Origin of the sequence: Leptolyngbya sp. FACHB-8 (genome assembly GCF_014695575.1) — a bacterium.
Taxonomy (GTDB): Bacteria; Cyanobacteriota; Cyanobacteriia; order Elainellales; family Elainellaceae; genus Vacuolonema.
The window spans coordinates 1-48,918 of record NZ_JACJOO010000090.1 but is presented as its reverse complement, the minus strand read 5'-3'; the positions used below and the strand labels follow the sequence as shown (position 1 = coordinate 48,918).

Here is a 48,918-nt window from a genome sequence, read left to right as displayed (position 1 = left end):
AACACCGTTTGAGTGGGGTGGCAAGCGAGCGGCACGACGACAACGAGCGCGATCTAAACGACCTAAGCATCGATTAGGAGGGTCTGGGGCTGTAACCCAGTCCTTGGTGGCCTAAAATGCTCCACCTGAAATGGCAATACTCACGCCAGATGACCCACTAGTAGGCTGCGGCCTATGTTCGCAACCTATGTTTTTGTGTGGGGTGCGAAGTACCCCACACAAAAACATAGGTGATGGATTTCCGCCTCAGCGTACTAGTTAGGGCATCAGGAGCGAGTGGAAGCAGTGCGCCCATTCACTCCTGATGCCCTAGCTAACCGGGCCAAAACTCTACAAGACACATAAAGTTTCAGCAAATACGTGTTTTCTTCCTGGAAATCGCGATCGCACCATTGTATATAAATGTAAACTAATGGGTATTATTAAGAAAACCGGATTGACAATTTGCCACTCCGCACCTTTAACTACCCATTCAAGTCCCTTCCCTTGCCGAATACAGGCCATTCTTATGCCGTTGACTCGCATCCTCCAGGGCGTAAACCAGTTCCACGACAACTACTTCCGGAACCATCAGGCACTCTTTGAGGAGCTTTCTCAGGGGCAGTCGCCTGACGTGCTGTTCATCACGTGCTCGGACTCGCGGATTGATCCCTTCCTGATTACACAATCCCCTCCTGGGCGGCTGTTCGTCATGCGGAACGTAGGCAACATTGTTCCGTCCTACGGAGCGGCTAGCATTACTGAGTCTGCGGCGATCGAATACGCCGTGCAAGCTCTGGGCGTGAAGGACATCATTATTTGTGGTCACTCCCACTGCGGAGCCATGCGAGGGCTATTACAGGTAGGCAACCTCGCCGAGACAATGCCGATGGTGTATAGCTGGTTGCGTACCCACGGTGAAGCCACCCGTCGCCTTGTGATGGATAACTACTCCCACGAAACCCCGGAGCGGTTGCTCAAGATTGCGATCGAGCAAAACATCTTGACTCAAATTGAGAACCTGGAAACTTATCCGGTGGTACGCTCCAACCTCCACTCTGGCAAGTTAAACTTACACGCCTGGATGTATGAGATTGAAACAGGTTCTGTATATGCCTTCGACGCAGCCCATCGGAAGTTTACCCCCCTGGAACAGCGATCGTTCCCCGTCCCCGATCCGCTGATTATGGCAAGTTGATAAAAAAGAGCGACCAATGGTCGCTCTTTTTTTATTACCGTCCACTGCGAGGATCGAGGGCATCTCGGAGACCATCACCCAGAAGATTAAAGGCAAGCACTGTCAACGTAATAAAAAGACCAGGAAAAATAATGGTCCAGGGTGATGACAAAGAATAGCCTCCTTTGAAGGCATCAGAGAGCATCGTGCCCAGTTCTGGGGTAGGGGGCTGTGCGCCCAGTCCCAGGAAGCCCAGACCTGCCGCTTCCAGGGTAGCGGTACCGATCGCCAGGGTCGCCTGCACCACAATCGGCGCAAGACTCGCAGGCAAAATGTGCCGCAGAATAATCCGTGGCGGCGTGGCTCCAAAGGCGCGGACAGTTTGCACAAATTCCTGCTCGCGCAGGGAAAGTACCATGCTGCGGGTGAGGCGGATAAACTTGGGCAACTGCACCAGACCGACGGCAAACATGACGCTGACAACACTGGGACCCGTGACGGTGACGATAGCGATCGCCAACAAAATCGAGGGAAACGCCAGCATCACGTCGGTCATCCAACCCACCACCGTTTCCAACCGCCCCCGAAAGTATCCCGCCAGTAGCCCTAAGGCCACACCGATGAGCATACCGATCGCCACGGCTACCAACCCAATTAGCAGCGACGTCTGCAATCCATACCAAACCTGACTGAGAATGTCGCGGCCTAAACCGTCCGTGCCAAACCAGAACTCAGGGCTAGGGGGTCTAAGGCGAGCAGCGTAGTTGCGATCGCCAGCAGGATCATAAGGTCGAAGGATGGGCGCCAGCACAGCCATCAGTATAATCAGTGCAGTTAGCACCAGGCCAATCATGCCAGACGTAGATTGCAGAAAGCGCTGAACAGCACGTTGTTTGCGGAAACGGGCAAAGCGAGTAGCTGGGGTAGCGGTGGTCATAGGAGGAAAGAATATTTCAATGTAAGAGTTTGAACTAAATTCTTCTGTGGGGGCGGGTTTTAACGCCATGTTGACGTCAAAACCAAAGATGTTCAATCAAACCCGCGCTGATCCGAGTAATACATTTTCAAGAGTCATATGTTTTATAACGCGCCTCTACACACGGGGATGATCAACTGTCGTTGATTGTCGAATCTCACTCAAACCTATTTGTACTGAATTCGTGGATCTAATAGGGCATAAGAAATATCAACTAAAAGATTGATCAATACAAAGGCAGTGGCAACAAAAATGACACCTCCCTGAACAACTGGATAGTCGCGAGTAAGAATGCCCTCGTAGATCCATTTACCAATTCCTGGCCATGCAAAAATGGTTTCTGTAAGAATGGCTCCACCTAAAAGTGTGCCAAACTCTAAACCAATAATAGTGACGACAGGAAGCATGGCATTTTTCAAAGCATGTTTAAAAATCACCCAGTACTCCAATAAACCCTTTGCGCGAGCGGTACGGATATAGTCCTGAGAGAGGACTTCTAGCATGGCGCTGCGAGTGATGCGAGCAAGAATGGCAAGGGGAATGGTGCTGAGGGTGAGGGCAGGAAGGGTCAGGTGCGCCAGAATATCACCCAGAGCAGCAAAATTGCCCTGCACCAGGGCATCAAAAACATAAAAGCCCGTAATCGGTTTGAAAGCCAATCCCGCATCCACACTAATGCGGCCACTGGGGGGAAGCCATCGCAAGTTGACCGCAAACAGGTATACCAGCAGTAGGCCAAGCCAGTACACAGGCATTGATACCCCAATCAGCGAACCGCTCATAGTGGCGTTGTCCCACAGGCTGTTTTTACGGACAGCGGCGATTACCCCGGCGGGAATGCCGATCGCCAGAGCAATGACCATCGCCGCTACAGACAGCTCAAACGTAGCAGGCCAGCGATTCAAGATCTCCCGGATGATGGGAACTCCGGTAAAGATGCTACGCCCCAGATCAAAGCGAAGCAGGTTGCCCATAAAGGCCAGGTATTGCAACGGCAGCGGTTCGTTTAGACCCATGCGTTCACGAAGCGCTTCGACCTGGGTAGGGGTAGCGCGATCGCCCAACATCACTACTGCTGGATCCCCTGGAATCAGGTGCAGGAAGAGAAACACCAGCAGCGTAATGCCGAAAAGAACGGGTAACAGATTCAAGAGACGGCGGAGAATGTAGCGGCCCATGAGGGGTGGAGGGGTAGATGAGTGGAAAAAGGGCGGGCAAGCAGGGGTGGAAGGTGTTGAATCCCACGCCCTGCTGATTGCGTGATTAGGACTTTTCGATTTCCTCGAAAGACTCCGACCCTAACGGGCTTGGGTTCCAGTTGCCAAGACTGCTACGTTGGGCCAGCAACGGTTGGGAGTGGACGATAGGAATCCGCAGAGCTTCGTCGAAGAGAATTTTGTCAACCTGGGCATACATCTGGCCCCGCTTGGCGGTGTCAGCTTCAGCACGGGCCTGGTCTAGCAGATCAAAGACCTGCTGATTTTTCCATTTGCCGAGGTCATCGGTGGAACCAGGGCCGAAGTGGGCATATAGGAAGTTGTCGGGGTCGCCGTAGTCACCCGTCCAGCCCAGCATGAAGGACTGGAAACCGGGAGGCGTGTTGCGATCCTCCAGATACGCACCCCAGTCTTTAGTTTGCAAACTAACTCGAATGCCAATGGTGTTCAGTTCAGCAGCGAACGCTTCCGCGATTGGCTTAGGGTTCGGGAAGTAGGGACGGCTGACGGGCATATACCAGAGCTGCAAGTCAAAGCCGTTGGGGTAGCCAGCTGCCGCGAGAGCTTGCTTCGCCGCATCGGGGTTGTACTGATAATCCGTCACATCCTTCGAGCGGAAATTCTCCATGGAAGGCGGCACGAAGTGGGCATCAGTTTGGCCCAGCTCGCCCCAAAAGGCTTTCACGATTTCGGGCTTGTTGATAGCCTCAGCGATCGCTCGCCGCACCTCTGGCTTCGACAAAGGCTCATAGCCGGGGTTTAGCGCCAGATATCCCACGTTAAAGGAAGGGCGATAGACTGCTTTAAGGCTAGAATCTCCTTCAATTTCGGCCAACTGGTCAGGGGTAAGGTCGACAGTGAAATCAACAGTGCCAGCCCGCAGTTGTGCAAGGCGAGCCGCCGGGTCTTCCACGAAGGTAATGATCAATTGTTGTTCTTTAGGAACCCCTTCCCGCCAGTAGTCAGGGTTCGCCTTCAGGCTGACTCGTTCACCTGACCGCCATTCCTCAAACACATAGGGGCCAGTACCCACAGCCGCACCAGAGGGTGTGCCATAATCTGCAGCGGATTTTTGAATGGCTGTGGGGCTGGCAATACCGAAGTATCCCGCAGCTACGGCAGCCGGGAATGCTGCGAAGGGCTGTTTTAGCTTGATATCAATGGCGGTTGGGCTCTTAACTGTAACTGATTGAACCAGAGACTCTTTCGAGCCCTTAGTACCGCCAAAGAGATTTGTCCAAATTTCGTAGAGCTTTCCAGCATCCCGATAACCATACTCAAACTCGGGATCCCACCAGCGGTTAAAGTTGAAGGCTACGGCTTCAGCATTAAAGTCGGTGCCGTCGTGGAACTTTACCCCCTCCTTCAGGGTAAATGTCCAGGTGAGGTTGTCGTCGGATACCTCCCACTTATCAGCCAGAGCTGGAACAAGGTCTGTACTACCTGGCTTAAAGTCGATCAGGCGGTCATAAATTTGCTGCTGGACATACAGAGAGTTGCCATCCGTGATGTTGCCAGGCTCCAGGTTGACGGGAGGGCCACTGGAAGCAAACACCAGAGCTGATGTACCACTGGCACTGCCCGTCGCTGCGGGGCTTGTCCCAGTACTAGTTTCAGATTGGCCCGTGCAGTTCACGAGGGCGATCGCCAATCCAAAGGTCACAATCGCTAAACTTACAAATTTTATAAAGCGTCGCCAGAGTCGCATTTTAATCTCCTTGTTTTATGGACTCATCTGGACGTGCATTGAGTGTCAAACAGGCCCAGTTCCATCATGTTGGAATGGGCAAAAAGGATGACTTGCTAGAGAAGCAGATCTCCGCACATTAAAGGCAGTTTACGCATTAGAAACGAGGGCAACTGTAGATCTAAAGAAAGTTTTAGGAATGTGTTGAGAATTCTATGACATCGTTGTTAAGTTTGCTTACTGGGCACAGTTTAGAGGGGCGATCGCTGTTACCGTTCAGAATTGAGATAGTCTATCCCTTAAGCTCTCTTCATCAATAATGATGTTGACATAAAATTTGGGTTACTTGAGATAATGATGATGTCTTCTTAACATAACTAGAGAAGCACTAAAGCTTTACCATCAAAAGACCTGGGCTAACAGATGGAGCACTTAAGAGTCTTTTTTAGCAAGCATTCGCTGGCACGAATGTATTAGCGAATTCTAGATCTTGTTGATACTTTTTCACTAGAATGTGAAGATTGAAACACTCGATAAAAATAGAAGGTTTTATCAACAATAGATTCTAAATCTCATCCTTTTGGGGGATGCTTTACAAGCTAGTTTTCGTCTTTTCAAAGATTCCCTTAAAGGCAAGTATCGGGAAAAATTAGAAGTAGCTTATTCGATCGAATTGTTTTCACATCCACTCATATTTCTGTTGCTAAATCTGTGAATCCAACCTCCTCACTTCCCATTCTGGATGTTCGTCAGTTTTCTGTTGAGTTCCGTAGTAAAGCGGAAACGGTTCGAGCGGTTAACCAAATTTCGTTTACGCTCAACCCCGGTGAAACACTCGGTATTGTGGGTGAATCTGGTTCTGGGAAATCCGTTACATCCCTTGGCATTATTGGCCTGCTGCCACCCAAAACCATTCAGACTGGGGAAATCCTCTTCCGCAATCCCCGTTTGCCCGACGCCAACCCCGTCAATCTACTCGCCCTTAGTTCCGAGCAGCGTCGGTTGTATCGAGGTGGGCTGATCTCGATGATTTTTCAGGAGCCACTGTCATCTCTGAACCCGGTATATACCTGTGGAGATCAGGTAACAGAGGCAATTCGACTGCATCAAGTGGTGAGCAGGGAAGAAGCAAGAGAGCGGGCGATCGCCCTTTTCCGTGAGGTCAAACTCCCCAACCCAGAGCGCATCATTAACCGCTATCCCCACCAGCTTTCAGGGGGACAGCAACAGCGGGTGATGATTGCCATGGCGTTGGCGGGCAACCCAGCCATTTTGATTGCAGATGAACCGACCACCGCCCTGGATGTCACCATCCAGGCTACGATCCTGCAATTGCTACGGGAGATTCAGCTCAAGCGGGGGATGTCTGTTATCTTCATCACCCATGATATGGGCGTGGTAGCCGAGATTGCCGATCGCGTTGTGGTCATGTATCGCGGTGATGCCGTGGAAACGGCTCCGACCTACGAGCTGTTTTCCAACCCCCAGCATCCCTATACCCAGGGTTTGCTCAACTGCCGCCCTCGCCCTGATCAACGGCTTAAGCGCCTGCCAACGGTGGCCGATTTCATGACCGTGACCACCAATGCCAATGGCGAGTTAGAAATTCAGGCAAAGGAACATACCCCTGAACAAGAGCTGGCTCTTTTCTCACAAATTAGTGCCGAGGAAACCCAGGAGCATTACGAAACCCTGCACCAGCAGGAGCCTTTGTTGGTCGTTCGCGATTTGACCAAGGCATTCCCGGTGAGCCGAGGCTTTTTTGCCCAAAAGACCCTGCTGAACGCAGTCGACCATGTCAGCTTTGAGGTATACCCCGGCGAAACCTTGGGGTTAGTGGGAGAATCGGGTTGCGGAAAGTCTACGTTGAGCCGTTGTTTGTTACGGCTGATCGAGCCCAGCTCAGGCGAAATTCTGTTCGATCAGCAAGACATCATGGCGCTGGATGAACACTCTATGCGGCAGTTGCGCCGCCGGATGCAAATTGTCTTCCAGAATCCCTACGGTTCCTTGAATGCGCGGCAAACGATTGGAGCCGCGTTGATGGAGCCAATGATCATTCATAACCTATACCCCTCCGAAGTAGAACGGCGCGATCGCGCCATCGACCTTCTACAACGGGTGGGCCTCGATCCCGGAGCCATGAACCGGATGCCCCACGAGTTCTCAGGTGGTCAACGGCAACGGATCTGCATCGCCCGAGTTTTGGCCTGTGACCCTCAATTCATCATTTGTGATGAATCGGTATCCGCCCTCGACGTATCCGTACAGGCTCAGGTATTGAACCTGCTGAAGGATTTGCAGAAGGATTTTGGGTTGACGTACATCTTCATTTCCCATGATTTGAGCGTGGTGAAATTTGTGAGCGATCGCATCATGGTGATGAACGCTGGCCGTATCGAAGAAATTGGCCCCGCTGACACGGTCTACACCAATCCTCAACGCGACTATACGCGTCAACTAATTCGCTCTATTCCCAACACAGGGTTGGAACATATCAAAGCACGCCAAGAACAACGGGATTTGGTGTTAGCCAAATCTGAGCACGAATAGAAATTGCATTTGCACAGCAAGAAATAACACGGCACAAAATGCCGTGTTATTTCTTGCTGTGCAGACTTGTCTAATCAATCGGCTCTACCTGGCTGTTGTGAATATAGCCCCGTGCTCCACACACGTCCGTGATATACCAATCCCCTTCTGAACCTAAAACATTAATATTGCGCTGTTCACGAATGACACACTGAACCGTTCCATTAGGACTCACTCGCACATTACTGGGGGGTGCAAATACAAACCAACGCAATGTCGGCTGTGCAACTGTTGTCCGTGTATCTCCTTCGCAAACGATGCGTATCATATCCGACGTCGCACCTGACTGAGGAGCATGCACCACGCCATCCTCAAACGTCGTCCAACTGCCATTCTCGCAGTTAGCCTGACTGTAGCGAGAATCGTCTCCAAGATAATAGGTGAAATCGACACTACGACCACTCGCCCGTCGTATTGAGTCCACATCGAGCCGCACCCGTTGCCCTCCAACAGCCTGCCCCAAATCAAGCAAATTGCTCTGCGCCGTGGCCGGAAGTGCCACCCCTCCCGCCAAAGACGCACCCAATCCCAACAGTGCAACAGCTGACCCAAAAGCTCGATTGAGCCCAGATTTTCTAGTCTTCATAACGTATCCCTCCAACCCTTACCTGTCCAGTAGAGCTAACAGGTACGACTCATACCCCAATTCTTAATAAAAGCCCCTACCAATTTAACTGTCTTCAGGTTAGAAATAAAATGTCTAAAGTATTGATTCTACTTGCACTTCCCATACACAAAAGCAGTATTCCTCAGATACCAGAAAAACATTCCCAAACATTTCTACAACCTTTTCCTATAAGTAAGCTACTCCCGTAGCTTACTTATAGGACTTACGCAGATCCACTACGTTTAGTGCATTCTTGTTGTGTGTGGTGTGCTTCGCACACCACACACAACAAGAATGCACAATAATAAGTCCTGAATATTCAGGATGGTGCGATCGCCAACCCCGTTTCCCGATCAAACAAATGCAACTTATCCGGAGCCAACGCCAACCACAAATCCTCTCGCAACGAAACCCGCCGATCGGGCTCAACACGAATCTGAAGCAGCGGCTCATCTGCCACATCCGTTCGTCGCACCGTCAAATAGGTTTCCGAACCCAATGCCTCGACCCGCTCCACGCGCACAGGCAGATTCTTAGGAGCTGGAGCACTAATGCTAAAGTGCTCCGGCCGAATTCCAAGGCGAAGCGATCGCCCCTGATACGGCCTCAACGCTGGCTCCCAAAACTCCGGCAACGTCAGACGAAACTGACCATCGGCGATCAGCAACGGAGCCTGCACCTGCACCTCCAAAAAATTCATCGGTGGCGAACCAATAAATGCCGCTACAAATTCATTAGCTGGATGATTGTAAAGTTCTAGCGGCGTTGCGATCTGCTGAATTTGCCCCGCATTCAGGACAGCAATGCGATCGCCCATCGTCATCGCTTCCGTCTGATCGTGCGTCACATAGATGGTCGTTGTCCCCAACTTCCGCTGCAAATTCACGATCTGTGCTCGGGTTTCCGTCCGTAACTTTGCATCCAAATTCGATAGCGGCTCATCCATCAAAAAAACTTGCGGATTTCGTGCCATCGCTCGCCCCAGGGCCACCCGTTGCTTTTGCCCACCCGAAAGCTGCTTCGGCAACCGATCCAACAGGGTATCGATCTGAAGCATCTGTGCCACCGTTCGCACCCGCTGCTCCACCTGCCGCTCCGGTTCTGACCAATAGCGCAGCCCCTTGGGAAGAGGCCGAGTTGCCGCTACCAACGCCCGTTCCCAGGCTGAGTCATTGCCAACATTACCGGGAGCCTGCGATCGCCGCAGCCCAAAGGCCAGATTCTCGTACACCGACATGTGGGGATACAGAGCATAGCTCTGGAACACCATCGCAATATCCCGCTGCTTGGGAGGGAGGTCATTGACACGGCGATCGCCCACCCAAATATTGCCCCCCGTCACCGTCTCCAGCCCAGCAATCAGGCGCAGTAGCGTACTCTTACCGCAGCCCGATGGCCCCACCAGCACCATAAATTCCCCGTCATACACCGTCAGGTTAATCCGGCGCAGCACGCTTACCGCCTGACTATCGGCACCCTCCTCCGTAGAGGACGACGAGCGACCTTTCCGGGGGGGAAAGCTTTTGTAGATATTTTCGAGAACAACCTGCGCCACAGTAATTAGTTCAGAATTCGCTGAGGAAAGGGAGGAAACGACGACGCCCCGATTTAGTTGGGGCAATCGTAGAAACCAATCTGCTTATTCTCCCCTATTCTTCCGAATTTTCCTGTTGGTCGAGATCAGATTCTCCCTCTTCCTCATCGGGAGGTAACGGATCAGGGAGTACCTGGGCAATCTTCTCCCCCTTGGGCAGCTTCAATAGAGCCTCAGCAGCGACTGACCGGCTGGCAACAGGAATGTCATCGACGGGAATCAGAGCCATGCGATCGCCCTCCGTTCGCACTGTCAACGAGGTATTACTCCAGGCCGGAGCAAGCGATCGCAAGGTATCGGTCTTATTGGGGAACTGCAAGCCCTGCACACCTAAATCACCTCGATTGGCTAACCGCAAAGACGATGCCTGCCGCTGCACCCCAAAACCCTGGGTAGTCACCAGCACAAAGCTATCCTCAGGGGCCAGAGCAACACAACCGACCAAACTTTCGTTCTTACCCAGTCGCAAGGCCACCAGACCTTGAGCAGAACGCGCCTGAATGGGCAATTGCTCGTCGTTTACTTCAAACCGGAGCAACCGCCCACCTGTGGTGGCCAGCACCAAGTTATCTCCCGGAAAGGCCAAAATAGCCTGTTGCAGCTCATCATCCTCTTTCAGCTTGAGAGCCGTTAACCCTCGGGCGGTCAGGTTCGTAAATTCGCTCAACGGCAACCGCTTGATCCGGCCCTTGGTCGTCAACAAAATCAACTCCACTTCATCGACGGCATCCCCAAGCACAAACTGGGCCACGATCTCCTCGGGGCTACCGCCTTGGGGCAGCAGGGTCACCAGGGGGGTTCCCTTCGATTGCCGCGTGGTTTGAGGAATGTCGCGAACGGCGATCGCAAACGCCTTACCACTGCGCGTTAACACCAACACCTGCTGCCCAGTGGTTGCTGCTTCCACCTGGGTTGCCAGGTCGTCATACTCCACCAGTTTTTTGGGAGCCGGGGGTTCCAGGCGAGCTTGTTGACGCTGGAAGGCTTTCGGGGTGGAACGGCGCACATAGCCGCGTTGGGTGAACTCTAACACCACCTCATCTTCGAGCACTTCGGATTCCAACCCCGCCAAACCTTCCACTTCTTCTGCCCGTTCTGAAGCGCTCAGCACTTTCGTACGACGAGCATCGTTAAACTGTTTTCTGAGGCTCCGCAGTTCCTTCTTGAGGGCTTTCAGCAACTCTTTGCGCTCCGTCAAAAGTCGCTGTAGCTCCTGAATGCGGGTACGAATTTGATCAAAGTCGTCCTGAAGCTTTTGCCGCTCCATCCCGGTGAGTCGGCGCAGGGGCATGGAGAGGATGGCGTCGGATTGGCGATCGCTAAACCCAAACTGTGCCTGGAACTGCGTCTTCGCCGTCGTCCCATCGGGGGCATTCCGCAGAATATCGATAATGGCATCCAGGTTATCCAAGGCCCGCAGCAGTCCTTCCAGAACGTGGATCTGGTTTTCCGCCTTTTGCAATTCGTGGCGATACTGCCGGGTCAGGGTTTCCTCCCGGAAGGAGAGGAAATGCTGAAGTACCTCTTTCAAAGGCATCTGCCGGGGTTGGCCATCCACCAGAGCCAGGAAAATTGCGCCAAAGTTGACTTGCAGCGTCGTCATCTTGTAAAGCTTGTTCAGGAGCCGCTGGGGATTCTCCTCCCGCTTTAGTTCAATCACGACTCTCATCCCGTCGCGATCGCTCTCATCCCGAATGTCCTGAATTCCCTCCAGTCGGCCCTGGTTGGTTAGATCCGCTACCTTCTCAATCCAGGCTGCTTTGTTGACCTGGTAGGGCAGTTCCGTAATGATGATCGCTGGACGTCGATGCCGTCCTCGTCCTGGCTGAATCTCCTCAAACTGCGCCACTCCTCGCACAGGAATACTGCCCCGCCCTGTGCGATAGGCTTCTCGCACGCCATCCGTACCGACGATTTCGCCTCCCGTGGGAAAATCCGGGCCGGGGATGAAATTAAATAGCGCTTCATCCGACAGGTTGGGATTATCGATCATGGCAATCAACCCATCCACCACTTCCCCCAGGTTGTGGGGCGGAATGTTGGTCGCCATACCCACCGCAATTCCTGAGGAGCCATTCAGCACCAGGAATGGGAGCTGGGCTGGAAGAACAACGGGTTCCTGCTGAGAGTTGTCAAAGTTGGGGATGAAGTTGACGGTGGCTTCTCCAATCTCCGTCAGCATGGCCTCGTTGCTGACGGGAGAGAGGCGCGTCTCCGTATATCGCATCGCTGCTGGAGGATCGTCATCTACCGAGCCAAAGTTCCCATGGCCACCCAAGAGCGGATAACGGCTAGAAAAATCTTGCACCATCCGCACTAGAGCATCATAAACCGCCTGATCGCCGTGGGGGTGGTATTTACCCAGCACGTCTCCCACCACACGGGCGCATTTTCGGAAGGGGCGATCGGGCGTTAATCCCAACTCATGCATAGCGTAGAGAATGCGCCGATGCACGGGTTTCAGGCCATCGCGCACATCCGGCAGTGCCCGCCCTACGATTACACTCATGGCGTATTCCAGGTAGGATCGTTGCACCTCGGTATGGAGGGCCGTAGAAACGACATTTCCAGTGGGGAGGTTCAATTGCTCAGCCATGGTGTATCTTTAATCCTTCCAATGCAGATTAGGGGAAATGGTCAGGGGGCCGAAGATCGGTCAACGTGTCAGGTAAACCGTTCATCAGGTGTGCTTAAGTGACTATAGCGGTAACCACACCTCGCAACGATGGATTTTAGGGTAATTGGCCCTCCTTCTTTAAAAATTATGTGAAGGTGAGCAGGAAATGTTCCTCCTGAGGAACCTAAAAATGATGGGATAAGCTATTACTCCTAACAGACTGAGCCAGTGAAAGAATCATATTTTTTGAAAATGGCTGTGTTCTGTTTGTCAAAATGGCTCATTCTAAACACTATGCAGTAGGTTCACAATATGAAAACAGTGCTGATTGTGGAAGATGACCCTATTAATGCGCGGGTTTTCTCCAAAATTCTGACTAAGCGGGGTGGGCTAGACGTCAAGCACACCGAGAACGTTGACGAAGTGATGCAGATTGCGCGATCGCGCGAAGTCGACATCATCCTCATGGATGTTTCCCTCTCCCATAGTGTCTATCAAGGAAAACCTGTGGACGGCATTCGGATTACCCAGATGCTCAAAGAAGATCCCTCCACATCAGACTTGCCCGTGGTCTTGGTAACAGCCCATGCTATGGAGGGCGATCGCGAGACCTTCCTCAAGCAGAGCGGTGCCGATGGTTACATTTCGAAACCTGTCGTCGATCACCAGCAGTTTGTTGATCAGGTGATGGGGCTGTTGAAGTAGTCAAACTCAGCAGAGTCATTTCCTGGTCAGCCTTCTACGTGTTACACGTACATTTGTACCACATTGTCCTCCTTCCTGTGCAGCAACTTTAGTGAGTTCTCTACCGTCAGGTAGAGAAGAGTCCTCAATTTTTCCTGGGAGCTTGGTTTCCAGAGCGAAGAGGAGATATTGAGGCCATTTCCTTCTTTCTTAGCCATGCGTACTTCTTCTCAACTGGGTGGGTTCCATCAGGAATCCGGTTTTCGCTTGGTTCTACGACCTCTGCGACAATCTTTTCGACGCCTTTCCCTGTTTTTTCTGAGCCTTCTGATCTGTGCGCTTGTCGTAGCCCAACCCTGGGAAGCTATGCGAGCCGTTGCCCAACGCGTTCCTGCTTCGGCCCCCACAGAACTCCGAGGGGTTTGGCTGACCAACATTGATAGCAGCGTCATGTTCTCCCGTCGCAACCTGCGCAATGGGATGCAGCGCCTCGCCCGACTCCACTTCAATACGGTCTACCCCACCGTCTGGAACTGGGGCTACACCCTTTACCCCAGCCCTCTCGCTGAGCAGGTGATTGGTCGCGCCCAGCTCCCCGATCGCAGCCTGCGACGACGAGATGTGTTAGAGGAGGCTGTAGAAAACGGTCATGATATGGGCCTGGCAGTGGTGCCGTGGTTTGAATTTGGATTAATGGCCCCAGCGGATTCTGAGCTAGTCATTCGGCATCCCGACTGGGTCACCCAACGACGCGATGGCTCTAAGGTCATTATGGAAGGGATTTATCCCCGCGTGTGGCTCAATCCCTTTCACCCAGAAGTGCAGCAATTTCTTCTGGGTTTGATCGGGGAAATTGTCACCCGCTACGATGTGGATGGTCTGCAACTGGATGACCACTTCGGCCTGCCTGCCGAACTGGGCTATGACCCCTACACCGTCAACCTTTACCGTCAGCAACACAACGGGCGCACCCCTCCTGCCAACTCCCAAGACCCCGAGTGGATGCGCTGGCGGGCGAACCAGATTACGAGCTTGATGCAGCGGACGTTTACCACGATTAAACGGGTAAAACCCAATGCGATCGTTGCCCTCTCTCCAAACTCCCAAGACTTTTCCTACAACCACTACCTTCAAGACTGGAGCTCCTGGGAACGAGCCGGTTATATCGAAGAATTAATCCTCCAGGTTTATCGCGACAACCTGACAGGTTTCACCCAGGAGTTAAATCATCCTGCTGTCCAGCAAGCCCGCAGCCACATTCCCGTAGCTGTTGGTGTACTTGCAGGATTACGCAATCGTTTGACAGACCAAAACCTCTTGCAACAACAAATACAAGCTATACGCGATCGCCAATACGCGGGAGTTTCCTTCTTCTTCTACGAAACCCTAAACGGACGAGACAATATGCTCCAACAACTGTTTAGCAGCCCTGCGCAGCGGCCCCTGGTCGCTTCTGCTCAACGCCGGTAACGGTATACTCACGTCTTCTCAATAGGGAGATGCGCCTACTGTTATACGCCTTGCTCGGGTGGAGCATAAATAATCCTAGGCATTTTCATTAAGACAAAAGGAGTGAGTGCAAAGCACTCACTCCTTTTGTCCTAATGAAAATGCCTATAGCGATAACCATAGCCTTATGGTTCAGAACCACAAAGAGAGAGGATGGGTGCTTTGCACTCATCCTCTCTCTTTGATAACGAAACAAACCAGTGCTAAGGCTGCTGTAGCCGCGCCACCACTTCGCGAACGCGAGGAAGCGCTAAAAACGACTGCGTTTGCGACAGCAACCGATCGCCCCACAAATTTTCCTTCAAAAATTCCACATCCGCATAGCGAACATCTAATTGGAGTGCCTGCTGCCCTTCCGTAATTGCCGCCTCTACATCTCCTTTGCTGTAGAGGGCGATCGCCATGGCCAGCCTCGGTTCCGGTTGCAGCTCATCAATTGCTACGGCCGTCCGCCATTGTTCCAGGGCTCCATCAACATCGCCCTGCTCGTACAGCACCAGGCCGATGTTGTTAATCGCAGGCCAAAAATTTTCTTCTATCTCATAGGCATCCTGATAGGCTGCGATCGCCTTGTCATACTGCTTCAGCTTGAAATACGAATTACCCAGGTCAAACAGCGCCCCTGGTTCCTCTGACTGGATACGCAGCCCAGCCTGCAACGATTCCACCGCCTGACCGTAATTCTGTGTACGGAAGTAAGCGGTACCCAGGGCAAACAAAACAGCCGCATTCTCGCGATCAAAATTACGTGCCTGTTGCAGCGCCGTAATTGCTGGCTCCTCCTGCCCCACCTGAAGATACAAACTCCCAAGCAGCGCCCAAATTTGTGGATCGTCTGGAATCAGTTGAGTTGCTAATTGGGCACGCACCAGGGCCAAGTCAAACTGCTGAAATTGGGCTAACTGAGCTGACTCCTGGGCCAGAATTAATCCCTGTTCCCGTAACCGTTGGGCATCTAATTGCGGTACGTGAGGCACTAAAGCCTGACTGTAGACCGGCTTCCCAAGCCCTACCAGACCACAGAGAAGAGAAATAACAATGATAGAACTCCGCTTTACCACACGCTTCACCACGATTTTTGCCCCAGTTTGATTGAACCCATTCCACAAGGCGTTTTCTTGAGCAAGGCAGCCTTGGGCTCAAGACATTTTCCCAATTGTAGGAGATGGACTGAAAATGGCTGCCCTTTTACTCACAGATTGCCATAGCAATTCTTATCCTCAATCTCCCGCCGTCGTCCGGGAAAGCGTGGCAATCTTCTAGCTGTCACAAAAGCTTTGGTTGTCAGGATGCTGTAGTTTTTACCTAACCTCGGGGATAAGCTGAAGTGTTCATTTTGGTGTTTTCGAGTACTGCGCAATACGCAGCAGCACTCGAAAACGCCTTAACCCGAACTCCGATTACCTAACGTCTTCTCACAAACTCAAATTTCAAACGTGTGGTTGGTTGTTGGTAGAGGTACGATAAGCACCCTCCCACAACAACCAGCCACACGTTTAGAGCAACATTCGTCAGAACTAAGGAGATTTCCAGATAAGAACTTCCCCATTGTTTGGAAAAAAGGCGCGGCTTCGCCGCGCCTTTTTTCCAAATAATGGGGATATTGTTTCTCAGAAATCTCCTAAGGCTCTGATGTTAGATTCTGGGACTCCAAATTCGCCTGAGCATTGCGTCGGAGCATGGCTGGCTTGATACGCCGCAAGGCAGAACCCTGAAAGCGATCGCCCCATTCCTCATCCGACAACTCTGCCAGTTCCGCCAAAGTTGGGTTGACATTCCACGGGTATGGCTGAAAGTCGGCCACATCTGTTTGTTGGGCAAACCGTTGATTCCAGGGACATACATCCTGACAAATGTCACACCCCGCCACCCAACCCTGCAGATTCGGTTTGAGAGCTTCTGGCAGATCTTCCGCTCGGTTTTCAATCGTGTGGTAAGCAATGCAGCGGTTGGCATCGACAACAAAGGGTTGGGCGATCGCCCCCGTTGGGCACGCTTCCAGGCAGCGAGTGCAAGTTCCACAATGCTGCGTATGGGGAGAATCTGGGATCAGGGGCACATTCGTTAACACCTCCCCCAAAAACACCCAGGAGCCATACTCCCGCGTAATCACATTGCTGTTCTTCGCAATCCATCCCAATCCGGCCCGCTCAGCCCAAACCTTATCTTGAATGGGGCCTGTGTCAGCATAATAGCGAGCTTCAATTCCATCCCCTTGCTCTAACAGCCACCGGGTCAGAGCCTTCAGGCGTTTATCCATTACCCGGTGGTAATCGCGCCCCCAACCGTAACGCGCAATCTTGGCATGACCGGGTTCGGGCGATCGCTCCTGCCCTGCGTAATAGTTCAACGCCACGGCAATCACTGACTGCACTCCCGGCATCACCTGACGCACATCCTGCCGAGCCGGGCGCGCCATCCAGGCCATATCCGCCTGATACCCCCGATCCAACCACCGTTGAAGATGCACAGCAACGGCCTGATCCCAGCCATCTACTGCCGCAATTCCCACCTTATGAAAACCCAATTCCAACGCCTTCTGCTTCACGGCTACAGCGTCAGGCCATTCCCTCTGTCGCTCCTTATCGGCCATCATCCACAATCCTCCAATCTCTATCCCTGCGATCGCCATCCGATACGCCGATACACCGAGATAACGCGCCCCTCCTTTACTGTAATGAGCTCCCTAAAAAGCAGCGAAGGATTATTCAGCATCACGTCGCCTCAAAAAACTATGGCAGATCATCCACTACATCACCCAAACCTGACCTGAAACCCACAGATGCGAAGCGATCCAACACCACCCATGCAAAGTTTTAAACACATCCTGCTATTCAACGTCAGTTCGGGATAAGCCGAACCGCCCTTATTGCGTGCGCGACGCGCACGCAATAAGGGGCTTTTTCGAGTGCCGCGCGACGCGCGGCACTCGAAAAAGCCCTTAACCCGAACTGAGGTTATTCAAAATCTGCACACAAAGGAACAGACATTTTTGGTGAAACGTCTACTGCACCAACATCTCGCCCCAGCAGAAGCAATTAAAACCAAGAACCTTGCTGTGTTATGGCAAAACGATGGCACAGCAAGGTTCTTGGTTTTAATGAATACTTGATTTTTCGCACGCGAAGCGCGCGAAAAATCAAGCGCAGAACTTTAGAGCGCAGCCTAGTAGAGTTCTTCTTCCTGGTGGGTCAGGATGGTGCAGTCAGAGGTGGGGTAGGCAACGCAGGTGAGAACATAACCTGCTTCGATCTGATCATCATCCAAGAAGGATTGGTCAGACTGGTCTACCGTGCCTTCTTTGATCTTGCCAGCACAGGTGGAGCAAGCACCCGCGCGGCAGGAGTAAGGAAGGTCGATGCCTTGCTCTTCAGCAGCATCCAGAATATAAACGTCGTCAGCGACATCAATCGTTGTATTCAGACCTTCAGACTCGTTAATTAAGGTGACCTTAAAAGTTGCCATGCAACAATCCTCTCAATTCTGAAAACGGCTTTAAGCGCTTACCGCACAAAGATCAAGATACCTCTTTGAGGGCAAACTCTCCTTCTGATACTACGAGAAAACTTATACCCTGTAACCGTATCTTGCCCCTAAGGGTGAACGGGATTCGTAATGAAAGGCTGGGTATTAATGTCAGATTACTTATACTTGCGAAAACGCATCTGGCAAGAAAGACCATCCGATGCGACGATCACTACCCCTTAAAAAAGAAGCTCAAAAAAACTGTCCTCTCCAAACTTGAAATCAGTCGTCAGGCAAGCATTAGAAACAACACTGTATCTGGCTCTGAGAGGCATTTATAGCTCAAAAGTCTAGAAATTTTGACCGTTCTCAGAAAAGTTTATGGCCAGCGAACTCAAGGTCTACACTCTACGAGTTGCAGGCTTCGTGTAGTTCAAAGCACCTCAGCTAATCTATAGCTAGACTTGATATCTACGAATAATTTTGGACAAGGAATCAGCCTGCTTCTGCCAGGATTATCCATGTAATAGGAAAAGATTATTTATGCATCAGCCTGAGGAACTTCAGATGGCCTTTCTCAAACGGTAATTTTTCCACGAAAATCATCCTCTGACCCATAAGATCGACCATCTGACCCTACAATTTAGTGTTGCTGAATACAGGGACAGATCCACTTATATTTATGGATTCCATTGGGGTTGGTATTGTTGGGACAGGGTATGCCGCAAAAGTGCGTGCAGAAACCTTTCACGGGGACAGGCGATCACACTTAGTTGCCATGGCTGGGCGCAATCTAGAAAAAACGCAGGAGCTAGTAGCCCCCTATGGTGCGATCGCCCTCACCGACTGGCATGCCCTCGTCACTCACCCCAGCGTTGATCTGGTCGTTATTGCAACCATTAACCGGGATCACGGAACCATCGCCCGAGCTGCCCTGGAAGCTCACAAGCATGTCGTGCTGGAATATCCCCTGGCTCTCACCGTCGCCGAAGCTGAGTCTTTGCTGGAACTAGCCGCATCCAAACAACGGCTGCTCCACGTTGAGCATATTGAATTATTAAGTGGGATTCATGGGGCGATCGCCCAATCCCTCCCCGAAATTGGCACACCGTTTTATGTACGGTATACCGATCTGACTGCCAAACGCCCTGCTCCTGACCGATGGAGCTACCACAATGATTTATTTGGCTTCCCCTTTGTGGGAGCACTTTCACGCATCCACCGTCTAACGAATCTATTTGGTTCTGTTGCTCACGTTTCCTGCGAGTCCCGGTTTTGGGGAGACGGGTTACCCGGCCAAGCCTTCACCACATGTATCGCCTCAGCCCAGCTAAAATTTACCAACGGGTTGATTGCCGATGTGGTGTACGGCAAAGGTGAGGCCCTCTGGAGTGATGAACGGGTTTTACTCATTCATGGAGAACAGGGTGCCATTCAGATTGCTGGAGAAGTTGGCACGCTGATTTTGGCAGATCAGGAGCGATCGCTCGATTTGGGTAGCCGTCGTGGGCTCTTCGCCAAAGATACTGCTATGGTGCTGGACGCCCTAACCTTGGGCCAGCCCCTATATGTCACGCCTCAAGAGAGCCTATACGCCCTGCGAGTTGCTGAAGCCATCCGTTGCGCCTCGGAAACCGGACGCGTTGTGAGTGTAGATTAATATTGTCCTCACGAAAAACTCATCTTTTACCGTCATAATCTGAGAAAAGTTTTAGGGGATCATTCTCAACCGGATTCCCCCTTGGGCTTAGCTCAGCGGCCGGAAGTCTACCTTTTTAGGGACCTAGCAAGCATTTCTTTGGATCGGATCAGAGTACAAAGATTGTCGCTATAATCATCATCATCAATTCTGAATTTTTGTTTCACAACTTAACAATCCGGTATTTTTCTTAAGGGCAATGGCAATGACTACTACCTCCTCAACCCAGACACGCCTCATCCAGTTCCTCCGAGACGAACTGGCTATCCCCGCCGCGTCCATTGCCGTTGCTTTGAAGCAGGGTCAGGACTCCAACATGCTGCCGATGGTGCTCTGGCAGTACGGCCTCATTACGCTGGAGCAACTCGACAAAATCTTCGACTGGATGGAAACTGCCTAACCACCACCACTCAAACTACCGGATGCGGAAAAGGGGCCGCTTGGCCCCTTTTTTGTCCCCTATATTCATAAGGTCTCACGCCCTTCAAAACGAGAAGATTATCGTTGAGAAGTCGCGCTCCGTATAGCTTTTCAACAATAATCTTTTCTAACCAGCTTCAGTAAAGCTATAGAAGAGAGGGCCGTGCTTAGCACGGCCCTCTCTTCTCATAAATGGCTATCAATATACACCTACGAATACTTGAGTTCGGGTTTCCTCCCCTTAACCGCCCCGCCCCTATTCCCTAAAGCATCTAAGATCGGTACAGAGATTGCAATTCGTAACATAACGAGCAGCGTCTCTCATAAATCAACGGGACGTTCGGCTGTGCCATCCCATGGCAGTTGTCTCCATTTCCCCTCCACAGGAGGATCACTGGAGAGCCTGCCAACCTTTACGGTGTCGGAGAAGGTGTTTGCCCATAGCGCCCGATGTTAATCTGTTTAGCCAAGGAGCATTCTTCGCAATGCCAATCAAAGATCAGCCGCAACCCCCACGGTCTCGTGTTATTGGCAGATTTCTGCTAATTGGATCGAGCATTTACCTGTTAATCAATCTGCTACTTCCCGTGTTCTTTGGCCCTTCCATTCCACGGGTTCCCTACAGCTTGTTTATCCATCAGGTTAGCGAAGGGGAAGTAGCGCGTGCTTCCATTGGACAAGATCAAATTCGGTATCAGCTTAAAGATGAAGGGGAAACAGCCGGATCGGTGCTTTCTACCACTCCCATTTTTGACCTGAACCTGCCCAAACTTTTAGAAGAACAAAAAGTAGAATTTTCCGCTATCCCTCCGGCTCGAGGTAACTGGTTTACCAGCCTGCTGGGATGGGTCATTCCCCCCTTAATCTTTGTAGGGATCTGGCAGTTCTTCCTGAACCGGGGCGGTGGCGGCCCTCAGGGTGCCCTTTCTATTGGCAAGAGTAAGGCCAAGGTTTATGTGGAAGGCGATGCTGGCAAAATTACCTTTGCCGATGTGGCTGGGGTCGAAGAAGCCAAAACTGAATTAGTCGAGATTGTAGATTTCTTAAAAAACTCCCAGAAATTTACAGATATTGGTGCCCGAATTCCCAAAGGAGTCCTGTTGGTTGGACCTCCTGGTACTGGAAAAACCTTGCTGGCACGTGCTGTAGCCGGCGAAGCGGGAGTCCCCTTCTTCAGTATCTCGGGTTCCGAGTTTGTTGAACTCTTCGTAGGGGTTGGTTCTGCGCGGGTTCGTGACCTGTTTGAGCAAGCCAAAAAGCAATCTCCTTGTATCATCTTCATTGATGAATTGGACGCCATTGGTAAGTCTCGAGCAACCGGCGGCTTCTATGGTGGCAATGATGAACGGGAACAAACCCTGAACCAGTTGCTCACCGAAATGGATGGTTTTGCTGCAGGTGGGCAGACGGTGATTGTGTTGGCTGCAACCAACCGTCCCGAAAGCCTGGATCCAGCTCTATTACGTCCCGGTCGATTTGACCGCCAGGTGCTGGTCGATCGCCCTGACCTGACCGGTCGCCTCGCTATTCTCGAAATCCACGCCAAGGATGTAAAGTTGGGGCCGAGTGTGGATCTGAAGGCGATCGCCACCCGTACCCCCGGTTTTGCCGGAGCGGATCTGGCCAACCTGGTAAATGAGGCTGCCCTACTGGCTGCCCGTAACAATCGCCAACTTGTCACCCAAGAGGACTTTGCTGAAGCCGTCGAGCGGGTTGTCGCCGGTTTGGAGAAGAAGAGTCGCGTCCTTAACGAAAAAGAGAAGAAAATTGTGGCTTACCACGAAGTCGGCCATGCTATGGTCGGTGCCGTGATGCCCGGTAGCAATAAAGTGGAGAAGATCTCCATTGTTCCCCGAGGTATGGCGGCTCTGGGCTACACTCTCTCACTGCCAACAGAGGATCGCTTCCTACTAAGCGAGATCGAGTTGGAAGGACAGATTGCGACCCTGTTGGGTGGGCGATCGGCTGAAGAAGTTGTTTTCGGCAGTATTACTACTGGAGCCGCGAACGACCTACAGCGGGCCACCGAAATGGCTGAGCGCATGGTTACCACCTACGGCATGAGTAAGGTGTTAGGGCCTCTGGCTTATCAGCAAAATCAGGGCAACAATTTCCTGGGAGCGGATGGCTCAAATCCTCGCCGTATGGTTAGTGCTCAAACTGCTGAGGCGATCGACCAGGAAGTCAAGGGCATTGTAGAATCTGCTCACGAGAAAGCCCTGGACATTCTCAAAGAAAACCGCGACTTGTTGGAAGAAATTTCAACCCAACTCCTCGACCGGGAAGTGATCGAGGGTGAGGAACTATACGCTTATCTGGGCTGCGTTAAGTCTCCAGTTGCCGTTTAATTTCCATCTACACTGTGATGCAAGGGAAGCTTCTTAAAGAAGCTTCCCTATTTTTATTCCGCTTTTATGTTCAACATCCCTCTGACAATAACTAACTATAGCAATGTGCAAGTGCGTTAAGTACAGCAACGGTGGTGTGGGGCACTTCGTGCCCCACACCACCGTACTTAATCAACGTGCACAGCGCTATACACCTCTAGAACAGCACTAACGCTACCTCAACCTGAGTTCAGGTTAGGGCTTTTGCGAGGGCGGAGTGCATACTCAAATGGGCACTTGAGCGTATCCCGAATTGGGGCTACCTCAGTTTTGATATGACAAAGATTAAGACAAAAAGAGAGCGTAGATTCTGTCTCACGCTCTCTTCCCGTTCTAAAACGGAATTTTATATGGGGTCAATTCCTGGTGAGGACGAATTCTGTTGATCTCTACATAATCAATCTGTGACGCACCTATGTCAGGGCTTGCACACATCCGTTATATTTGGTGATCTTTGTTGATTGTGGGGTGAACACACCACAATCAACAAAATGCGTCCGTTCTACATGTATTACTGCTTATTTAGAATAATCGGCGATCGCAAAGATCACAAGTCCATGCACCACCAGTGCAGTCAACCAGGCTCCCGTTACCCAGACTGTCCAGGGCCACGACTCCATCTGTACCAACCGGAAAAACCACAGACCGCTGTTAACGGCGATAAACGCAGCCACATGCACAGCAAACGTCATGCGATCATCCAGACGACGAAAATCGGGATCCTGGCGAGTCGGAACACGAGACCAACGGGGGGGCATAGGAACACCTGAGCAATGAATATATCTATTTTACAGCGCTTTTCAAGCGCTTAAAATCTGGTTGTTTTTGTGAGAGCCGCGCTCTGCGCGGCTCTCACAAAAACAACTCTGACTGGCTCAAGCGCAAAGCGCTGTAAGAAGGCAAAAAGGCAGAGGAGCAAGGAGACAGGGGAGGATAAGGGCAACCTTTTTATATCTTTTTCCGATCAGGTGAGGGATGAGGTCGACCTTCTCCAGGCTGCACGAGATCCCTCATCTACGTTCACTCGGCTCGATAATCCCCCGATTTTCCACCCGTTTTACTGACGAGATGAATAGACTCAATTTGCATCGATTTTTCCAGTGCTTTTGCCATGTCATACAAGGTCAGAGCCGCAATGGAAACAGCGGTTAGAGCTTCCATTTCGACACCCGTTTCCGCTTTCGTGCGGACGGTCGCCTGAATTCGATAGCCCGGCAGATCAAAATCAGGGGTAATTTGCACTTCCACTTTTTGCAGAGGCAGCGGATGGCAGAGGGGAATCAGTTGGGAGGTTTGCTTAGCTGCCATAATGCCTGCGATCCGTGCCGTTCCCAGAACATCTCCTTTAGGAGCGTTGCCCGATTGGATAGTTTCCAAGGTTGTGCTTTGCATGCGAACAAGACCCGAGGCGATCGCCTCTCGCACCGTCTGTGCCTTTGCAGAAACATCAACCATCTGGGCCTGCCCCTGAGCATCCAGGTGAGTCAGGGAGTTGGAGGAAAAATTCGTCATAACGTTTTACCCATGTGGAGCGATATTCTGTGCGCCTTCCTCCACCGTACTGGATTCATGGCTTCAGCGTTATGACTGATCTTGTCATCTTGGAAACGAAGAAACGGAATATAACGCAGCCCGCCTCTCCCCAAAGTGGATGTGAAAATATTTAGAAAATTTTCCGAAAAAACAGGCTTAAAAATGTTCCCCCATCAAGTTATTATTAGTAAGGCGCAGCGGTTTGGGTTTGAATGACAAAAACAAATGTGTTGCGCGGTTCTTGCAGAGACCATCTCGACTATGGTATAGTAAGAACTCGTGAGATGGGCTTGTAGCTCAGTGGACTAGAGCACGTGGCTACGGACCACGGTGTCGGGGGTTCGAATCCCTCCTGGCCCGTTAATAAAAAGGAGCAGCATTAACTGCTCCTTTTTTGTTCTTTAAACTAATCTAAAAGCTCAGCAATTCTCATTTTGAGCTTCAAAGCTGAGAGTCAAATCTCGGCTTTGATGCCCATACTGAGAATTGCTGGCTAAAGGCTTACGGGACTAGGTATTGCATCTCAATCGTGGTATAGTAAGAAGTTGTGAGATGGGCTTGTAGCTCAGTGGACTAGAGCACGTGGCTACGGACCACGGTGTCGGGGGTTCGAATCCCTCCTGGCCCGTTAATAAAAAGGAGCAGTATTAACTGCTCCTTTTTTGTATTCAGAATCTAACGGTAAGAGGTTCGCTGCGCTTTACACCGCGAACCTCTTACTTCTTGCTCAAGTGAACTGGAACCGCATCCAGGGCATAAACATCCCTTCCTCGGCCCAGGGCAAAGCGCACTGAGTGGAGCAAGTCTTTGCTAGATAACGTCAAAAATACCAGTAGCCCGAGCAGCGAAAGCCCCGCTGAAATGGCGAACACAGTACGGAAACTTGTCTGGATGGCGATCGCCCCTAACACTGGCCCTGCGATCGCAATCCCTAAATCAAAGCCTACCATCGCCAAACTAAAGGTTTGTCCCCGTTGATCCGGAGCCGAGCGATCTGCCATTAGTGCCGCCATCATCGGGATCAACGTTCCAGCTCCGGCCCCTTCCAGCACCCCAGCCAGCAGAAATCCAGCGACGCTATCCGTTGTCCATAGAGTTGCCATGGCAAGTGCATAGAGAATCAGGCTACCCGAGATGAAAGGACCACGGCCATAGTAGTCGGATGCTCGTCCCACCAGCAGACGACTGGAAAAACCAGCGATTGCGGCTGTGCTGTAGAACAGTCCCACATTAATCGAAACGTCTACCTCAGTCACCAACAACGGCACAAAGGTTGTTAGGGCGCCAAACGACAGACCAATCAACAGCAGCACCACGGCTGGTGTACGAATTGAAGGAGCGCCCAACATTCCCCAAAACTGCAAGCCCCCAGGAGTTGGGGTGTTTCCAGCAGGACGTGCACTCTCTCGTACCCCTAAGGTAAAGAGCAATCCTAGAATTCCCAACAAGGCTGACGCCAAAAACGCAGCATTGAATCCGTAACGAGATTGTAGAAAACCTCCTAAAGCCGGCCCAATTCCCATGCCGATGGGATTCACTAAGCTCATGTAACCAATCACCTCCCCTCGATTTGCAACGGGAGATAGGTCTACGACAAGAGCACTAAACGCCAGCGCAAAGGCCGCAATGCTAATACCGTGAAACGCTCGTAAGGCAATTAACCAGGAGAATGAGTCGGTTAGACCATAGCCAAAGGGAGCGATCGCTACCGTCGCAATGCCAATCAGTAACACTAACTTCCGCCCGCGGGTGTCAGCTAAGCGAGCCAGGAAGGCGCGAGTAGCCAGGAGCCCAATCGCGAAAGCTCCCATCACAATTCCAATAACTTGCCCATTGCCACCGATAGATTGAAGATAAAGCGGCAACACCGGTAACATTGCGGCCAACGAAGCCCAAAACAAAAGGCCCGCCGTAAACAACACCAATAAGTTGCGCCGAGTCTGAGGCTGCAAGGTTAAAAGAATTTTCACGAATCGCGTTCTTGCGTACAACGTTTGAAAGGCAGGAGCATTCCTTCTGCCTTTTACATCATGAAGAAAGGCCTATCTTCGGGCATCCCCCAAATGGAGCTTTATAGAAGCATGTAAGTGCGTTCGGCAATCTGAATCCTTTGCACAGAACGGAAATGTGGAGTGCTTCACTCATATCAAACCCAGTTGAAGAAGCATAATATGCAGCGGTGCCGCGCAATGTACTGCATATTATGCTTCTCTAACCAGATATCCTGCCAAGGACAAAAATAGATTTGGATTGCGCTATCAATAAACAGCAATCCAGCAAAAAGCCCGGTTTCCAGTAGAAAACCGAGCTAAGAATTCGTGCAATCTTTGAGCTATAGCGTCTACACGATTACGCTAGAAAAGCCTTGGAGAAGGTTAATGTTTTGCGCGTTTTACAAACAAAACATTAACCGTTCAACAAACCACTTAGGCAGAAGCTTCTGCTACTGCTGGGTAAACGCTAACTTTCTTGCGATCCTTGCCCTTACGCTCGAAGGTGACAATCCCATCAACCAGAGCAAAGAGCGTATCATCGCTACCACGACCCACATTCACACCGGGGTGAACTTGAGTACCGCGCTGACGAATGAGAATATTGCCTGCTTTGACAACCTCACCACCATAACGCTTAACACCTAAGCGCTTGGCATTAGAGTCGCGTCCGTTCCGTGTACTACCTGTACCTTTCTTATGAGCCATACTGCTAACCCGTTACATCCTGGTTCTGGTTTTACTTTAGCGAAAAAGCGATCGCCCGTGCAGCAACACGCCCTGTTGTGAGGCCTTATTCAGCCGCGGCAGCGGTATCAGTAGGCTCAGACTTAGCCGCAGCTTGGCTGCTGGAACCGCCTACATTAATGGAATCAATCATCAAGCGTGTCAGCTCTTGGCGATGACCCTGCTTTTTACGAGTCTTTTTCTTAGGCCGCATCTTGTAGACGACGATCTTACGACCCCGCAAATGACGTAAGACTGTACCCTCAACCGTGGCCCCTTCAACCCAGGGTTGCCCAATGGAGATGTCTCCATCGTTCTCGACAAATAGAACACGGTCAATGGATACTTTACCGTTCTCTTCTACCGCCAAACGCTCTACATCATAGAAGCGACCGGGCTCAACGCGGAACTGCTTCCCGCCCGTTTCAATAATTGCGTAGGTCATAAATCCCTCTCATGAGTGGCCGTACAGGTTGCGTGCCTGGTTCAGGAATCGCATTCTTACCTGATCCGAGCCGAAAACAGACAATATATCATTGTGCCGGAATTGAGCCCTATTCGTCAACACTGAGTTCTTATGTTCAGCAATTCTCATTTTGAAATCAGGCCCGAAAACCGCGCACTAAAGGCGCGCGGTTTTCGGGCCTCAAAGCCAAGAGTTCACGCCCTACGGGCGTGAACTCTTGGCTTTGAGGCCCATACTGAGAATTGCTGTCTCATGTTCAGCAATTCTCATTTTCGAATGAAGCCCGAAAACCGTTCGCCTGGGGGGAGCGGTTTTCGGGCTTTAGAGTCAAGAGCTCATCCCCTTAGGGCTCACGACAGAACAAAATCTCATTGCTGAGAGCTATGAAATGAGAAGTGGCACGCGGTTCCACCTCTCATTTCATAGCTCCTAGCACCACCAAAATAGCTACACCACAAAGCTGGTGGTCGCTCCCTGAGATGCCTGCCAGCTCCGAGCATCGTAGTACAGATCCTCAAGGGAAATGTTGTAGAGTGCTTCCTGAAGCTTTTTATAAAGGCGATTCCACAACGCGAACGTCACCCAGTCTTCTGCCTGCTCTGCGTTGGGTTGATGACGCGGGAGAGGATCAATAGTTTCCCCGACAGCCTCTAAAATTTGCCCCAGAGAAATATGGGCAGGCGATCGCGCCAACCGATATCCCCCTTGAGATCCGCGAATGGAAATAACAATGCTGGACTGACGTAATTCAATTAATAGTTTTTCCAGGTAAGGAGCCGGTATTCCCTGTCGTTCGGCGATCGCCTTTACCGAAGCAGGGCCATAACCTGGCTGTAAACTCAAATCCAGCAGGGCTTTAACACTGTAATGCCCACGGGTTGTTAACTTCATCTGGATAACTGTTGGTAGTGGGAGACAGGCTTGATCCGAACATCGGCATATAAAGTATAAAGCCCCCACTGGATAGAACCTTACTGTAGTTGTAGCCAGCCAAAGTAAGAAGAAATAAATATTCTTCTTAGGAAAACCGTGGACAGATTAGGGCGATCGCCCTAATCTGCTCTATCCACACAAGAAACTGTGAGTTTTTGAAAGTTTATCTATATACTATGGTCGTGACTTAAGTGTTCCCCCGAAGAACATGTCCCCTCAATTGACCTGCAATACACTGGTCAGTTGTTCTTAGGGGCAGTTTTTTTGATGGCGAAGAACACGAAGAACCAAACTAATTCGATAGAAGGCAAAGTTCAACGATCTCCCTGCTTTCGCATTGTAAGTAGCCAATTTAAAGTGGATTTTTGGTTGCGGCATTCATCCATCCACTGGAGATAAGAGCCCATTCAAGATATTATCCTAGAGCTTTTGTTACTGATAATCGAAGTCTTCCTAAAAGCCCATCGTCTATCGACCACTTTCTGTAAAAACCTGGATATCAAAGTTTATCTAAATCCTCTAATCGTGACAGAAAAAACTTGAACAAATTCAACTACTGCGGGGTAATATGAGGTTACCCAATCAGAAATCAGCCTGATTGCTATTTAGCAATACCTCGGATGTTTCTCCGACTGTATTTCGATTGTGTGTTCTACATGCCGTTCAGAGTTGAATGACCCAGAGTTAAGTTGATGACAAAAAAGAAGAAAGGCGAACCGCTAACAGGCGAGGCACTGCTAGCCAAGGTAAAGCAGCTTGACCATCTCAGTAAAGAGGAAAAAGCTAAAGAGTGTGGGTATTACACGACTACCAAGGCTGGGGTAGAGCGCGTCAATATGATGAAGTTCCTGAATGCCCTGATTGAAGCAGAAGGCATTCAACTAGATGGAAAGTCAGGTTCTAATGGCCGTGGTGGGCGGAGTGCGAGCTATCGCATTACTGTTCAATCCAACGGAAACCTGTTGATAGGCTCTGCTTACACTAAGCAGATGAACTTGCAACCTGGAGACGAGTTTGAGATTTCTCTAGGACGGAAGCATATTCGTCTGAAGCAACTGGATGAAGATGGTGAAGAAATGGAAAACTAAGTTTTCTATCTCACCTATCAAAATAGGCAGGCTACAGGTTGTATACTGTGCCTGCCTATTTTTTGGACAAAATTTTAAGTCGATTTTTTAGCGGTTATTTGTAGGATAAAGCCTTCGATATCTCGTGCCTCTACCCCTGAGCACCCAAATATATAAGCATCTTAGGCTTGAGCAACAGGCTGTTCTGATGAAACAGATTCGGCTGATTTCGTTTCCTCTTGAGAGCTCTCAAGACGAATAAATTTGTGCAAAGTCTGATAGAGCCAAATTTGCTGTTGAGTTGCCGAAGCAAACGAAAAAAGATCGAGACCTAGAGTGGAGGCATGCTCCTCCGCAAAACGGCGGGCATCCAATTCAGAAGTTGCCTGAATTAGAAGTTCATCAGCCAGTTCTGCGGTTCCATTAAACGAAAACTCAGCTAAAAACATACTACTCAATCGTCCTTCATGATAAGTAGGGTGATCAACTTGCCAACGACTCCTTTCTTAATCTTCCCAAGGCTTATTACTCTCGTCCATACTTCATAAAATAACGATGTTCTCTTCAGGACAAATACGTAATTCTTCGGAGAAAGAGGATACGAGATGAATTCATCAATTGGTCAACGCCTTGAGAAATATACGATTAAACATCCTGATGAAGTATTGCTTGTTACGGTCACAATAAAGGGTGAAATGGATCAAATTGCAATTTTCCGGGGCTTCTCCAGTTCCTTAATGCGACCGACGGCTTTTGACCCTGATATTCCCGTCTTACCTGACGATAGTGAAATAGTCAGCATTGACCGTCTAGCCGCTCCTTATAATCCTGAAAACCCGCGCTATTTGGAACAGGGAATTACCTGGGCAACGATGGAATCGTATTTACAACCTTAAATCTTGCGAATCCTACCTGTCTTACAGCTTAATCGTACCTCTCGAACGAGATTCTCGCTGTGAAAGCATTTGTCAGCTCGACAAACTTTCTGTAGTTAAGTCAGTAGGCGTCACTAAACATAAGACCTAAATGCTGTGCTGCCCGCTTTGCAGGTGGCACAGCATTCCGGGTCTTATGTTTAATTGCAATCACCTACTTAACCTCAGTTCGGGTTAAGGGCTTTTTCGAGTGCCGCGCTTCGCGCGGCACTCGAAAAAGCCCATTATTGCGTGCGCGACGCGCACGCAATAATGGGCGGCTCGGCTTATCCCGAACTGACGTTACTTAAAGTCATGTAGCTGCCTTAAAGGGCAGCTCTCGAAAAGTGGTTAAAGAAAACGCTACGCAGCTTTAGGAAGTCGCCTGAAGCAAGTATAGAATCCGTAAATATACTGTTTTATAAGAATTAGATGAAGCCGCTTAGTAACCTTCAACCATTCAAACTAACACTTCAAAAATGAAAGAAGGGTTTATTTTATTGGCCTACAGCCTGTACTCAAGCGCTCCTAAATATTCGCCGAGCGAACCGTTCAATTCAGCCGGATTTTGCCGTTAGGTTATGAAAATTCTATGGAAAGAAGGAGGCTAATTTATTTGAGAAGCGATACGATTAGCCTCTTAGGAACATACCACGTTTTAATTTTGACAATCAGGGTGAGTGTCAATAGGTATTTAGACTTCTTAAACAACAAGTGGTATGCTCCACTGATGTGATGTGTGGAGTGGTAAATCAATGGTTTTGTCTTCTGTTTTTGAAGAATCGGAACCGTATACGAGTGCTTCGAAGCAGCGGGTACTAGATGCTGTAGGGATAGACTATGGAAAATCCCTAGACTTACCTGCCAGCAAGCTGTTTGGTACCGACGGCATCCGTGGGCGTGTGGGAGATTGGTTCACCCCTGCGCTGGCATTTCAAGTAGGTTTCTGTGCAGGTCAAGTATTGTCTGCTAATGCAGATGGACCCTTTATTTTAGGATGGGATTCGCGGAACTCTAGTGAGACGCTGGCGATCGCCCTCACCGATGGTCTCATGGCAGCAGGCGGGGAAGTTTGGACCGTTGGCCTGTGCCCAACCCCTGTCGTAGCTCACCTCTGCCATCACGTTAAGGGTGCAGGCGGTGTGATGATCTCTGCCAGCCATAACCCTCCTGAAGATAACGGTATCAAGTTTTTTGGCCCGGATGGAACGAAGCTTAGCAGCAGCATCCAGGCCACCATTGAAGCCAATTTGCGACAGGGCGATGCGACTAATGTCCGATGGCTGAATAGCTCTACAGAAAAAGCCTTCCATCGCGCTGACCTGATACAGACCTATATTGATGCTCTGCATACACCGTTTTTACCGGAGCGGAGTCTCTGCGGTCTGCGAATTGTGCTGGATTTGGCCTGGGGCGCAGCGGCAGGAATCGGTGCTGAAGTCTTCCGTCACTTGGGGGCAGAGGTCATTTCCCTGCATGATGTTCCTGATGGCAATCGCATCAATGTCAACTGCGGCTCTACCCACCTGGCAACCCTTCAGGCTACTGTACAGACCCATCAGGCTGACCTGGGCATTGCTTTTGATGGCGATGCAGATCGGGCGATCGCCGTTGATGGAGAAGGCCGCGTTGTGGATGGTGATTACATCCTGTATCTCTGGGGTATGGAGCTCAAACGGCAGGGTTTACTTCCCGGCAATACGATTATTTCCACGGTCATGGCAAACCTGGGCTTTGAGCGGGCCTGGCAGCAGCAGGGTGGCACTCTAGTGCGTACCTCAGTAGGCGACCAGTACGTTCATGCGGAAATGGTGAAACGGGGAGCCATGCTGGGTGGCGAGCAGTCGGGCCACATCATCTGTCCTCATTATGGGTTGTCTGGTGATGGCTTGCAGACAGCATTACATTTGGCTTCCATTGTTAAAGCGTCGGGACAATCACTCACCGAGTTGCGAGATCAGAGTTTCCAGACCTTCCCACAATTGCTGCGAAATGTGCGGGTAGAGGATCGCGATCGCCGCCTCAACTGGCAACAGTGCGAACCGGTGCAGCAGGCGATCGCTGCCGCTGAAGCTGACATGGGTGCCAATGGCCGTGTTTTGGTACGGGCTTCCGGCACTGAACCCGTGATTCGCGTTATGGTTGAAGCCGCCAGCGCTTCCCTAACAGAGCATTGGACAGCAGCATTGGCTGAAGCTGTGCAAGCTCATTTGGCCTAAGCTGATGCAAAAGGCGTAAAGCAATACAAATAAAAAAAGATGGGTGGCCCAGCCACCCATCTTTTTTTGATTCAGCTACACGTTGAAACGGAAGAGTAAAACATCTCCTTCCTGTACAACATATTCTTTGCCTTCACTGCGCACCAGGCCTTTTTCCTTGGCGGCGGTCATGGAACCGGTGGAAACTAAGTCGTTATAAGCCACAGTTTCGGCACGAATAAAGCCCCGCTCGAAGTCGGAGTGAATCACTCCAGCGGCTTGAGGAGCCAGCATACCCGCACGAATTGTCCAGGCGCGAGTTTCTTTAGGCCCGGTGGTGAAATAGGTACGTAGTCCCAACAACTCGTAAGTTGCACGAATTAAGGATTTGAGGCCGCCTTCTTTCACCCCTAAAGATTCCAGGAAATCAACTCGTTCCTCTTCGGACAACTCAACCAACTCAGATTCCACCTGGGCTGAAATGATGATCACTTGAGCATTCTCTTGAGCGGCGATCGCCCGCACCTGCTCTACCCAGGCATTCCCTGTTGCCAAATCATCCTCAGACACATTGGTGGCATAAATGACAGGTTTGCGGGTGAGGAGACCCAACGGCTTAATCAGGAGTTCTTCCTCTTCTTCGAGGTCGACAGTCCGTGCCGATTTACCTTCGTTGAGCACAGGCAGAAACTTCTCTAAAGCCGCGACTTCTGTTTGAATTTCTTTGTTACCTTTGGCTTGCTTTCGAGCGCGATCTAACCGTTTCTCAATTTGAGCCAGATCAGACAAGGCCAACTCCAGGTTGATGACTTCAATATCGCGTACGGGGTCGACAGAACCAGATACATGGATGATGTCGTCATTTTCAAAGCAACGCACAACATGGACGATCGCATCCACTTCTCGAATATTGGCGAGAAACTGGTTGCCCAGCCCCTCCCCCTGGCTGGCCCCTTTGACCAATCCAGCAATATCCACAAACTCGACCCGTGCGGGAATAATTTCTGCAGAGCTAGAAATATTGGCCAGCACTTGCAACCGCTCATCCGGAACGGCCACCACTCCGGTATTCGGTTCAATGGTGCAGAAGGGAAAGTTCGCGGCCTGGGCCTTCGCGTTGGCAACCACTGCATTGAACAGGGTCGATTTGCCAACATTGGGAAGTCCGACAATTCCAGCTTGTAACATGACGGGTCTGTGAGGAAATAGCAATCAACGCTTGCTGATCTTATATCAAATCTGGTTAAACAGCCCGTAAGGGGAAAGTGCGAAGCAGTTCTCATTGTGAGCTTCAAAGCCGGAAGTTCGCACTCTAATACGGGCACGAACTCTCGGCTTTGAAGCCCAAAACCCGCTCGCCCAGGACAAACGGGTTTCGGGCTGAATTCCAAAATGAGAATTGCTGAGATTTAGCCCGTCATTCTCGACAGAAGCAACGCTTCTAATTTAACGTCAGTTCGGGATAAGCCGAACCGCCCATTATTGCGTGCGCGACGCGCACACAATAATGGGCTTTTTCGAGTGCCGCGCGAAGCGCGGCACTCGAAAAAGCCCTTAACCCGAACTGAGGTTAATTTAAATGAACCAGTTGCGCCTAAAGCCAGCGTTCGAGAATGCTGACCAGATCTTTTAAACGGAAGGGCTTGCTGAGATAATCATCCATCCCCGAGGCCAAGCACTTTTCGCGATCGCCCGTCATAGCGTAAGCCGTCACCCCTACAACGGTCGTATGAGTTGCAGAGCCCTCGCGATAACGGAGTTTTTGGGTTGCTTCGTACCCATTCAACACAGGCATTTGACAGTCCATCAATACCAGATCGTAGGAACATTCGGCTAAACGATCCAACGCTTCCTGACCATTGCTAACGGCTTCAGCCTGGTAACCCAACCGCCCCAACATACTCAAGAGCAGCGTCTGATTTTGTACAGTATCTTCCACGACGAGAATACGGGGATGCGCGTTGCTGACAATCACAGGGGAAGGCAGGTTTAGGGCAAGGGGGTCTACTGTCGCTTCAACGGCTTTAGGTTGCTCTAGGGGAACGGTAAACCAGAGTGTTGAACCTCTGCCTAAAACACTTTCAACCCCAATGGTACCGCCCATGAGATGCACAATCTTGCGGCAGATGGTCAGCCCCAGCCCCGTTCCCTCATACTGCCGGGTAGCAGATGTCTCAACTTGAGTAAAGGCTTCAAAAATTTTGGCCTGATCCTCTGGTTGAATGCCAATGCCGGTATCCCGCACACTAAACCGCAACGTGACGGCGGAGAGCGAGTTTTGAGGGTTCTCCAGATTGCGCTCTACCCGCAGCACCACCATACCTTCATCCGTAAATTTGATGGCGTTACCGATGAGATTGGTCAACACTTGCCGCAAGCGATCCACAGGCCCAATCAGATGGGGGGGAACATCTGGAGCAATGGAAGAAGCAATAATCAGTTCCTTGGCAACTGCCTGAGGCTGGAAGAACTGAATCAAATCCTGAATCATCTCCGTCAGGAAAAACTCGCGTGCGTTCAATCGTAGTTCTCCCGCTTCCAACTTTGAAAGATCCAAAATGTCATTAATAATAGCCAACAAGTTTTCGCCACCCCGAGTAATGGATTGCACATAGCCTTGCTGCTCGGCATCCAGAGTGGTGGTTTCTAGCAATTGGGTAAAACCCAGAATGGCATTCATCGGTGTGCGAATTTCGTGGCTCATATTAGCCAAAAAATCGCTCTTTGCCTGATTCGCTTGTTCCGCTTGAATAGCCGCTTCCCGCAGTTCTGTCTGCGAAACCTCCAGGGCTGTAATCAGAAGACTGTAACGGAGTTCCTGCGCGGCTTTTAGTTCCATTGCTTGCCAGGGGAGCGATCGCCCCTGCACCTGTTCCTGCCAGAGAGCAAAGGAAGTGCGAGGGCGCAGTCGCAATTCCCCCTCTGCAACAGCTTGCAGCGACAGTTTTGGGTCTCCTCCCCATCGTACGGTGTAGCTTTGCTCAGGCCGGAACCAGATCACCCGGTACGAGCGAGACTGAACATCCATAGAAATGGTCAAAATTCCCCCGACTTGGGGCTGATAGAATGCCGCTTCCGGATACTCCTCAACCAGGCGGTCTGAGTAGAACAAGGGTTGTCCATCCTGCTCTCCCAACCAGTCTCGTAAAGCTTCAACTTGTTCACGGGTCGGGGTTTCTCCGCCCAGCATCAGCCGTTGTCCCAAAACAATCGCAATGCCCTGAGCCTTCACCAACTCCAACAGTGATTGCTGATTGTGCTGCAAAATCCGTTCGATCTGATGGGGATGTTGAGCCAGCTCTTGACGAAGCGCCTCTTCAATTTGCTGAATTTGTTTGCGGTATCGTTCTGCTTCCTGTTCTTCACGCACAACTAGCTCCAGAGAGATTAATCGCCCCACCAACTCACAGAGGTTGCGCATTGGATACTCGACAGCGCAAGGGGAGCCATGATGACAGGCGATTAACCCCCACAATCCATCTTGACCGATGAGGGGGATGGACATGGATGCTGCCACACCCATATTTTGCAAATACTCCAGATGGCAGGAGGAAACCCCTCGCGTGCTAAGAGTTGTGAGGTCAATCGGCACAGAGGTAACTTTTGTACCGACAAAAGACACTGGCTTGTACGCCACGTGGGGAATTAGGCGAGGACGCGTATTCATAAACAGCGTTCTTGCCAGCATGGGAATATCTGCTGCTGGATAATGTAACCCCAAATACGGCTCCCAATCATCTCGCACGGATTCAGCAACGACTTGTCCATTAAAGCTGCCATCAAAGCGGTAAACCATGACCCGATCGAACTGGATCAAGTCGCGGATCTCCCTGGCAACGTTTTGAAAGAAATCAGATAGGTCTGCAGCTTGATTAATACGGCCGATGAGATGATTGGCTTGGGTGTAGAACAAATTTGATTGGCTGAAGTTGTGGGTTGTTGTCACCCGTTCCAATTCTAGAAGCCAGACGCCTTCAGTTTGATGGAGGCTACCCAGAACCATGGAATAGGGAGCATCTCCCGCGAAAGTTGAAGGAAGCACAAAAGGTAGGGCACTGTTGCTTCCGGGTTTGGCGATCGCCTGTTCCAACCTCTCGCCTATATCCTCCCCAACAACCGCAACTAAGGGCTGGCCTAATATTGCCTCCGGGGAGCGCCCTAAAAATTCTTGAATGTTTTGGCTAACAACCTCAATGGTCAGATCAGTAGGATGAATAGCCAGAATGGCCCCATGGGGCTGAACATGACCAATGGTATGAAGGGGTTCGTAGGTTTCGGATTCTAAATTGCGAAGTTCAGCAGTCGAAAGCGGGAACGATTTCATAGGAGGAGGGCTAAATCACAGGAAGCCCGCATAAACGGAGCGAGAGAGTATCCTCCAACTTAACAAAACACACCTGAAACAGCCTCCGGGAAATTACATCCGCTCTAGCCACACCTACGGCCATTGCTAGTGGTCTGTCAATGTTCGAGTGTTGGGTAACCTCACACTCAAACATGAAATTTGAGGAGTGTTTTGAGGGGTCTGCAACCCCTCAAAACACTTCTTGGCAGAGTACTAGTGTCGCGTCAGTTAACCTCAGTTCGGGATAAGCTGAAGTGCCCATTTTGGCGTACCGCCCAGTGCGCGGCACTCGAAAACGCCCTTAACCTGAAGGTAGGTTCGGTTTTGATGTAGTAAAAGGAGAGCGTGAAGCTTAGCTCCACGCTCTCCCTTTACTACATGGGAAATCAGCCTGAATTTAGGCAGCTTCAGGATTGAGATCGATCATACGGCGAGTTGTATAGGTACCAACAGGCGTCCAGAGGATGTAGGGAATCAGGAGCAGAACGGCTGTGGAAGAAGTGGGCAACAGGAGGGGAATGAGGGCGATCGCCAGCACCAACCCTGCCCCACCCAGAAACGTTCCGACCGCTAAGCTACGACTCCGTAACGTTGCTGGAATATAAGCCACTGTCAAAATCTCAATCAACAAATACCAGCCCATCAGGAGCCAGGTCTTTAAACTGCCCGGGTCAGCATTCCAGGTATAGTTTGCGGACGCGGCCCCACAGATAAAAATCACTGTCCAAATGAATGGAATCGCTGGTTCAAAAAAGAGCCACCAAGGACGGTCTAATCGTTTGGCCCAGAAAATGTCGCGGGGGCGGAAGAAGAATGTACCCAGCGCCACCACAAAGGTCACACCTCCAATGATCATCCAGGGTTGAAGCATAATTCTTAACCTCCTGTATTGATGTGATGAACCCAGATAGTTTTTCTAGAAACACTAATCCTGTGCGCAATGCATACACAACATGAATGCCTCTAGAAAAACTATCTATTTCATGGAAATTGATTTTCCGTACCCTGAGGGTACAGAAAATCAATTCATTAATGCCTATCTTATAAAGCTGTCATGACCTTCAGAAACTCTTCCGAAAGGCATGAATCAGAGCCGTCTTTCTCAAACAAAACCCCTGCCAGGAAGTAGATTTTTTCTGAGAAAAATGCTTTACGCTTACGTTGCAGTTCTGTAATAGTGTTGCGCACTTTTGGTTCGCAGCTGTAATAACCAAACTTGAGGGGCGACACCATAAAATCAGCAATCTGATAACCCATCTGCAAAGCGTAGTCGACGGTATCAACTGGGTTGGAGTAAGCAGAAATCATTAGCATCACTCGCTCACAACCATGGGCCAAAAGCTGTTTGGTAATGCTAGCGCCATCATGCCCACCATGCAGGGATGGCATGTAGAGCTGATCGTCGGGAGCCGGAAGGTAAGGAGGATTCGCAATCAGGCACTCGGCTTCTTCAGGAGAGTTATCAAAGAAGCACATGTTATGGACCTGGTAGTACGAACCCAGGCCATACTGCTCAATTCTTAATTGTGCTAATGCACAAGCATCGGGATTTAATTCAAACCCTTGAATCACACCATCAAAGGAGCTTTTCAAGAGCGCTCGAATCACAGGACTACCATCCCCTGCCCCAAATTCGACAATTGACTCCCCTGCCGCACCCTGAGAAAACACCATTTTCTCTAAACACTGTGCATAGAATTGTGATTCTTCAGGGCAAAAGAAGACTTGATTGGGGGAGTGAACCTCAATCATCGAATCGGAGGTCAATAGACTTTTGTTCATGGTAATGGTTCTGTAAAGAATGAAAAGGTGAAAAGTGCTGGAAAAAGATCGCTGATGCTAATTCCATGCAGCATGACATGGCTCAAAACCAGGGCTAAGAATCCTGTTTGAGTATCCTTGAGGACTCTAAAAAGAATTTATTTTTCGGGTATTAAACACCCGAAAAATAAATTGTGTTATGACGTGATAGCTGGGAGAGGTTCCCGAGCATCTTTGATGCGTTGAATAACAGCATTACCGGCTCGTTCCCCGATAAATTTCTCCTGGGCATATCCCAACAGAATTTCCCATGCTTGTTCGGGATACTGCTCAGCTAGCGGCAGGGCGACATCTTGCAGCATCCACTGCCCATGCCGCTCATCCTCCCGAATGTGCAACGCCCAGTAACCTGAAGCATCGTCACTGAGACCCAGCCTTTGAGCCGCTATCAGGTAATCGGTGTAGATGGAGGGGCCAGCGATTTCAAAGTAGGTCAGGCCACCGTTGTAGCGTAGAAAGTGGCGTTTGCATTCTGTCAACAAGAAGTTGTGGTTGATACCCGCCAACAGTTGCCAGGGAGCCAAATCAAAATAGCCTTCGGGCTGAGTATTGAGGCTCAATTCAGCCATCATTTTGGCGAAGAAAGTGGAATGCTTGCGCGACAGGCGACCATTGCCATATTCCTCAAGCAGGACTCGAATGAGCGTAGCTTGAACTTCATTGCTAGCCCCACCTAAGATGCGAGACATGCGGCTAGCTTCCACCAGGCCATCAAGGGAAGCGATCGCCAACAACCGGCGATACCCCTCAAAATCCATCTCTTCCCGCAAGAACCGGCGGTTTTCAGTGACGGGTGGTTCGAGATCTGCATCACCCCACTCATGCAGGGTTTGAGCAACATCCATCTGTTTCAGTTGCTCGACATTCATCTGGGCCAGTTCCCACTCCTGCCAGACAGACTCGATGCGATCGCGTACCCATTGCAGATAGTATGACCGCTCGTTACGATAGGAACCTAAATCGTCATACCAAAATAAGTTCAAACGATTAATGCGATAGAGAACTCGCTGTAGAAAACGATGGGCCGCTTCATCACCCGGTTCCAGTGGATCGGTATAGGCGAGGGAAAGTGCAGTGGCGATCGCAGATTCTAAAGTCTCAAGTTGCTCAGGCGATTGAGCAACGTAACGATCTAAGTCCTCCATTCCAAGCAGCTCAACCAATCGATTTTCTGCTTTTAGGAAATCGACATCTTTAGGTGTTGAAGATATTGATTTTTCGACTTTTTCTACTAATTGCCGAGGATTTACAGAAGCGACCATAGGACAGTGATAGGAATCTTTTCTTAATCAGTAGCCCATTGGTGCAAGCATTGCCCAACCAACCAACTACTTTTGTCTAATGAGACTGTAGTTAATTTAATGTAACAAGCTCGTCCATCTGTAGACAGAAACTAATGACAAAGTGCATCAATTACAACAGAAATTAAGCACTTTTCATCTCAGTCTGCAGTTACGAAGTTATAAATCAAAAAAATTCCAACTTTTGACAAACTTTATTTATCTCTTTAGATAGGCAGAGTTATTTTTGCTTCACGAAAAGCTCATATTTTGAGTGAGAGCTACCGGTTTTCTAAAGCTTTTCACGTTATTTAACCCGTATCCAAGCCCAGAACAAAACCTCCAGAACTTGGATTCGTGTTGCAGTGACTTCGCTGTTACAACAAGAATCTGGTTTTTGGAAGGAATTCATTTTTGTTTTGTACTGAGAAACCGCATACAACTTTCACCAGGTACTTCCAAATCAATATGCAGTTACACAGAATAGGAGGGGTATACCAATTTCTACAGATTGAAAATCTAGTACGCTGAGGCGTAAATATATAACCTATTTTTCAGTGGGGGTGCTTCGCACCCCCACTGAAAAATAGGTTACGGACTTAGGCCGTAGCCTACTAGTGTTGTGGTTACAGCGAACTTCGTCTGCCACAATCGCAAAACCAGGACGCACCTGAATAGAAGGGAATAGTATGTAGCACCATCCCCTTCTATTCCGCGCAGCTTCATATAACATTAGTTCGGACAGTTTTTCTGAAACCCTTGATTTTGCGTGCGCTCCGCGTACGCAAAATCAAGGGTTTCAGAAAAACTGTCCAGAGTATTGATATAAGAATGGTATTAGAAGCAGAACTCTCTTTCTAGCACTTGTCAGAGAGCTCTGCTCTTAGTAAAAAACCTATGAATATTAATTACTAAGAAGGTGGAAAACCTTCAGGTGCAGGCACGTGAATATTAACGCCTCTAGAATTGTCGCGTGTCAGTGATGAACGGTCGGATGGACACATAGGCCGACCACTAGCGTCTCCAACAATCATGCCTCGTTGGCCATTAAATAGAATGGGAACAAGAACAAGTTCCCCATCCATTTGACGAATCCGAAAGAGATCAGGATTGGCAGCCAAACAAGAGCGAATTTCCATGACATACTCATCTCCAGTTTGCTCTGTATTTTCCTGCTCGCCCCGTCGAACAGTTTGGTCTGTAGCCATATGATACGAGCCGACGGGAAATTGATTCAATGGATCATCTTCTGCAATAGGAATCGGCTCACCATAGGTGACCGTCGTAGCTACAGGCAACACATAAACATCTCTGTCAACTGGAACCTGGCTGATTAAAATAGGCGCTTCAGAAGCTGAGACTTGCTCCATTGATGCAGAGACAGATAAAGGTGAAAACATAGGCATCGTCATTTCAGGCATTACATGGGTTGAAGCCAACGGCTGCACAACGGCTTTGGCTAAACCTTTATCTGGTGCTGGCAATTCAGGTGGCGCAACGGAAACCTCTGGGCTGATCTCTACCGCTATATCAGAATCCGGATCCAAAGCATTTAGTTTGGAACCTGTCGTGGAATCAGGAGAAGGAATTGCACTGGCTTTTTGCGAGACTTCTTGAAGGGCAAAAACAGCCAGAGTTGAGAGAGCGAGAGGCTTAAACCGCATAACTAGTTCAGAGTATAGGGATTCTCTCCCTTTAACTACTCTAAGCAAAGTGATCCGTAAAAAATGGAGAGGTTAATCAGGAATTTGAACTCCGGCTGAATATACGGATAGATCTCATTCAGTGCGCTACATTGTTCCACAATTCATTCACTTAGGCTTTACGCAAGTTCCCTATCAGCAATTCTCAGTAACCTCAGTTCGGGTTAAGGGCGTTTTCGAGTGCCACGCGTTGCGCGGCACTCGAAAACGCTTATTTTGGCGTGCGCTTTGCGCACGTCAAAATAAGCACTTCAGCTTATCCCGAACTGAGGTTCAGTATGGGCATCAAAGCCAAGAGTTCACGCCCTACGGGCGTGAACTCTTGGCTTTGATGCCCGAAAACCGCGCGCCTTTGGCGCGCGGTTTTCGGGCCTGATTTCAAAACGAGAATTGCTGGTTCCCTATATTTAGGGCAGTTTTGTTGTGTGTGGCGTGTAGTGTACTTCACACGCCACACACAACAAAACTGCATAAATTCTGCACTCATTTATGAGCAGGACTTTGACATAGGCGAAACCTGGGTACGCAGACCCCCGATTTTTCTAAAAAACTAGGGGTCTAAATCTTTTATGTCAATGCCATCCACTTATAGGTCAGCGAAGCGATCGCTCGCATCCAATAAAGCATCCCGAACCCCTGGCTCATTCATGGAGTGCCCAGCGTCAGGAATAACCAGAAACTCAGCTTCAGGCCAGGCTTGGTGAAGTTCCCAAGCAGAAATCATGGGGCACACCACATCGTAGCGACCCTGCACAATGACTGCCGGGATGTGGCGAATGCGATCCACGTTTCGATACAGCTGATCTTCCGTCTCGAAGAAGCCTTTGTTGACAAAGTAATGACACTCGATTCGCGCAAAGGCATCCGCAAAATCATCCTGGGCAAAGCGTTCCTGCTGCCTGACATCGGGCAGCAGCTTGCTGGTGCTGGCCTCCCAAACAGACCAGGCGCGGGCAGCTTCTAGACGTACCCGAAGATTATCGCTAGTCAAACGTCTGTAATAAGCATGAATTAAATCATGCCGCTCCTCTGGAGGAATGGGTTTCAGGTAGTCCTCCCAGGTATCGGGGAAGATATAACTGCATCCCTCCTGGTAAAACCACAGCAACTCTTTCTGACGGAGCGTGAAAATTCCTCTTAAGATTAAGCCTTTGCAGCGCTCTGGATGAGTTTGGCTATAGGCTAGGGCTAGGGTGCTGCCCCAACTGCCACCAAATACAACCCACTGTTCAATCCCCAGATGCTGACGAATCACTTCAATATCGCGTACCAGATCCCAGGTCGTATTCTCCCGCAGCTCTGCATGGGGCGTACTGCGACCACAGCCCCGTTGATCAAACAAAATGATGCGATACTTTTCGGGGTTAAAGAACTGCCGATACATCGGGTTGCTACCGCCCCCTGGCCCCCCATGCAAAAATACGACGGGCTTACCCCGTGGATTTCCCGCTTGCTCCACATACAGTGTGTGCAACCCCGACACGGGGAGCATTTCCCTGAAATAGGGGTCAATCGGTGGGTAAAGTTCCCGCATGGATTCGTAAAAGATATAAGTTTTTCTATTGCATTAGCCCGGAGGCAAAACTTTGGCAGTGCCGCGATCGCCCTGCCAAATAATCCAGCCGACTGATGGGTCTAGCTCATCCGCTTGTGTGGTGACCTTGAAGTAAAGCTTTTGGCGATCGCTCGTCTCCACCGCAAAGTCAGCTCGCTCTGCATACAGCACCTTAAAGCCGCGTGCTTGCAGACAGTATTTCGCCCAGCCCTTTAGACTATGCTTCTGCGACTCGTAGGGAATAGCTGGATCTTGGAAGACAACTTGAATTGCATCGAACGGTGTCATTGCCATGCCTCAATCTGCCGTATGGGTGGGCAGGGGGAAGGAGTCGGGCACCTGTAAGGCATTGTGGTGAAACGGAACGTGGTTAGGTGCAGAAAGTTGATGCAGTTGAATCAATTGCGTCAGTGTTACCTTGAGCTGGGTACGAGGCACGATCAGATCTACAAAGCCGTGATTCAACAAATATTCAGCGGTTTGGAAATCGTCGGGCAGCTTCTCACGCAACGTTTGCTCTACAACTCGGCGTCCAGCAAAGGCGATCGTCGCTTTTGGCTCGGCGATAATAATGTCGCCCAGCATAGCGAAGCTAGCCGTCACGCCTCCTGTAGTGGGATGGCTCAAAACTGGAACGTATAGAAGCCGTGCTTCCTTGTGGCGTTGAAGCGCAGCAGAAATCTTGGCCATCTGCATGAGGCTCAACATCCCCTCTTGCATCCGGGCTCCACCCGAAGCGCAGACGATCACAACAGGGAGCCGCTCACGGGTTCCCCGCTCTACCAGCCGAGTCAGTTTTTCACCGACGACCGAGCCCATGCTTCCACCCATAAAGCGGAAATCCATCACACCCAGAGCGACAGGCTCGCCATTAATTTTGCCAATCCCTGTGGTACAGCCATCCAGCAACCCGATCTTTTCCTGAGTCTCCCGCAGGCGATCGCCATAGGCCTTGCGATCGCGGAACTTGAGAGGATCTGTGGGTCGCAGATGATCATCCATCGACTCCCAGGTTTTTGCATCGATGAGCTGGTAAATGCGCTCCTCGCCATCCACCCGGTTATGGTGCCCGCAGTCTGGGCAGACCATTTGATTGGCCCGCAGATCTTTGGTGTAGGTCAACACCCCACAGGCGACACACTTGCTCCATAAGCCGTCAGCAATTTCGCGTTCCTGACGTTCCTGGCTAATGGGGCCAGCTTTCCGGCGATTCGCAAACCAATCAAACAGGGACATGAAGAGTAACGGGGTAGAGAGTGAATAACATATCTGGACAGCGTTCAACCAAGAACGATCCAGAAACCTCAACAATAGCGAAAAATGGGGCCACCTGGATGCCGTCTAATCTGGAAAGTGGTGGTCGCCTCCCCATGGGTTACCGGGCTCAGCCGCCGAAGGAGCCTTCTGTGGCTTCTTCTTCAAGGGGACTGAGAAGCAGCAGAGCCGTCCATTGGTCGCGCGATCGAACCTCCAGTACGGCAGGGGCTCCACATCCAAAGTGAGGTTGTAACCCTCGACTCAGGACACGGGCCGGAATACCGTGGGCCTCCAGCATTTGCTGCATCATCTCAGCTTCCCAGAGGGAGCTGGTCGTTTTGAGAGTAATCCAGTTCACTCCAACCTGAAGGGTAGATTGACGACGCTTGTGGAGATTTTATCAGAGTCAGTTGGGTTTAGAAGAAGTTGTGTGCGGCGCAATGCGCTGCACACAACTTCTCGATGAATGGAGCTGTTTTTCGGGCGCTTGCACAAAACAACAAGCGTTAGAACAGGCCCTAGAACATGGGGAAAAAGAGTTGGCGGTAAGCGTAGAGCAGGGAGTCGCCAAAGAAGACGGCGAGGATGGCGGAGAGGGCGAGAAAGGGACCAAAGGGGATGGGTTGGCGGCGGCTAATTAGCTTCAAGGCGATCGCCCCACCACCCACTAACGCACCCAGAAAGCAGGCTATTAATCCAGCCAACAGGAGGTGTGACCAGCCCAGCCAGGCTCCCATCATGGCAGCGAGTTTGGCATCGCCACCGCCCATGGCTGCTTGCCCCAGGGCGATCGCCCCCACCACAGAAATCAGGGTGAAGATCCACATTCCCACCACGGCTCCCACAATACCCGTCATCAGGGTGTGTGGAACACCACCTGTAGCGGTTGGGTAGAGCCAGCCCAAGGCAGCTTGAAAGACCAGCCCTAGCACAAGCCCAGACTGGGTCAAAGGATTGGGCAGTGTCATCGTATCCAGATCGATAAACGACAGGGCAATGAGCCAGCTAAACAGCACCCAGTAGCCCAGCATGATCCAGCCCCAGCCAAAAGCCCACCACACCGCCACAAACAGCAGCCCTGTGGCCGTTTCAATTAGAGGGTAGCGAGGGGAAATACGAGTTTTGCAATAACGGCAACGGCCCCTCAGCCACAGCCAGCCCAGCACAGGCACATTGTCGTACGGCTTAAGGGTATTGCGGCATTTGGGGCAGCGAGAGGGGGGATGGATGAGCGATATTCCGGCTGGCAGGCGATAGACCACCACGTTCAGGAAACTGCCGATGCAGGCTCCAATCATAAAAACGATCGCCCCCAACACTCCTGACACAATCGCTTCCATCTTGCTCTCCTGGCACTGTCCTGACTTCAGGTTACCCCCAGAGGCAGAGGAAGGCAGCATCGAGCAATTCACACCCAAACTGCTGTCTCTACCAAAAGACATAGCATGTACCACATCCTGAAGGGTTTCACTCTCATAAATCGCTTTACTCTCAAGCCCAGAGAAAAAGTCACGTTTTCCACAGGCAAAGTGACGTCGATTTAAAACCACCGAAAAATTTATTACTGAATTTTCAAGTCTCACTCAGGGAAAATCTGAGGTTTTCAACAGCCTCTCCAACACAAAACGCAATGTATCCACAGGATACAGAAGGGCTCAAGCCACAATATGACACGGATCTACAGATTGCGTGAGTAGAAAAATCAGGAAAATTTGATTTTTGATTTTTTTAGCGGGGTTTGTAATTCTTATCTTCCGTAAGACTTTTCCCCAGAGCATTCCACATGATTTCCACAAAACCACAAAAGTTTTCCACAGGGGATCTCGAGTTTTCCACAGGGGGTGACGAAAACATCAGGCGTTGATGCGTCTGTTGGGGAATTCTGTGGAAAAGGGCGATCGGCCGAGAAATATGAGAAAAAGGTAAAGTAGTGTAAAAAAAACTGGCCTCAAACCCTGATTCTCTCGTAAAGCTAAAGCTATTCTGAAGGCAAATATTACAGAACCTGGCGTTGACAACCCCTCCCCCCTGTAGCGCACAATGATGCGACCACCACTTGAAACGCCTCTTTCAAAAGCAGCGGATTCCCTGGTTTCTGGATCTCCGGTTTAGGGGATTGACATCTGCTGTTAAGAGGCTATGTGTTCAGTGGAGGCTGTGCAAATAAATGAGACGGCTCCGGGCAAGACTAAATTTCCTGGCGGCTAGGGTTTAGTGTGTGTTTTCCTGCCATAAACCCGATCTGGCTGCTACTTGTTTGGTGGGTCGCCCCTTTCTATGTTTACTGCCCAAAATTGAGGTGTTGTATGAACGCGACGGTTAGCATTCTCGCCGAGATTCCCGAAGAGCTACACGAGTCCCTCAAGAGCTATCTGGAAACCCACCCCGACTGGGATCAGGATCGGGTATTTGTCGCCTCTCTATCGTTGTTTTTGTTGCAAAACGGCAGCCACAATACCGTGGACTCGTCCCGTAGCTACCGTCGGGCTGCTCGCGTCTATTTAGATGCTCTGTTCAAACAAGCGGTCTAGTCCCAGGAAATAGGCCAGGGCTAGAAATGCCTCAAGCAATGGGCGTATGATCAGGGGATTAAGATGATGAAGTTGAACCCATGAATTACCTGTGGTTTAAGTCCTTTCATATTATTGGCGTCGTTGTCTGGTTTGCTGGGTTGTTCTACCTGGTGCGCCTCTATGTGTACCACGTGGAGGCGAATGAACAGCCAGAGCCAGCCAAGAGCATTCTCCAGAAGCAATACGAAATCATGGAGAAGCGCCTTTATAACCTGATTACAACGCCTGGGATGGTATTAACAGTGGCGATGGCGATCGCTCTGGTTATATCCGCACCCGACCTGCTTAAGGAAACCTGGCTTCATGTGAAATTGTCTTTTGTATTGCTCACATTGGCTTACCACTTTTACTGTGGTCGAGTCATGAAGCAACTAGCAGCAGGGACTTGTCGATGGACTGCACAGCAACTTCGAGGGCTGAATGAAGTACCTACGGTATTTCTGGTCTTAATTGTGTTGCTGGCTGTTTTCAAGAACCAGTTGCCTACCAGTGCAACGGCCTGGGGAACGTTGGGTCTGATCGTGGCAATGGCCGCCATCATTCAGCTCTATGCCCGTAAACGTCGACTTGACAAAGAACGGGCTGCTCAAGCGCAGGCTCTGGGTGAAACTGAAATGAGTGGCTCAGCTTCCTAAGATCTGTTGCCGGAAGCATCTACACTGGATCGAATTGATTTCGTAACAATTGCATACTGTCTAACTCAATAGTTCATCTTTCACGGAGACTGTCCTGAAATGGCACTCCTAAAAACTAAATAAATCCACAAAAGCGCAGTAAAACTGCGCTTTTTGCGTTTTATGGTTCTAGCAATTTCTATTAGACTTCCTGCGTGAATCGTAGCGCAGCTAAGCCGCGCTACGATTCACGCCCTCAACAACCGGAATCATACAGGAGGTCTATTAGATAGGGTGAATTTTACTCACATCTTTCTTTCCAAAACCAAAGCCCAGAGGGGTATTTTTTGACGCTTTGCATCAAAAAATACCCCTCTGGGCCCCGATCTGCAAGCGAAGCGGATTTATCCACTTCGCTTACATGGGATGTACTTGGTAGACTCACCATGAACTCAAGGAGTCACACTAGAAAGTCTGAAAGCATTTAATTTGTGGATGTTATGTCCCAAAATCAACATCTTCTAACGAGAATGACGGGTAGCCTTTGTTGGATCTCCATCGTAGGGTAGTACTCCGGTTGCTGGGTATTCATCCCGGTTTGGGGAGAAGATACGTAATGCACCATCCCAGAGATATTGCAATGCATAGCTAACAGATTGCAGAGCTTTCATAGGTGACCTCACAATCAGGCTGAAGGGAATGTATAGAAATCAATTCTTCTGAATACCCAATGCTGTCGTTGGTGTAGCTATGACAACAAGCGGGAGAAGAGAGCGTAACGATGGAGAGAGTAGAAGGCAAGATATGCTTACTTATCCTACTTCAATCATATAAAAAACATTCCTAGGGAGCTGAGTTTGCCACCATTCTTTACAGTCTTCAATAGGTGGGCATCATTAAACATAGAATCCAGGATGCCGTGTTTCCCACAAATCGGGTAACACGGCATCCTGGATTCTATGTTTAATTGAGTTACATAGCATTTTTTGAAATGTCTGGCTTTTAAGAATTAGACCGCATTTAACCCATTTGCTTTCATCAAAATCCTATAGTGGTTAGCGATCTCAGCATGTCGTCAAATTCGGATTGAAACAGGTTCTTCAATGAAGGCTAAAATCATAAAAGGGATTAGTTTTTGACGTATTTAATATGCAAAAACCAATCCCTTTCATATCTCTTCACAGCAAATTGGTACAGATCTTTAGAAGAGTTGATAAGCCTTAGGAGGTTTCTGCATAAGAATTTACCCAGAATGTTGGTGCTTTGCCCGCGAAGCGGGCAAAGCACCAACATTCTGGGTAAATTCATTACTGGAAATCTCCTTAGTTTTTG

The 48,918-nt window shown here is 50.1% G+C and carries 40 protein-coding genes and 2 tRNA genes; 14 read left to right on the top strand and 28 right to left on the bottom strand.

Going from position 1 to position 48,918, the window contains the following annotated elements:
• The first annotated feature begins 508 nt into the window (after positions 1 to 508).
• Positions 509 to 1,177 carry a carbonic anhydrase gene (locus H6F91_RS26300; protein WP_190769796.1) on the top strand — a complete coding sequence of 223 codons (669 nt, stop codon included), beginning with the start codon at positions 509 to 511 and terminating at the stop codon, positions 1,175 to 1,177.
• Between the two features lie 34 nt (positions 1,178 to 1,211).
• Here the strand turns inward: H6F91_RS26300 and H6F91_RS26295 are convergent, their stop codons facing one another.
• From H6F91_RS26295 to H6F91_RS26285, 3 genes are all read right to left on the bottom strand, one after another.
• Positions 1,212 to 2,093 carry an ABC transporter permease gene (locus H6F91_RS26295; protein ID WP_190769795.1) on the bottom strand — a complete coding sequence of 294 codons (882 nt, stop codon included), beginning with the start codon at positions 2,091 to 2,093 and terminating at the stop codon, positions 1,212 to 1,214.
• A gap of 206 nt (positions 2,094 to 2,299) precedes the next feature.
• The gene (locus H6F91_RS26290; RefSeq protein WP_190770875.1) at positions 2,300 to 3,310 is read right to left on the bottom strand and encodes an ABC transporter permease; all 1,011 of its coding nucleotides are present in this window, start codon (positions 3,308 to 3,310) and stop codon (positions 2,300 to 2,302) included.
• 85 nt (positions 3,311 to 3,395) lie between these two features.
• Positions 3,396 to 5,057, bottom strand: a complete 1,662-nt coding sequence (locus H6F91_RS26285; protein ID WP_190770876.1) for an ABC transporter substrate-binding protein — start codon at positions 5,055 to 5,057, stop codon at positions 3,396 to 3,398.
• Between the two features lie 690 nt (positions 5,058 to 5,747).
• Here H6F91_RS26285 and H6F91_RS26280 point away from each other — a divergent pair.
• A complete protein-coding gene (locus H6F91_RS26280) occupies positions 5,748 to 7,589 on the top strand; it encodes a dipeptide ABC transporter ATP-binding protein (RefSeq protein WP_190770877.1) in 1,842 nt (613 codons plus the stop codon).
• A 70-nt stretch (positions 7,590 to 7,659) separates the two neighbouring features.
• Here the strand turns inward: H6F91_RS26280 and H6F91_RS26275 are convergent, their stop codons facing one another.
• The 3 genes from H6F91_RS26275 to gyrA all read right to left on the bottom strand — a co-directional run bounded on the left by H6F91_RS26275 (position 7,660) and on the right by gyrA (position 12,425).
• On the bottom strand, positions 7,660 to 8,214 hold the full coding sequence (locus H6F91_RS26275; RefSeq protein WP_242036003.1) for a hypothetical protein: 555 nt from the start codon (positions 8,212 to 8,214) through the stop codon (positions 7,660 to 7,662).
• Positions 8,215 to 8,554: 340 nt separating this feature from the next.
• Positions 8,555 to 9,790 carry an ATP-binding cassette domain-containing protein gene (locus H6F91_RS26270; protein WP_190770878.1) on the bottom strand — a complete coding sequence of 412 codons (1,236 nt, stop codon included), beginning with the start codon at positions 9,788 to 9,790 and terminating at the stop codon, positions 8,555 to 8,557.
• 94 nt (positions 9,791 to 9,884) lie between these two features.
• Positions 9,885 to 12,425, bottom strand: a complete 2,541-nt coding sequence (gyrA, locus tag H6F91_RS26265; RefSeq protein ID WP_190770879.1) for a DNA gyrase subunit A — start codon at positions 12,423 to 12,425, stop codon at positions 9,885 to 9,887.
• Between the two features lie 333 nt (positions 12,426 to 12,758).
• Here gyrA and H6F91_RS26260 point away from each other — a divergent pair, with 333 nt between their 5' ends.
• Positions 12,759 to 13,151, top strand: coding sequence for a response regulator (locus tag H6F91_RS26260; RefSeq protein WP_190770880.1), 393 nt, complete (start codon positions 12,759 to 12,761; stop codon positions 13,149 to 13,151).
• A 195-nt stretch (positions 13,152 to 13,346) separates the two neighbouring features.
• Positions 13,347 to 14,600, top strand: a complete 1,254-nt coding sequence (locus H6F91_RS26255) for a glycoside hydrolase family 10 protein (RefSeq protein ID WP_190770881.1) — start codon at positions 13,347 to 13,349, stop codon at positions 14,598 to 14,600.
• 242 nt (positions 14,601 to 14,842) lie between these two features.
• Here H6F91_RS26255 and H6F91_RS26250 read toward each other — a convergent pair whose 3' ends face one another.
• From H6F91_RS26250 to H6F91_RS26240, 3 genes are all read right to left on the bottom strand, one after another.
• Positions 14,843 to 15,712 (bottom strand): tetratricopeptide repeat protein, encoded by an 870-nt coding sequence (locus H6F91_RS26250; protein WP_347280090.1) that lies wholly within the window; start codon positions 15,710 to 15,712, stop codon positions 14,843 to 14,845.
• Between the two features lie 548 nt (positions 15,713 to 16,260).
• Complete coding sequence (gene queG, locus H6F91_RS26245) at positions 16,261 to 17,232, bottom strand: tRNA epoxyqueuosine(34) reductase QueG (RefSeq protein WP_190770904.1); 972 nt, start codon at positions 17,230 to 17,232, stop codon at positions 16,261 to 16,263.
• A 572-nt stretch (positions 17,233 to 17,804) separates the two neighbouring features.
• Positions 17,805 to 18,104 (bottom strand): ferredoxin, encoded by a 300-nt coding sequence (locus H6F91_RS26240; protein ID WP_190770882.1) that lies wholly within the window; start codon positions 18,102 to 18,104, stop codon positions 17,805 to 17,807.
• A 682-nt stretch (positions 18,105 to 18,786) separates the two neighbouring features.
• On the opposite strand from H6F91_RS26240, the gene H6F91_RS26235 reads away from it, so the two are divergent.
• The 3 genes from H6F91_RS26235 (at position 18,787) to ftsH4 (ending at position 22,571) form a co-directional block, all read left to right on the top strand.
• Positions 18,787 to 19,764 (top strand): Gfo/Idh/MocA family oxidoreductase, encoded by a 978-nt coding sequence (locus H6F91_RS26235; protein WP_190770883.1) that lies wholly within the window; start codon positions 18,787 to 18,789, stop codon positions 19,762 to 19,764.
• A gap of 244 nt (positions 19,765 to 20,008) precedes the next feature.
• Positions 20,009 to 20,203 carry a DUF2949 domain-containing protein gene (locus H6F91_RS26230; protein WP_190770884.1) on the top strand — a complete coding sequence of 65 codons (195 nt, stop codon included), beginning with the start codon at positions 20,009 to 20,011 and terminating at the stop codon, positions 20,201 to 20,203.
• 505 nt (positions 20,204 to 20,708) lie between these two features.
• On the top strand, positions 20,709 to 22,571 hold the full coding sequence (gene ftsH4, locus H6F91_RS26225; protein WP_190789551.1) for an ATP-dependent zinc metalloprotease FtsH4: 1,863 nt from the start codon (positions 20,709 to 20,711) through the stop codon (positions 22,569 to 22,571).
• Between the two features lie 557 nt (positions 22,572 to 23,128).
• Here the strand turns inward: ftsH4 and H6F91_RS26220 are convergent.
• Complete coding sequence (locus H6F91_RS26220) at positions 23,129 to 23,368, bottom strand: 2TM domain-containing protein (protein WP_190770886.1); 240 nt, start codon at positions 23,366 to 23,368, stop codon at positions 23,129 to 23,131.
• A 262-nt stretch (positions 23,369 to 23,630) separates the two neighbouring features.
• Positions 23,631 to 24,122, bottom strand: coding sequence for a cyclic pyranopterin monophosphate synthase MoaC (moaC, locus tag H6F91_RS26215; protein WP_190770887.1), 492 nt, complete (start codon positions 24,120 to 24,122; stop codon positions 23,631 to 23,633).
• 307 nt (positions 24,123 to 24,429) lie between these two features.
• On the opposite strand from moaC, the gene H6F91_RS26210 reads away from it, so the two are divergent.
• Both H6F91_RS26210 and H6F91_RS26205 read left to right on the top strand, forming a co-directional pair.
• Positions 24,430 to 24,503, top strand: a tRNA-Arg gene (locus H6F91_RS26210).
• Between the two features lie 194 nt (positions 24,504 to 24,697).
• Positions 24,698 to 24,771: transfer RNA gene (locus tag H6F91_RS26205), tRNA-Arg, on the top strand.
• 88 nt (positions 24,772 to 24,859) lie between these two features.
• On the opposite strand, the gene H6F91_RS26200 is transcribed toward H6F91_RS26205, so the two are convergent.
• The 4 genes from H6F91_RS26200 to H6F91_RS26185 form a co-directional block, all read right to left on the bottom strand.
• Complete coding sequence (locus tag H6F91_RS26200) at positions 24,860 to 26,113, bottom strand: MFS transporter (protein WP_190770888.1); 1,254 nt, start codon at positions 26,111 to 26,113, stop codon at positions 24,860 to 24,862.
• Between the two features lie 456 nt (positions 26,114 to 26,569).
• A complete protein-coding gene (rpmA, locus tag H6F91_RS26195; RefSeq protein WP_190770889.1) occupies positions 26,570 to 26,842 on the bottom strand; it encodes a 50S ribosomal protein L27 in 273 nt (90 codons plus the stop codon).
• 85 nt (positions 26,843 to 26,927) lie between these two features.
• Positions 26,928 to 27,305 carry a 50S ribosomal protein L21 gene (gene rplU / locus H6F91_RS26190; protein ID WP_190770890.1) on the bottom strand — a complete coding sequence of 126 codons (378 nt, stop codon included), beginning with the start codon at positions 27,303 to 27,305 and terminating at the stop codon, positions 26,928 to 26,930.
• 468 nt (positions 27,306 to 27,773) lie between these two features.
• Positions 27,774 to 28,217, bottom strand: coding sequence for an RrF2 family transcriptional regulator (locus H6F91_RS26185; RefSeq protein ID WP_190770891.1), 444 nt, complete (start codon positions 28,215 to 28,217; stop codon positions 27,774 to 27,776).
• A 734-nt stretch (positions 28,218 to 28,951) separates the two neighbouring features.
• Here H6F91_RS26185 and H6F91_RS26180 point away from each other — a divergent pair.
• On the top strand, positions 28,952 to 29,347 hold the full coding sequence (locus tag H6F91_RS26180; RefSeq protein WP_190770892.1) for an AbrB family transcriptional regulator: 396 nt from the start codon (positions 28,952 to 28,954) through the stop codon (positions 29,345 to 29,347).
• A 161-nt stretch (positions 29,348 to 29,508) separates the two neighbouring features.
• Here H6F91_RS26180 and H6F91_RS26175 read toward each other — a convergent pair whose 3' ends face one another.
• Positions 29,509 to 29,775 carry a hypothetical protein gene (locus H6F91_RS26175; protein WP_190770893.1) on the bottom strand — a complete coding sequence of 89 codons (267 nt, stop codon included), beginning with the start codon at positions 29,773 to 29,775 and terminating at the stop codon, positions 29,509 to 29,511.
• Positions 29,776 to 29,931: 156 nt separating this feature from the next.
• Between H6F91_RS26175 and H6F91_RS26170 the strand changes: the two genes are divergently transcribed.
• Positions 29,932 to 30,222 carry a hypothetical protein gene (locus H6F91_RS26170; RefSeq protein ID WP_190770894.1) on the top strand — a complete coding sequence of 97 codons (291 nt, stop codon included), beginning with the start codon at positions 29,932 to 29,934 and terminating at the stop codon, positions 30,220 to 30,222.
• A gap of 773 nt (positions 30,223 to 30,995) precedes the next feature.
• Entirely contained in the window at positions 30,996 to 32,459 is a 1,464-nt protein-coding gene (glmM, locus tag H6F91_RS26165) for a phosphoglucosamine mutase (protein ID WP_190770895.1), read from the top strand.
• Between the two features lie 75 nt (positions 32,460 to 32,534).
• Here the strand turns inward: glmM and ychF are convergent, their stop codons facing one another.
• From ychF to H6F91_RS26110, 11 genes are all read right to left on the bottom strand, one after another.
• Positions 32,535 to 33,626: a redox-regulated ATPase YchF gene (ychF, locus tag H6F91_RS26160; protein ID WP_190770896.1), complete on the bottom strand. Its 1,092-nt coding sequence runs from the start codon at positions 33,624 to 33,626 to the stop codon at positions 32,535 to 32,537.
• 406 nt (positions 33,627 to 34,032) lie between these two features.
• Positions 34,033 to 36,762, bottom strand: a complete 2,730-nt coding sequence (locus tag H6F91_RS26155; RefSeq protein ID WP_190789550.1) for an ATP-binding protein — start codon at positions 36,760 to 36,762, stop codon at positions 34,033 to 34,035.
• A gap of 418 nt (positions 36,763 to 37,180) precedes the next feature.
• On the bottom strand, positions 37,181 to 37,654 hold the full coding sequence (locus H6F91_RS26150; protein WP_190770898.1) for a tryptophan-rich sensory protein: 474 nt from the start codon (positions 37,652 to 37,654) through the stop codon (positions 37,181 to 37,183).
• 170 nt (positions 37,655 to 37,824) lie between these two features.
• On the bottom strand, positions 37,825 to 38,565 hold the full coding sequence (locus tag H6F91_RS26145) for an SAM-dependent methyltransferase (RefSeq protein WP_190770899.1): 741 nt from the start codon (positions 38,563 to 38,565) through the stop codon (positions 37,825 to 37,827).
• Positions 38,566 to 38,741: 176 nt separating this feature from the next.
• A complete protein-coding gene (locus H6F91_RS26140; RefSeq protein WP_190770900.1) occupies positions 38,742 to 39,866 on the bottom strand; it encodes an iron-containing redox enzyme family protein in 1,125 nt (374 codons plus the stop codon).
• Positions 39,867 to 40,795: 929 nt separating this feature from the next.
• Positions 40,796 to 41,548 carry a hypothetical protein gene (locus H6F91_RS26135; RefSeq protein WP_190770901.1) on the bottom strand — a complete coding sequence of 251 codons (753 nt, stop codon included), beginning with the start codon at positions 41,546 to 41,548 and terminating at the stop codon, positions 40,796 to 40,798.
• Between the two features lie 625 nt (positions 41,549 to 42,173).
• The gene (gene pip, locus H6F91_RS26130) at positions 42,174 to 43,121 is read right to left on the bottom strand and encodes a prolyl aminopeptidase (protein WP_190771128.1); all 948 of its coding nucleotides are present in this window, start codon (positions 43,119 to 43,121) and stop codon (positions 42,174 to 42,176) included.
• A 33-nt stretch (positions 43,122 to 43,154) separates the two neighbouring features.
• The gene (locus tag H6F91_RS26125) at positions 43,155 to 43,436 is read right to left on the bottom strand and encodes a hypothetical protein (protein WP_199308062.1); all 282 of its coding nucleotides are present in this window, start codon (positions 43,434 to 43,436) and stop codon (positions 43,155 to 43,157) included.
• Between the two features lie 3 nt (positions 43,437 to 43,439).
• On the bottom strand, positions 43,440 to 44,378 hold the full coding sequence (gene accD, locus H6F91_RS26120; protein WP_190771130.1) for an acetyl-CoA carboxylase, carboxyltransferase subunit beta: 939 nt from the start codon (positions 44,376 to 44,378) through the stop codon (positions 43,440 to 43,442).
• 148 nt (positions 44,379 to 44,526) lie between these two features.
• Positions 44,527 to 44,757, bottom strand: a complete 231-nt coding sequence (locus H6F91_RS26115; protein ID WP_190771131.1) for a DUF2007 domain-containing protein — start codon at positions 44,755 to 44,757, stop codon at positions 44,527 to 44,529.
• A gap of 160 nt (positions 44,758 to 44,917) precedes the next feature.
• On the bottom strand, positions 44,918 to 45,739 hold the full coding sequence (locus H6F91_RS26110) for an A24 family peptidase (protein ID WP_190771135.1): 822 nt from the start codon (positions 45,737 to 45,739) through the stop codon (positions 44,918 to 44,920).
• Positions 45,740 to 46,705: 966 nt separating this feature from the next.
• Between H6F91_RS26110 and H6F91_RS26105 the strand changes: the two genes are divergently transcribed.
• Positions 46,706 to 46,930 carry a DUF2811 domain-containing protein gene (locus H6F91_RS26105; RefSeq protein ID WP_190771132.1) on the top strand — a complete coding sequence of 75 codons (225 nt, stop codon included), beginning with the start codon at positions 46,706 to 46,708 and terminating at the stop codon, positions 46,928 to 46,930.
• 80 nt (positions 46,931 to 47,010) lie between these two features.
• Positions 47,011 to 47,607: a protoporphyrinogen oxidase HemJ gene (hemJ, locus tag H6F91_RS26100; protein WP_190771133.1), complete on the top strand. Its 597-nt coding sequence runs from the start codon at positions 47,011 to 47,013 to the stop codon at positions 47,605 to 47,607.
• Positions 47,608 to 48,107: 500 nt separating this feature from the next.
• On the opposite strand, the gene H6F91_RS26095 is transcribed toward hemJ, so the two are convergent.
• The gene (locus H6F91_RS26095; RefSeq protein WP_190771134.1) at positions 48,108 to 48,257 is read right to left on the bottom strand and encodes a hypothetical protein; all 150 of its coding nucleotides are present in this window, start codon (positions 48,255 to 48,257) and stop codon (positions 48,108 to 48,110) included.
• Between the last annotated feature and the right edge of the window lie 661 nt (positions 48,258 to 48,918).

Coding starts and splice junctions, on each gene's coding strand:
- ftsH4 (WP_190789551.1), top strand. CDS start 20,709: ATGCCAATCAAAGATCAGCCGCAACCCCCACGGTCTCGTGTTATTGGC.
- ychF (WP_190770896.1), bottom strand. CDS start 33,626: ATGTTACAAGCTGGAATTGTCGGACTTCCCAATGTTGGCAAATCGACC.
- H6F91_RS26155 (WP_190789550.1), bottom strand. CDS start 36,762: ATGAAATCGTTCCCGCTTTCGACTGCTGAACTTCGCAATTTAGAATCC.
- H6F91_RS26140 (WP_190770900.1), bottom strand. CDS start 39,866: ATGGTCGCTTCTGTAAATCCTCGGCAATTAGTAGAAAAAGTCGAAAAA.
- H6F91_RS26290 (WP_190770875.1), bottom strand. CDS start 3,310: ATGGGCCGCTACATTCTCCGCCGTCTCTTGAATCTGTTACCCGTTCTT.
- H6F91_RS26295 (WP_190769795.1), bottom strand. CDS start 2,093: ATGACCACCGCTACCCCAGCTACTCGCTTTGCCCGTTTCCGCAAACAA.
- H6F91_RS26125 (WP_199308062.1), bottom strand. CDS start 43,436: ATGGCAATGACACCGTTCGATGCAATTCAAGTTGTCTTCCAAGATCCA.
- H6F91_RS26185 (WP_190770891.1), bottom strand. CDS start 28,217: ATGAAGTTAACAACCCGTGGGCATTACAGTGTTAAAGCCCTGCTGGAT.
- H6F91_RS26275 (WP_242036003.1), bottom strand. CDS start 8,214: ATGAAGACTAGAAAATCTGGGCTCAATCGAGCTTTTGGGTCAGCTGTT.
- H6F91_RS26110 (WP_190771135.1), bottom strand. CDS start 45,739: ATGGAAGCGATTGTGTCAGGAGTGTTGGGGGCGATCGTTTTTATGATT.
- H6F91_RS26170 (WP_190770894.1), top strand. CDS start 29,932: ATGAATTCATCAATTGGTCAACGCCTTGAGAAATATACGATTAAACAT.
- accD (WP_190771130.1), bottom strand. CDS start 44,378: ATGTCCCTGTTTGATTGGTTTGCGAATCGCCGGAAAGCTGGCCCCATT.
- H6F91_RS26095 (WP_190771134.1), bottom strand. CDS start 48,257: ATGAAAGCTCTGCAATCTGTTAGCTATGCATTGCAATATCTCTGGGAT.
- H6F91_RS26180 (WP_190770892.1), top strand. CDS start 28,952: ATGACAAAAAAGAAGAAAGGCGAACCGCTAACAGGCGAGGCACTGCTA.
- moaC (WP_190770887.1), bottom strand. CDS start 24,122: ATGACGAATTTTTCCTCCAACTCCCTGACTCACCTGGATGCTCAGGGG.
- H6F91_RS26255 (WP_190770881.1), top strand. CDS start 13,347: ATGCGTACTTCTTCTCAACTGGGTGGGTTCCATCAGGAATCCGGTTTT.
- glmM (WP_190770895.1), top strand. CDS start 30,996: ATGGTTTTGTCTTCTGTTTTTGAAGAATCGGAACCGTATACGAGTGCT.
- H6F91_RS26260 (WP_190770880.1), top strand. CDS start 12,759: ATGAAAACAGTGCTGATTGTGGAAGATGACCCTATTAATGCGCGGGTT.
- H6F91_RS26230 (WP_190770884.1), top strand. CDS start 20,009: ATGACTACTACCTCCTCAACCCAGACACGCCTCATCCAGTTCCTCCGA.
- H6F91_RS26240 (WP_190770882.1), bottom strand. CDS start 18,104: ATGGCAACTTTTAAGGTCACCTTAATTAACGAGTCTGAAGGTCTGAAT.
- H6F91_RS26220 (WP_190770886.1), bottom strand. CDS start 23,368: ATGCCCCCCCGTTGGTCTCGTGTTCCGACTCGCCAGGATCCCGATTTT.
- H6F91_RS26135 (WP_190770901.1), bottom strand. CDS start 41,548: ATGCGGTTTAAGCCTCTCGCTCTCTCAACTCTGGCTGTTTTTGCCCTT.
- rpmA (WP_190770889.1), bottom strand. CDS start 26,842: ATGGCTCATAAGAAAGGTACAGGTAGTACACGGAACGGACGCGACTCT.
- H6F91_RS26175 (WP_190770893.1), bottom strand. CDS start 29,775: ATGTTTTTAGCTGAGTTTTCGTTTAATGGAACCGCAGAACTGGCTGAT.
- queG (WP_190770904.1), bottom strand. CDS start 17,232: ATGGCCGATAAGGAGCGACAGAGGGAATGGCCTGACGCTGTAGCCGTG.
- H6F91_RS26145 (WP_190770899.1), bottom strand. CDS start 38,565: ATGAACAAAAGTCTATTGACCTCCGATTCGATGATTGAGGTTCACTCC.
- H6F91_RS26105 (WP_190771132.1), top strand. CDS start 46,706: ATGAACGCGACGGTTAGCATTCTCGCCGAGATTCCCGAAGAGCTACAC.
- H6F91_RS26285 (WP_190770876.1), bottom strand. CDS start 5,057: ATGCGACTCTGGCGACGCTTTATAAAATTTGTAAGTTTAGCGATTGTG.
- H6F91_RS26300 (WP_190769796.1), top strand. CDS start 509: ATGCCGTTGACTCGCATCCTCCAGGGCGTAAACCAGTTCCACGACAAC.
- pip (WP_190771128.1), bottom strand. CDS start 43,121: ATGCGGGAACTTTACCCACCGATTGACCCCTATTTCAGGGAAATGCTC.
- rplU (WP_190770890.1), bottom strand. CDS start 27,305: ATGACCTACGCAATTATTGAAACGGGCGGGAAGCAGTTCCGCGTTGAG.
- gyrA (WP_190770879.1), bottom strand. CDS start 12,425: ATGGCTGAGCAATTGAACCTCCCCACTGGAAATGTCGTTTCTACGGCC.
- H6F91_RS26235 (WP_190770883.1), top strand. CDS start 18,787: ATGGATTCCATTGGGGTTGGTATTGTTGGGACAGGGTATGCCGCAAAA.
- hemJ (WP_190771133.1), top strand. CDS start 47,011: ATGAATTACCTGTGGTTTAAGTCCTTTCATATTATTGGCGTCGTTGTC.
- H6F91_RS26150 (WP_190770898.1), bottom strand. CDS start 37,654: ATGCTTCAACCCTGGATGATCATTGGAGGTGTGACCTTTGTGGTGGCG.